Annotated in this window: 56 protein-coding genes, 1 pseudogene and 1 other annotated feature (2 of these 58 only partly in view); of the genes and pseudogenes, 38 read left to right on the top strand and 19 right to left on the bottom strand. The window is 53.1% G+C overall.

Annotation, left to right across the window (positions count from 1 at the left end; genetic code table 11):
- Nucleotides 1-322, top strand: the end of a protein-coding gene (locus tag M467_RS0115915; protein WP_021066379.1) for a methyl-accepting chemotaxis protein. It extends 1,382 nt beyond the left edge of the window; 322 of the gene's 1,704 nt are visible here — the last part of the coding sequence; its start codon lies beyond the left edge, outside the window; the stop codon is at nt 320-322.
- 124 nt (nt 323-446) lie between these two features.
- Complete coding sequence (locus M467_RS22240) at nt 447-1,193, top strand: SDR family NAD(P)-dependent oxidoreductase (RefSeq protein ID WP_021066380.1); 747 nt, start codon at nt 447-449, stop codon at nt 1,191-1,193.
- A 71-nt stretch (nt 1,194-1,264) separates the two neighbouring features.
- Here M467_RS22240 and M467_RS22245 read toward each other — a convergent pair whose 3' ends face one another.
- Nucleotides 1,265-2,149, bottom strand: a complete 885-nt coding sequence (locus tag M467_RS22245) for a tetratricopeptide repeat protein (protein WP_021066381.1) — start codon at nt 2,147-2,149, stop codon at nt 1,265-1,267.
- A 125-nt stretch (nt 2,150-2,274) separates the two neighbouring features.
- On the opposite strand from M467_RS22245, the gene M467_RS22250 reads away from it, so the two are divergent.
- Complete coding sequence (locus tag M467_RS22250; RefSeq protein ID WP_021066382.1) at nt 2,275-2,502, top strand: DUF3221 domain-containing protein; 228 nt, start codon at nt 2,275-2,277, stop codon at nt 2,500-2,502.
- A 19-nt stretch (nt 2,503-2,521) separates the two neighbouring features.
- A complete protein-coding gene (locus tag M467_RS31790) occupies nt 2,522-2,686 on the top strand; it encodes a hypothetical protein (RefSeq protein ID WP_021066383.1) in 165 nt (54 codons plus the stop codon).
- Between the two features lie 13 nt (nt 2,687-2,699).
- On the opposite strand, the gene M467_RS31460 is transcribed toward M467_RS31790, so the two are convergent.
- Nucleotides 2,700-3,932, bottom strand: a complete 1,233-nt coding sequence (locus M467_RS31460) for a hypothetical protein (RefSeq protein ID WP_021066384.1) — start codon at nt 3,930-3,932, stop codon at nt 2,700-2,702.
- Between the two features lie 161 nt (nt 3,933-4,093).
- On the opposite strand from M467_RS31460, the gene M467_RS22265 reads away from it, so the two are divergent.
- Genes M467_RS22265 through M467_RS22285 form a run of 5 tightly spaced genes read left to right on the top strand, consistent with a single transcriptional unit; the run spans nt 4,094 to nt 9,181 of the window.
- Nucleotides 4,094-5,221 (top strand): AI-2E family transporter, encoded by a 1,128-nt coding sequence (locus M467_RS22265; protein ID WP_021066385.1) that lies wholly within the window; start codon nt 4,094-4,096, stop codon nt 5,219-5,221.
- A 2-nt stretch (nt 5,222-5,223) separates the two neighbouring features.
- Entirely contained in the window at nt 5,224-6,342 is a 1,119-nt protein-coding gene (locus M467_RS22270; protein ID WP_021066386.1) for a M20/M25/M40 family metallo-hydrolase, read from the top strand.
- A gap of 19 nt (nt 6,343-6,361) precedes the next feature.
- Nucleotides 6,362-7,201, top strand: coding sequence for a YitT family protein (locus M467_RS22275; RefSeq protein WP_021066387.1), 840 nt, complete (start codon nt 6,362-6,364; stop codon nt 7,199-7,201).
- 21 nt (nt 7,202-7,222) lie between these two features.
- Nucleotides 7,223-8,392 carry a hypothetical protein gene (locus M467_RS22280; protein WP_021066388.1) on the top strand — a complete coding sequence of 390 codons (1,170 nt, stop codon included), beginning with the start codon at nt 7,223-7,225 and terminating at the stop codon, nt 8,390-8,392.
- A gap of 12 nt (nt 8,393-8,404) precedes the next feature.
- Complete coding sequence (locus tag M467_RS22285) at nt 8,405-9,181, top strand: VLRF1 family aeRF1-type release factor (protein WP_021066389.1); 777 nt, start codon at nt 8,405-8,407, stop codon at nt 9,179-9,181.
- A 30-nt stretch (nt 9,182-9,211) separates the two neighbouring features.
- Here the strand turns inward: M467_RS22285 and M467_RS22290 are convergent, their stop codons facing one another.
- Nucleotides 9,212-10,123, bottom strand: coding sequence for a cation diffusion facilitator family transporter (locus M467_RS22290; protein ID WP_021066390.1), 912 nt, complete (start codon nt 10,121-10,123; stop codon nt 9,212-9,214).
- 136 nt (nt 10,124-10,259) lie between these two features.
- Nucleotides 10,260-12,314 (bottom strand): SH3 domain-containing C40 family peptidase, encoded by a 2,055-nt coding sequence (locus M467_RS22295; RefSeq protein ID WP_021066391.1) that lies wholly within the window; start codon nt 12,312-12,314, stop codon nt 10,260-10,262.
- 143 nt (nt 12,315-12,457) lie between these two features.
- Here M467_RS22295 and M467_RS22300 point away from each other — a divergent pair, with 143 nt between their 5' ends.
- Nucleotides 12,458-13,018: an AAA family ATPase gene (locus M467_RS22300; RefSeq protein WP_021066392.1), complete on the top strand. Its 561-nt coding sequence runs from the start codon at nt 12,458-12,460 to the stop codon at nt 13,016-13,018.
- Nucleotides 13,019-13,051: 33 nt separating this feature from the next.
- Here the strand turns inward: M467_RS22300 and M467_RS22305 are convergent, their stop codons facing one another.
- From M467_RS22305 to M467_RS22325, 5 genes are read right to left on the bottom strand one after another with little or no spacing between them, the layout of a single operon-like run.
- A complete protein-coding gene (locus M467_RS22305; RefSeq protein ID WP_021066393.1) occupies nt 13,052-13,747 on the bottom strand; it encodes a carbohydrate deacetylase in 696 nt (231 codons plus the stop codon).
- Nucleotides 13,740-14,036, bottom strand: a complete 297-nt coding sequence (locus M467_RS22310; RefSeq protein ID WP_021066394.1) for a PTS sugar transporter subunit IIB — start codon at nt 14,034-14,036, stop codon at nt 13,740-13,742. Before M467_RS22310 ends, M467_RS22305 begins: the two co-directional genes overlap by 8 nt.
- The gene (locus M467_RS22315; protein ID WP_031200063.1) at nt 14,033-14,350 is read right to left on the bottom strand and encodes a PTS lactose/cellobiose transporter subunit IIA; all 318 of its coding nucleotides are present in this window, start codon (nt 14,348-14,350) and stop codon (nt 14,033-14,035) included. Before M467_RS22315 ends, M467_RS22310 begins: the two co-directional genes overlap by 4 nt.
- 11 nt (nt 14,351-14,361) lie before the next feature.
- Nucleotides 14,362-15,681: a PTS cellobiose transporter subunit IIC gene (gene celB, locus M467_RS22320; RefSeq protein WP_021066396.1), complete on the bottom strand. Its 1,320-nt coding sequence runs from the start codon at nt 15,679-15,681 to the stop codon at nt 14,362-14,364.
- A complete protein-coding gene (locus tag M467_RS22325; protein ID WP_021066397.1) occupies nt 15,678-16,997 on the bottom strand; it encodes a 6-phospho-beta-glucosidase in 1,320 nt (439 codons plus the stop codon). Before M467_RS22325 ends, celB begins: the two co-directional genes overlap by 4 nt.
- Before the next feature lie 174 nt (nt 16,998-17,171).
- On the opposite strand from M467_RS22325, the gene M467_RS22330 reads away from it, so the two are divergent.
- The 6 genes from M467_RS22330 to M467_RS22355 all read left to right on the top strand — a co-directional run bounded on the left by M467_RS22330 (nt 17,172) and on the right by M467_RS22355 (nt 20,620).
- Nucleotides 17,172-17,888, top strand: a complete 717-nt coding sequence (locus tag M467_RS22330; protein ID WP_021066398.1) for a GntR family transcriptional regulator — start codon at nt 17,172-17,174, stop codon at nt 17,886-17,888.
- Nucleotides 17,889-18,019: 131 nt separating this feature from the next.
- Nucleotides 18,020-18,238 (top strand): DUF6440 family protein, encoded by a 219-nt coding sequence (locus M467_RS22335; protein WP_021066399.1) that lies wholly within the window; start codon nt 18,020-18,022, stop codon nt 18,236-18,238.
- A complete protein-coding gene (locus M467_RS22340; protein WP_021066400.1) occupies nt 18,238-18,771 on the top strand; it encodes a GNAT family N-acetyltransferase in 534 nt (177 codons plus the stop codon). Before M467_RS22335 ends, M467_RS22340 begins: the two co-directional genes overlap by 1 nt.
- Nucleotides 18,772-18,786: 15 nt before the next feature.
- The gene (locus M467_RS22345) at nt 18,787-19,491 is read left to right on the top strand and encodes an ABC transporter ATP-binding protein (protein WP_021066401.1); all 705 of its coding nucleotides are present in this window, start codon (nt 18,787-18,789) and stop codon (nt 19,489-19,491) included.
- A complete protein-coding gene (locus M467_RS22350; RefSeq protein WP_021066402.1) occupies nt 19,488-20,261 on the top strand; it encodes an ABC transporter permease in 774 nt (257 codons plus the stop codon). The genes M467_RS22345 and M467_RS22350 overlap by 4 nt, the downstream gene beginning before the upstream one ends.
- The gene (locus M467_RS22355; RefSeq protein ID WP_021066403.1) at nt 20,258-20,620 is read left to right on the top strand and encodes a VOC family protein; all 363 of its coding nucleotides are present in this window, start codon (nt 20,258-20,260) and stop codon (nt 20,618-20,620) included. Before M467_RS22350 ends, M467_RS22355 begins: the two co-directional genes overlap by 4 nt.
- Nucleotides 20,621-20,655: 35 nt before the next feature.
- Here the strand turns inward: M467_RS22355 and M467_RS22360 are convergent, their stop codons facing one another.
- The 5 genes from M467_RS22360 to M467_RS22380 all read right to left on the bottom strand — a co-directional run bounded on the left by M467_RS22360 (nt 20,656) and on the right by M467_RS22380 (nt 22,828).
- Nucleotides 20,656-21,165 carry a hypothetical protein gene (locus M467_RS22360; RefSeq protein ID WP_021066404.1) on the bottom strand — a complete coding sequence of 170 codons (510 nt, stop codon included), beginning with the start codon at nt 21,163-21,165 and terminating at the stop codon, nt 20,656-20,658.
- 135 nt (nt 21,166-21,300) lie between these two features.
- Nucleotides 21,301-21,648, bottom strand: coding sequence for a nuclear transport factor 2 family protein (locus M467_RS22365; RefSeq protein ID WP_021066405.1), 348 nt, complete (start codon nt 21,646-21,648; stop codon nt 21,301-21,303).
- Complete coding sequence (locus tag M467_RS22370; protein ID WP_021066406.1) at nt 21,638-21,979, bottom strand: DMT family transporter; 342 nt, start codon at nt 21,977-21,979, stop codon at nt 21,638-21,640. The genes M467_RS22365 and M467_RS22370 overlap by 11 nt, the downstream gene beginning before the upstream one ends.
- 11 nt (nt 21,980-21,990) lie before the next feature.
- The gene (locus tag M467_RS22375) at nt 21,991-22,299 is read right to left on the bottom strand and encodes a DMT family transporter (protein WP_021066407.1); all 309 of its coding nucleotides are present in this window, start codon (nt 22,297-22,299) and stop codon (nt 21,991-21,993) included.
- A gap of 1 nt (nt 22,300) precedes the next feature.
- Nucleotides 22,301-22,828 carry a TetR/AcrR family transcriptional regulator gene (locus M467_RS22380; protein ID WP_021066408.1) on the bottom strand — a complete coding sequence of 176 codons (528 nt, stop codon included), beginning with the start codon at nt 22,826-22,828 and terminating at the stop codon, nt 22,301-22,303.
- 110 nt (nt 22,829-22,938) lie between these two features.
- Here M467_RS22380 and M467_RS31465 point away from each other — a divergent pair, with 110 nt between their 5' ends.
- From M467_RS31465 to M467_RS22410, 7 genes are all read left to right on the top strand, one after another.
- Nucleotides 22,939-23,511, top strand: a complete 573-nt coding sequence (locus M467_RS31465) for a zinc dependent phospholipase C family protein (RefSeq protein ID WP_021066409.1) — start codon at nt 22,939-22,941, stop codon at nt 23,509-23,511.
- Nucleotides 23,508-23,798 (top strand): hypothetical protein, encoded by a 291-nt coding sequence (locus M467_RS22385; protein ID WP_021066410.1) that lies wholly within the window; start codon nt 23,508-23,510, stop codon nt 23,796-23,798. The genes M467_RS31465 and M467_RS22385 overlap by 4 nt, the downstream gene beginning before the upstream one ends.
- 293 nt (nt 23,799-24,091) lie before the next feature.
- A complete protein-coding gene (locus M467_RS22390; RefSeq protein WP_021066411.1) occupies nt 24,092-25,093 on the top strand; it encodes a siderophore ABC transporter substrate-binding protein in 1,002 nt (333 codons plus the stop codon).
- A 24-nt stretch (nt 25,094-25,117) separates the two neighbouring features.
- On the top strand, nt 25,118-26,110 hold the full coding sequence (locus M467_RS22395; protein WP_251136206.1) for an ABC transporter permease: 993 nt from the start codon (nt 25,118-25,120) through the stop codon (nt 26,108-26,110).
- Complete coding sequence (locus tag M467_RS22400; protein ID WP_021066413.1) at nt 26,107-27,183, top strand: iron chelate uptake ABC transporter family permease subunit; 1,077 nt, start codon at nt 26,107-26,109, stop codon at nt 27,181-27,183. Before M467_RS22395 ends, M467_RS22400 begins: the two co-directional genes overlap by 4 nt.
- Nucleotides 27,180-27,932 (top strand): iron ABC transporter ATP-binding protein, encoded by a 753-nt coding sequence (locus M467_RS22405; protein WP_021066414.1) that lies wholly within the window; start codon nt 27,180-27,182, stop codon nt 27,930-27,932. The genes M467_RS22400 and M467_RS22405 overlap by 4 nt, the downstream gene beginning before the upstream one ends.
- Nucleotides 27,933-27,949: 17 nt before the next feature.
- Nucleotides 27,950-28,648, top strand: coding sequence for a ferredoxin--NADP reductase (locus tag M467_RS22410; protein ID WP_021066415.1), 699 nt, complete (start codon nt 27,950-27,952; stop codon nt 28,646-28,648).
- Nucleotides 28,649-28,651: 3 nt separating this feature from the next.
- Here the strand turns inward: M467_RS22410 and M467_RS22415 are convergent, their stop codons facing one another.
- The 5 genes from M467_RS22415 to M467_RS22435 all read right to left on the bottom strand — a co-directional run bounded on the left by M467_RS22415 (nt 28,652) and on the right by M467_RS22435 (nt 32,679).
- Nucleotides 28,652-29,230: an anthranilate synthase component II gene (locus M467_RS22415; protein WP_021066416.1), complete on the bottom strand. Its 579-nt coding sequence runs from the start codon at nt 29,228-29,230 to the stop codon at nt 28,652-28,654.
- The gene (gene trpE / locus M467_RS22420) at nt 29,227-30,558 is read right to left on the bottom strand and encodes an anthranilate synthase component I (protein WP_021066417.1); all 1,332 of its coding nucleotides are present in this window, start codon (nt 30,556-30,558) and stop codon (nt 29,227-29,229) included. The genes M467_RS22415 and trpE overlap by 4 nt, the downstream gene beginning before the upstream one ends.
- 55 nt (nt 30,559-30,613) lie before the next feature.
- Nucleotides 30,614-30,836: a binding site (T-box leader), on the bottom strand.
- 95 nt (nt 30,837-30,931) lie between these two features.
- Nucleotides 30,932-31,213, bottom strand: a complete 282-nt coding sequence (locus tag M467_RS22425; RefSeq protein WP_021066418.1) for a hypothetical protein — start codon at nt 31,211-31,213, stop codon at nt 30,932-30,934.
- 36 nt (nt 31,214-31,249) lie between these two features.
- Complete coding sequence (locus tag M467_RS22430; RefSeq protein WP_021066419.1) at nt 31,250-31,942, bottom strand: DUF4956 domain-containing protein; 693 nt, start codon at nt 31,940-31,942, stop codon at nt 31,250-31,252.
- Nucleotides 31,939-32,679 (bottom strand): polyphosphate polymerase domain-containing protein, encoded by a 741-nt coding sequence (locus M467_RS22435; RefSeq protein ID WP_021066420.1) that lies wholly within the window; start codon nt 32,677-32,679, stop codon nt 31,939-31,941. Before M467_RS22435 ends, M467_RS22430 begins: the two co-directional genes overlap by 4 nt.
- A gap of 133 nt (nt 32,680-32,812) precedes the next feature.
- Between M467_RS22435 and M467_RS22440 the strand changes: the two genes are divergently transcribed.
- The 15 genes and pseudogenes from M467_RS22440 to wecB form a co-directional block, all read left to right on the top strand.
- Nucleotides 32,813-35,311, top strand: a complete 2,499-nt coding sequence (locus M467_RS22440) for a CotH kinase family protein (protein WP_021066421.1) — start codon at nt 32,813-32,815, stop codon at nt 35,309-35,311.
- Nucleotides 35,312-35,352: 41 nt separating this feature from the next.
- On the top strand, nt 35,353-35,727 hold the full coding sequence (locus tag M467_RS22445; protein WP_021066422.1) for a nuclear transport factor 2 family protein: 375 nt from the start codon (nt 35,353-35,355) through the stop codon (nt 35,725-35,727).
- 153 nt (nt 35,728-35,880) lie between these two features.
- Nucleotides 35,881-37,203, top strand: a complete 1,323-nt coding sequence (locus tag M467_RS22450; RefSeq protein WP_021066423.1) for an Ig-like domain-containing protein — start codon at nt 35,881-35,883, stop codon at nt 37,201-37,203.
- Between the two features lie 761 nt (nt 37,204-37,964).
- Complete coding sequence (locus M467_RS31470; RefSeq protein ID WP_144060661.1) at nt 37,965-40,376, top strand: Ig-like domain-containing domain; 2,412 nt, start codon at nt 37,965-37,967, stop codon at nt 40,374-40,376.
- A gap of 296 nt (nt 40,377-40,672) precedes the next feature.
- Nucleotides 40,673-41,098, top strand: coding sequence for a hypothetical protein (locus M467_RS22460; RefSeq protein ID WP_235045168.1), 426 nt, complete (start codon nt 40,673-40,675; stop codon nt 41,096-41,098).
- Between the two features lie 71 nt (nt 41,099-41,169).
- Nucleotides 41,170-43,122: an asparagine synthetase B family protein gene (locus M467_RS22465; RefSeq protein WP_021066426.1), complete on the top strand. Its 1,953-nt coding sequence runs from the start codon at nt 41,170-41,172 to the stop codon at nt 43,120-43,122.
- Between the two features lie 263 nt (nt 43,123-43,385).
- A complete protein-coding gene (locus M467_RS22470) occupies nt 43,386-45,461 on the top strand; it encodes a bifunctional metallophosphatase/5'-nucleotidase (protein ID WP_021066427.1) in 2,076 nt (691 codons plus the stop codon).
- 199 nt (nt 45,462-45,660) lie between these two features.
- Nucleotides 45,661-48,345: a glycosyltransferase gene (locus M467_RS22475; protein WP_021066428.1), complete on the top strand. Its 2,685-nt coding sequence runs from the start codon at nt 45,661-45,663 to the stop codon at nt 48,343-48,345.
- A 9-nt stretch (nt 48,346-48,354) separates the two neighbouring features.
- Nucleotides 48,355-48,660, top strand: a complete 306-nt coding sequence (locus M467_RS22480; RefSeq protein ID WP_021066429.1) for a hypothetical protein — start codon at nt 48,355-48,357, stop codon at nt 48,658-48,660.
- Nucleotides 48,661-48,741: 81 nt separating this feature from the next.
- Nucleotides 48,742-51,813 (top strand): CgeB family protein, encoded by a 3,072-nt coding sequence (locus tag M467_RS22485; RefSeq protein WP_021066430.1) that lies wholly within the window; start codon nt 48,742-48,744, stop codon nt 51,811-51,813.
- Nucleotides 51,810-53,984 carry a glycosyltransferase gene (locus tag M467_RS22490; RefSeq protein WP_021066431.1) on the top strand — a complete coding sequence of 725 codons (2,175 nt, stop codon included), beginning with the start codon at nt 51,810-51,812 and terminating at the stop codon, nt 53,982-53,984. Before M467_RS22485 ends, M467_RS22490 begins: the two co-directional genes overlap by 4 nt.
- 141 nt (nt 53,985-54,125) lie before the next feature.
- On the top strand, nt 54,126-55,415 hold the full coding sequence (locus tag M467_RS22495; protein ID WP_021066432.1) for a nucleotide sugar dehydrogenase: 1,290 nt from the start codon (nt 54,126-54,128) through the stop codon (nt 55,413-55,415).
- A 16-nt stretch (nt 55,416-55,431) separates the two neighbouring features.
- Nucleotides 55,432-56,229: an ABC transporter permease gene (locus tag M467_RS22500; protein ID WP_021066433.1), complete on the top strand. Its 798-nt coding sequence runs from the start codon at nt 55,432-55,434 to the stop codon at nt 56,227-56,229.
- Nucleotides 56,230-56,236: 7 nt separating this feature from the next.
- Nucleotides 56,237-57,013, top strand: a pseudogene (tagH, locus tag M467_RS22505) (teichoic acids export ABC transporter ATP-binding subunit TagH); the annotation flags it as partial.
- An 80-nt stretch (nt 57,014-57,093) separates the two neighbouring features.
- Nucleotides 57,094-57,382 carry the 5' end (the start) of a non-hydrolyzing UDP-N-acetylglucosamine 2-epimerase gene (gene wecB / locus M467_RS22510; protein ID WP_021066435.1) on the top strand. Its footprint extends 818 nt past the window's final position, so 289 of the gene's 1,107 nt are visible here — the first part of the coding sequence; it begins with the start codon at nt 57,094-57,096; its stop codon lies off the right edge, out of view.

The following is a 57,382-nucleotide window of genomic DNA, read 5'->3' on the forward strand; positions in this document are numbered from 1 at the left end:
CCGCCGTGTCGAGACGAACACGGCGCTGCTCGGAGAAGCGACGGCGTCCTTCCAACAAATCGTCGGGCAGTTGCACGCCTCGGTCGAGAACACGGAACAGATTCGGGTCGCTTCAAGCGAAATCGCGATAACGACGAAACAAGTCGCGACAGCGGCGATTCACATGGCGAGTGACAGTGAAGGCACGGCCGAGACGATGCGCAGCGTCGGCGAGACGGCCGACGCCCAGCTCGCGATGATTCAAGAATTGAACGGTGTCGCCGAGTCGCTCGGCAATATGACCGGTGACTTGCAGACGCTCATCGGGCGCTTCCAAACATGAGATGAACCGTCCTTTCCTGTTCAAGGGAGGACGGTTTTTGCGTGTTGTCAGGATTGACGAGAGGGTGTTACGGGAATTGCGGGAGAGAGACAAAATCTCGATTCCATCGAAAAGGAGACAGGTCATGAAATATACCGTCATCACCGGAGCAAGTTCAGGCATTGGCTATGAAGCGGCGAAATTGCTCGCCAAGCAAGGGAAGTCACTCGTGCTCGTGGCACGCCGCCACGACGAGCTCGAGAAGTTACGAAGTGAGATTAAGACGATCGCGCCGAAGAGCGATGTTATCATCAAGGCGAAAGACTTGTCGTACAGTGAGAACGTATACGGGCTGTATGAGTCGCTCGCCGATTTCGACATCGAGACGTGGATCAACAACGCCGGGTTCGGCGACTCGAATCTCGTGAAGGACGTCGAGGTCGGAAAAATCGAGAACATGATCCGTTTGAACGTCGAGGCGTTGACGGTGCTGTCGAGCCTATACGTCCGGGACTATCACAATGTCGAAGGGGCGACACTGTTGAACGTCGCCTCGGTCGTCGGGTATCATATCGCCAAAAAAGGCGTCACGTATAGCGCATCGAAATTCTTCGTCAGTGCGTATACGGAAGGGCTTGCTCGTGAACTGATGAACGATGGGGACAAACTGCGGGCGAAAGTGCTCGCGCCGGCTGCGACGGAGACGGGCTTTGCGAACCGTGCCCGTGAAGAGGACGACTTTGACTATAGTCAAAACGTCGAGAAGTATCATACGGCCGAAGAGATGGCTGAGTTTTTAGTCCAATTGCTCGAGAGTGATCAAGTCGTCGGAATCGTCAACCACGAGGATTACTCGTTCGAGTTGCGCGGACCGATTCATCCGTATATGTGATCAAGTCAAATAAGAAACAAACAGGGGTCCCGTCACCAACATGTGGTGGCAGGACCCCTGTTCATATTCAATCAAGACGAGCGCATCGAATCCCCGTAGCCTCCGGTCAACCGGTGCGTGAGCCGGTGATACCAATAGCGGAGACGCAAACGGTATACATACAGTTTGGACGTGTTCGGCAAGACGACGTTGTCGATATAATCGGCAAACATGGCGCGGAACATGTGGTCCTCACTGTCGTCATACGTCGCACTCCACATGCCGTGCTCTTCGACCTCGAGCAACATCGCGATTGTCTCGTCATCGAGCTGATGGTTGTCTTCCGGCAACCGTTTGACGAGCATCTCGACCCGATGGCTGCAGATGGACGCATAAAGCGAGTGGGCGCGAGGGTTGCGCGGGTTAGCGTTCAAGTATCCGATGGCCACCTTGAGGAGCTCATCGTTCATCTCGAGTGGAATCTCATCATATACTTGGAAGAATTCGAGCAACATCGGCACCGTCTCTTCGTTGAATCCGGCGAGTCGGACGTAATGCATCAAGTGGAGACCAGCCTCCCCATAAAACTTACGATTGAAGTAATGGACGGCGATGGTGCGTTGGACGATCGGCACGTTCGGATAGCGTTCGACGGCCCGAAGGAAATGCTGCTCGGCCTCGAACAAGAAATTCGTATCGTCGCTCAAGATGCCATGGAGACAGTGGATCATGTAATGGTCGCCTTTTGCGCTCGCGGCTTCGAGCACGTCACGGGCCCGGCCGAACTCGCCTTCACGGATGAGCGGATACGCCCGCATTGCCGGAAAGAACGGGTCGTCCGGAAAGTTCGTCTCGCCGCGGACGACGAGCGATTCGATTGCTTCGGCGTTATAGTCGTCAATCATTTCTTCAAGGAGCATCATCTCGAGGAAGGTGCGTTGAAAGTCTGGATGGTGTAAATCGATGGTGTGTTTCATGAAGGTCCCTCCCGGCGTAAATGAGTGTTGCTTCATTATACCGAGCATTCGGACGGACGAGTAGAGTTATTTCAAAAAATGGGAAAAGAATAGGGAAGGATTTCCGAGGAAATGGAGGGATGGAGATGGTCACGTTCACGGGTTATATTGTCGAGCTCGAACCGACGCGGATGCGGGTCGCGCCGAATCTAGATGCCAATCCGTTCGATGGTATCGTGTTTCACTGGGAAGAGCCGCTTCGAGAGGATGAGACACCGCTCGCCGTCGGGCAACAGGTGCGCGTCGAGCACGATGAGAAGATGACCCGCTCGCTGCCGCCACAGGCGACGGCGCATCGAATTGATGTGCTATGATGAGACCGAGGTGAAACAAATGGGACAGTCGAATTTTTTGTGGATGGGTGTCGTCATCGCCATCAGTGCGCTGCTCGTCTGGTTGTTGCAGGACGTGATGCCATTTTGGATGTTGTCGATTATCCTGCTCCTATTCGGGGCCGCGGTCGGCAACTTGCAGCGACGCTCTCGAAATGACACGTAAAAAAAGCACGTCATCATTCCGATGGCGTGCTTTCTTCATCTTCAGTTTCAACTGCAGCCGGCTCGTCTGTGGCTTCTTCGGTCGCGTCATCGGCGACCGGTTTCTCCTTGACGACGGGCGGCGTCTCTTTCTTGTCAGGTTTAGCGGTGGCTTTCGGCTTGTCTTGTTTCTTGACCGGTGCCGCCTCCGCTTCTTTTTCTTGAACTGCCGGCTGTTCCGGCTCGACCGGTTCGGTCACGGGGACGTCAGGCTCGGTCGGTTGCTCCGTGACGGGAGGAGCCTCCGATTCTTCAGCAGGTTGTTCCGGTTCGGCTGGAGGCTCTTCCTCGACCGGTGCAGGTTCTTCAACTGGAGGCTCGGTCGGTTCCGGTGTGTCTGGTGCTGCCTCGGCTTCCGGTGCTGGTGTCGGTTCGGGCGCGGGTTCCGGTTCAGGCGCCGGAGCTGGTTCGACCGGGTCCTCACGTTTCGGTACCGGTGTAATCGGTGCGACCGGTGCGAGTTCAGCGGCCGGGGCACTGCGTTTTGTCGTCGGTGGCGGGGCCGGTGTATCCGACTCGAGGAACGACAGTACGTCTTGTTCGAACAAGGCGACCGGGAGCGTCTTCGTCACCAGGTGAAGGCCGAGCACCCGTCCATTGGCCGTGACGATCGGGCTGCCGATGGCGCGGTTCGGTAAATCAAATTCGCGACGATAGCTGTCTTCTTCGAACGTGAGCGTTCCTTCAATCTGTTCGTCCGGTGCGAGGGTCAACACCGATTCGTCCGGTCCGACAATCGCATGGCTGAACGAGAACGGGGTCGCTTTCACTTTTTCGATGCGGATGACGGCGATGGCGTCGGTCCGACCGATGACGGTTCCGTTCACCGTCTTGTCACCATGTTTCATCGTGACACGGGTGATGCCGGCGACGTTATGGGCCGCCGTCAATACATCTTGCGGGCTAATCAAAAACCCGGTACCCGTGCCGACGGTATACAGGCTATCTTGCAACGTCTCGAGATCGACGGTGGTGGCACCATCGGCTGAGACCGTGTCTTTCGTGATGTTCAAATCGACTTTGTCGGCGAGTGAATCACTCGAGCGCGGGCTGTCGGTAAGATAGGCGTTCGTTAAAAACGAGACGAATGCGATGAGTGCAATGACAATGGGGACAGCAATCCATTTCAAGCGACGTGGGCGATGGCCACACGTCGGACAAACAGTGGTTTTCGAGCGGGTCTTCGCTCCGCAGCGTGGACAAGTCACGGGATGACACCTTCCTTCATACACATAGATGATATGCCTATTCCTCATATGAAGCAGGGGTAAACAAATATTTGTTCAGGCACATACAGAAAAGGATGGTGGAATGAACTTTTTCAAAACGGGAAAGAACTATTGTAACGTTTCAGAAAGGGGAAACCGACATGCAGCCCTTTTGGACGACCCGTGCCTTCCGTAATGGGATTTGGGTGTTGCTCATCTTGACGATCGTGTTCATGGCCAAACAAGTCGAGTTCTTGTTTTATCCGATCGGCATCTTTTTTGCCACCGTCCTGACCCCGTTTTTATTCGCCGGCATCTTATTTTATTTGACGGTCGGTCTCGTCGATTGGTTGGAAGGGAAGTTCAAGCGCCGGTCGCTCGCGATTTTGACGATTCTGCTGCTGATGCTCCTATTGACCGTCCTATTCGTCCTGACACTCGGTCCGCTCATCACGCGGCAACTGCTCGCCTTGCTCGATACGTTCCCGCGCTTTGCCGAAGAGAGTTATCGTCAATTCTTGTTATTGTACGCCCGCCTCGAGGAGTACAGCTGGTTCCGTGAGTACGCCGAACAGAACGCGACGTCCGTCGAGACGTGGGTGCGCCAATTGGCCGATGCGCTCGGGGTTGTCATCGGTTCGGTCGCCGGGTCGCTCGGCCGTCTACTCGCCCTCGTCATTTCCGGGCTGTTCACGTTATTCATCGCCTTGTTCTTGTATGTCTTCATGTTGATTGACGGTGGTAAGCTCGCGAGTGCGATCGTCCGCTGGATTCCGCCGACGTATGAACAGGACGCCCGTCATATCCTGCACGACATGCACGAGACGATTAAGCGCTACGTCCGCGCCCAGCTCATCGTCTGTACGTTCGTCGGTTTCTTCGCGACAATCGCTTTGTGGTTGCTCGACGTCCCATTCTTCCTGCCGCTCGGTCTGTTCATCTTCGCAACGAACATCATCCCGTATTTCGGTCCGTTCCTCGGGGCCGCACCCGCCGTCTTGATCGCCTTCATCGATGAACCGGTCAAAGCCATCTACGTCATCATCGCTATCACCATCGTCCAACAACTTGACGCCAACGTCATCTCACCGCTCGTCCAAGGCAAATCACTCCGTGTTCATCCCATCACCATCACGCTCGTCTTGCTTGTGGCGGGACGTCTCGCCGGTATCGTCGGTATGTTGCTCGCCGTCCCGCTCTACGCCGTCCTCAAAGTCACGTTCCTTAATCTCCAAAAACTATATGCGCTCCGTAAACAGTCGAAGTTCTCCGGTGAAAGGGGTCGTTGACCATGTCAGCACGAATCGTCGATACATTCGCTGCCTTAGTACAAGTGGACTCGGAATCGTATGCGGAAGGTCCGTTCCTTGAGTATGTAAAAGGACGATTGCTCGCCCTTGGTCTGACGATTGAGGAAGACGACTCGAAGTCGTCGACCGGTCTCGGATCGAACAACTTGATTGCCCGTCTGGCTGGGGATTCTTCCATCGAACCGTTGTTTTTATCGGCCCACATCGATACCGTCGCACCTGGGAAAGGGATCGTGCCCGTGGTCCGAGATGGCGTCATCTACTCGCAAGGAGAGACGATTCTCGCAGCCGACGATAAGGCGGGGATTGCCATCATGATCGAGGTCATCGAACGGCTGAGCGAGACGAGAGTCCGACACGGACCGATTGAACTCGTGTTGACGCCGGGTGAAGAAGTAGGCCTGCTCGGGGCGAAAGCGCTCGATCTCTCGTCGCTTCAAGCGAAACATGGGCTCATCCTCGATAACGGGGGACCGGTCGGCGGAATCATCTTAAGTTCACCGAGTATGTTCAGTCTCACGATCGACATCCATGGCAAGGCCGCTCACGCCGGACTCGAACCGGAGAAAGGCATCTCGGCACTCGTCATCGCGGCCGAGGCGATCAGTCAGATGAGACTCGGACGCATCAATTCGGAAACGACGGCGAATATCGGGAAGATTTCGGGCGGGACCGGCAGCAATGTCGTCATGGAACACGTCACGCTCATCGGTGAGGCGAGATCGCTCAACCACGACGCCTGTGTCGAGCAGGTCGAGCATATGGTTGAGACGTTTGAGCGAGCAGCCAAAAACCATGGCGGCACGGTCGATATCGAGCGCAAGCAGATGATTCGAAGTTATCGCTTTCCCGAAGACGAGCCGTTCGTGCGCCAAGTGGCGGATGCGCTACAACTGGAAGCGTTCCCGGTGCGCTACGAACATAGCGGCGGCGGGAGTGATGCCAACGTGTTCAACGAATATGGCAAAGTTGGGCTGAATGTGTCGATTGGGTATAAAGCGATTCATACGGTCGACGAAGCGATTCCGATCGAAGAACTCGAGAACAGTGTTCGGTTCGTGCTCCGGTTGATTGAGACGATGGAATCGTTTCGGCCTTAACGGAAGGGAAGGGGTTGTCGTGCGCAAACGACTACAAGACGTCGCTGTCATTTTGCTTTCCATCATCGTCCTCGGATTGGCCATCAATTTATTTCTAGGTCCGCATGACATCGCGGCCGGCGGTGTGACCGGGATTGGGATTTTGTTAGAAGATGTCCTTGGCATCGACCGCTCGCTCGTCGTGTTCGTCTTGAACGGGGTTATGCTCGTCTTGACGTTCATCTTTCTCGGGAAAAGCGTCTTCTTCAACACGTTGCTCGGAAGCCTGTTCTTGCCGCTCGTACTTGCTATCGTCCCGAAATACATGGTGACGTCGGACCGCTTTTTCTCGGTTGTGTTCGGCAGCATCTTGTTCGCTGTCGCCGTGGCCATGCTGTATCGAATCGGCGCCTCGAGTGGCGGGACGACGATTCCGCCACTTATCCTGCATAAGTACACGGGACTGAACACGGCCATCGGCTTCTTTTTGACCGATGCACTCATCGTCTTCTCGAGCCTGTTCGTCTTCGGGGTCGAATCGTTCTTGTTTGCTATCGCCTCGATTATTTTGACGTCTGCCGTCATGGCGTATATCGAGCTCGGTCTCGATCGGAAGAAAGCGATATTCATCATGAGCGAGTCACATCTCGATGACATCAAGCAGGCGTTGTACCGGGACGTCGACCGAGGCATTACCGTGTTTGACGTGAGGGGAGGGTTCCAAGGAGAAAATCGAGAGATGTTGATGATTGTATTGACCCGGAATGAATATCAGACGGCACTCAAAACCATCAACGCCATCGATCAACGGTCGTTCATGATCGTCTATAATGTCGCTGATGTTCACGGTCTCGGCTTTAGCTATCAACCGCGTGTCTAACTTCTGAAAGGGGAGCCCCTCATGAACTCCTTACTCGCCTTCACGATCGTCATGCTCATCTGGACGATCAGCGACTACGTCTCGAAGAAGACGAAAGCGCTCCTGTCGTCTCTATTCGTCGCTTCTATCATTTTTCTCATCGGGTTCAAATCGGGCTTGTTCCCGGAAGATTTGTTGCCTTCCTCTTCATTGCTCACGCTCGGTCAGACGGTCGTCGGTCTCGTCATCGTCCATCTCGGGACGCTGATCAGTCTCGATGAGTTCAAACGGCAATGGAAGACGTTCGTCATCGGAGTATCTGCTGTCCTCGGGATTGCCGCTTTCCTATATGGCATCGGCCAGTTTTTCCTCGATACGAACTATGTGCTCAGTGCGATTGCAGCCATCAGCGGCGGAACGATTTCCATCATTCTTGTCCAAGACGCGGCCGTCAATGCCGGGCTCGTCTCAGTCGCCGTCTTCCCAGTGTTGATTGCGGCGACACAAGGACTGATCGGGTTTCCGCTCACATCGATCATCTTACGAAAAGAAGCACGCCGCATCCGGACGGCGCATCGCGACGGTACGCTCGCAACACCGAAAGAACATGCGGTCGTCCATGACGAGACGGACGATTCGATTTTACCGCCTGCGTTCCACACGACAGCGGGGACGTTGTTCGTCTTGGGGGTCGTCGTCCTCATCTCGACCGTCTTGAGCGGATGGACGAACGGTTACTTGAACACATTCGTTATCGCTTTGATTCTCGGGATCGTGTTGCGCCGCTTCAAAATTTTGAAAGCGAACGCGTTGAACGGGATTGACGCTTATGGTCTCATCATGATTGCGATTCTTCTCATCATCTTCGGCCCGCTCGCGACATTGTCACCGAGCGCCTTATTCGATTTAATCGTACCAATAACCATCTCGTTCGTCCTCGGTGTGTCCGGACTGCTATTGTTCGCACTCATCGTCGGACGCTTCCTTGGTTACTCGAAAGAGATGTCGATGGCGATTGGATTGACGGCGCTGTATGGATTCCCGGGAACGCTGATCTTAAGTGAAGAGGCGGCGAAGAGTGTCGGGGAGACGGAAGAGGAGGTGCATATCATCGAGGATGAGATTTTACCGAAAATGATTGTCGCCGGATTCTCGACGGTGACGATCACATCCGTGTTCATCACGGGGATACTTGCTGCTTTCATCTATTAAGGAGGGAACGACATGGCATTATCAACCGAACTGGGAACGATCAAACAACTTCACAATGCAGAGGCGGGGGTGCTCAGTCTGTACTTGAGCACGAAACCGAGTGAGCGCGACAAATGGGAGATTCATTTGAAGAACGAGTTGCGCCGGCTCGAGCAAGAAATCAAGAGTGGGGACGAGACGAAGCTGAAAGCGTTCAAACAGCTCCGGACCCGGGCCGAGCAAGAAATTCGGAGTAACGAACATAAGCTGTTGCGAAGCATCGTGTTATTCGCGGAAGGGAATGACGGCTTGTTCGAACTTCACTTCTTACAGCTCGATGTCGATAACGAGTTCCATTATGGCGACAAACCGAATTTGGACCAAATCGAGAAGCTCGACGCCGAGTTCCCGAACACGGGGATTTTGCTCGCCCAGCTCGACAGCATTACAGCGTATGACACACGACTCGGTGAAATCGAGGATGTCATCGTGTTCGACCTTGATCTTGATACCGACCAATGGAGACGGTATCAAGGACGTGGGAAAGGCGGGGAGGCGGCCTCGAGTAGCCAAACGGATCAATTCGACAGCCGGAAAGAAAATCAAGTCCGTCAATTTTATCGGGACGTCGCCGAAGAGATTCGTAAACTGCATAAGCATTACAAGTGGAGTGAGGTCGTCATCATCGGGCAGGACCGGAGCGCCAACTTACTGAAAGATGAGCTCGGAATCGAGGTCGAGCGGGTCGTGAACCGGAACTTGGGACATGCCGAGGATGAAGAAGTATTGCGACGAGCATTTGAAGCATGACCAAAGCGGGCGACACATGTCGCCCGCTTTTCATTCGGCCCATCGGTTGTCTTGCGTAAAGGAAATCGTCAGCCATTTCTCGTACGGCAAGAACGCGAGCGCGTCCTCGATTTTCTGACGGATGCGATCCTGTTCGGCGATTTTGTCATAGCGATAGTCTTTCGGGACAACGAGGTCGATTTCGATGAACAGCATGTTGCCCGACTTGGTCGTCCGGACATACGTTTTCAACACATCATAGTGGTGGGCGACTTGAAGGATGGTGAGCGTGATTTGTTTGCTGTACGGCGTCTCCGTGTTCATCCCAATCAACTCTTTGATGGCGGTCCACATCTCGATGAGGGGTGTCTTGACGAGCCAAAGCGTGATGATAATCAGCATGACCGGATCGACGTAAGGAGAGATGGCGTCGAACGACAGCCAGACGAGTACTTGGGCAATCAAATAGCCGACGAGGGCCCCGCCGGTCAAGATGAAGCTGAGCCGCCATTGAACGATTTCGGCACTGACGAGACCAGAGCTCGCCTTCATCTGGAACGTGCGTAAGTAGCGGAAGATGCCGTACGTCAACGCGGCGCTGATGGTCAAATACACGAGAGCCCCGCCGAGGACGAGTTCATTGCCGCCGGCACGGACGTCGTCAATGGCCCCGAGGAAGGCGTCAACGATGACGTACAAGAGGACGCCGTACTGGAATAGGATGATGAGCGGTTCAATCAAACTTTTGCCGAATGGGAACCGCTTATCGGTCGTCAGCATATAGACGCCGGCCCGAAGCGAGATCCAACTCATGATGACACTCAAAAACGAGTAAATCCCATCGAAGAGAATGAAAGCGGACGACAGCCAGTAGCCGACAAGGATGCCGGCGATGGCGAAGACGAACGAGCAAAGCACGGAGACGCGCAGGACATAACGCTCGAGTTGAGGATCCTTCGGCATACGGTAGGCCTCCCTTTGAGTCGGAATAACGATAGCGGTTATTCCTATTTTCCCGCTTCTACACAATCTTATGTTGTGAACAGACGATGTCGATAAAAAACACACCGGTCCCTATGTGAGGACAGGCGTGTGTGAATTAAAGTGACTTGTAGCCGAGGAAGTGTGGCCGCCATTGCGGGTCATGAATCGAGTTGATTTGGAGCATCTCGCCACCCGCATGAATGAACGTTTCTTTGTCGAGCATGATGCCGATGTGAGACGGACCGTTGCGATACGTACCGTGGAAGAAAATGATATCGCCTCGTTTTCCAGTCGAAATGTTCGTCCGACGGTTCTTGAAATGGTTGCTTTGCCAATAGCCACTCACGTTCGTCCGTCCGCCAATTTTGCCGGCTTGGTTGGTCGCGTAATGAATGAGTCCGGAACAGTCAAACCCGCCATTGAGCGGAGATTGGGAGCCCCATGTGTATGGCGTCCCAAGATGTTTTGCGGCCGCTGCAATCATGCGTTCGGTCTGCGAATTGCCGCGTGATGTCAACAGCGGGTCCTGCTTGACACGGATGTCTTGTTTCTTCACATAGACCGGTCGCCAACTGTCTTGAATCAAATACGAATCACCATGAAGCGAGCGTGGATAGACGCGACGATTTGTATCGAGATAGCCGATTGGTTTTGAATCATACGGGTTGGCATAAAATGGTGTCTGTTTGAACGTATAATAATGGGCTTTTACAGACACGGCTGATTTTTCAATGGCTTTTGGCTTCGTCGTCGCAATATAAGGATTCAAGACGTATACTTTTTTCCCGGATGCGAGCCGGACTTGCCAAAAGTCGGCGTCAATCGAACGAATTCCGACGAGCTTGGCGCCGCGCGCTAATTGGCCGGCTGGGCGCGTATAGGCGATATCGCTCGAAAAGTACGGTGTCCCGCTAAGTTGTGTGTAGAAGACGGTGCCAACTTTCGGTTTTGGGAGCGGCTTATTCAGACTCAAGTAAGACGAAGCGACGAAGTAATACTTCGTGCCAATCTTGACCCGTGTATAATGCCCACTCGTGCCGTACGTCTCAATCAAGCGACCGCGATTGAACTCGGCCACTTGTTTAGACGAGGTGGAAGCGGTCTGATACACTTCGACCTCATCGAACTTGACGTAACGTTTCCCCGTCGCGTCATAGAGCGGGGGTTTTGTTGTGCTCGTCAGGCTGGTGGTGACAAAGCGGTATTGTCCACCCGTGTAGACGCGCGTGTACTTGCCATGTGTCCCGTAGATGTTGACGAACGACCCGCGCTTGAGCGTTCCGACTTGTTTGAACGACTCGTTGTAGAGGGGGGCGTTTTTCGTGATGTAGCGTTGCCCGGTTTTTAGTGGGGCAGGTTTGGTCGTGCTCGTATGATTCGTTTGAATAAATCGGAACTGGCCACCCGTGAAGACGCGTGAGCGATTTCCGACTTCTCCGTACATGCTAATCCGTTGGCCACGTTTGACGGTCCCGACAATCGTATTTCCACTCGCATCAGCGTAAAGTGGTGTGTCTTTCGTAATGTATCTTTCAGCTGTCTTGATCGGGCGACTGAGTGTCGCGCTCATCGCTACATACTGATAAGTGTCTCCTGACCGAATCCGGTAATAGCCATTCTTTGTCTGCCCGAATACGGTGATCGTCTGTCCGAGTTGAACGTTACTGACGACAGGTCCGATACGTGGTGTGGCGTAAACATTCGTCTTTGCTTTGACATACCGTGTCTCTCCGTCAAGGACAGGGGCAGTATCAGCGAGTGCGGTACGTTTGATGAACCGTGGCGTCTCTCCGACGACACGAAGGAGGGTAGCTTGATCACCTAAATCGTAAACGCTCACGGTCGAACCATATGACAAAAACTCGACCGCGCTCCCTGCTTCATCGAGCAAATCTGTTTCAGCGATGACGGTTTTCATGACCGGTTCAACGAGGGCCTCGTTCAAGACGTAACCGGTTTGTTCACCTGCCGATACGTGGGCATGGGTATCGGACCGTTCGAGGATGTTGACGGCCGTGCCTTTCGGTAACACGGTCAAGCTGTCGCTATCTTCCATCGACACGAGGAGTGGTGTGTCGGCTTTGATCAAACGTGTGGTCGCTTCTGCAGAGACGGAGACCACCAATAAAAAACTGAATAAGACAAGCAAACTGAATAAGCGTTTATACATATGTAGCACCTCAGGTCTATAGTTTCATCTGTTATTATATCGACTTAGAAAAGGAAAATGTTAGAAAATGAGGTGGGATGTCGTATCTTCTCTCCGATTTGGCATGCTAGAATAACAAAAAGTAGTTAGAAAGTAGGGGAATCATGAAATTTGTAGTCTTATTCGGTCCACAAGCCGTCGGCAAGATGACGGTCGGACAAGAGCTCGCCAGCATCACGGATTTAAAGCTGTTCCATAACCATATGACGATTGACCTCGTCAGTCCGTTCTTCAGTTATGGGACGGACGAAGGCCGCCGCCTCGTCCAACTGTTCCGCCATGAGCTGTTCGAAGCAGTCGCGAAAAGTGACTTAGACGGGATGATTTTTACGTTCGTCTGGGCGTTTGATTTAGAAGAGGACTGGGCGTATATCAAACAAGTGACCGACCTGTTCGAGTCGAACGGGGCCGACATCTATTATGTCGAACTTGAGGCGGACATTGAAGAGCGGCTGATTCGCAACCAAACGGAGAACCGGCTGACGCATAAGCCGACGAAGCGGGACATCGCCTGGTCGGAAGGTGAATTGAAGCAGACGGCGACGCTCTATCGATTGAACTCACAGGACGGGGAACTCGACGTCGACAACTATTTGCGCATCAACAACACACATCTCGATGCGGCGACGGTCGCCGAACGAATCAAACAACATTTCCAGCTATGACAAAAGCGAGTCCCGCATAAGGACTCGCTTTCGTTATGCCCACCAATCGGGGCGGTGATAGGATGTGAGCAGGTCTTTCTCGACGAGACGTGCATCGAGGTAAGACGTGACGCTCGGGAGTATGGGGTCGAGATCGGCCGGGTGGACCATGACCTCAATCGAGTCTCCAGGTGGAATCGCATCGAGCGTCTCTCGTGTGACGCCGTCACCGTAGAACGCGTCACTGAACCGTTCGGTCACCCACAAATCCCGGCGTGCGTCGAGTGTCGTTAAGGCCCGAAACGTCGTGCCATATTCTTCGGCGAGACGGACGATGACGTCTTGAATCGCCGGCCAGCCATGGACGTGGTGATGACTGTCGAGGTGATGGAGCGAGAGACCCGTCGCACGAAACGCCTCGATTTGGGCTTTCCACTCGAGATAGACAAGTTCCGGGTCTGGCGCCGCTTCCGTCAGAAAACGGTTCGTGTAGCGGAACGTCCCGTCTTCTTTCGTGAGCGGTGCGCTCGTCTCGGCGAGCGGTCGGCCCCACGTCAAGGCGAGATGCACCCCGACGTGAAGAGTCGGATGCTGCTTCGCGAGCACCACAGCCTCTTCAACGGCGTGACCGTTCATGATCATCGTCGCCGAGTTGACGATTCCGTGGACGTGGCTGTCGATGATGCCACGGTTCACCCCGGTCGTCAGTCCGAAATCGTCAGCGTTGATCAAGACGAACGTCTTATGCATTCTGGACGAGACCGAGCGCTTGATCGAGCACTTGGTCGCCTTTCATGAGACCGTACGCCATGTTGTCGATGACGGCGACCGGTACCGACACCGACGACTTGATTTTGCTTTCAAGATAGCGGACTTGTGGCCCAATCAAGATGACGTCGACGTTCGTTTGCTCCTTTAAAAGCGACTCAGGAATCGCGTCGATTGTCGCTTCTAATCCACGATTTGCAGCCTCGGCACGCATTTTTTCAACAAGGATCGATGTCGACATACCTGCCGAACAGACGAGTAAGATATTCATTTCGTTTCCTCCAATCGATTGAGTCGAGTGATCATGTCAATCATCTCGATGGCGAGTTCTTTGACGGTCATCGCCGTCATGAGATGGTCTTGGGCGTGGACGAGCAGGACGCTCATGTCGCTTGCCGTGCCGCGCGCTTCTTCTTGCAGGAGCTCGGTCTGCATTTTGTGTGCTTCTAAAAACGCGGCATCGGCTTCTTTCATTTTCGCTTCCGCGGTTTCCACTTCACCGCGCTTGGCGGCGGCGATCGCCTCGAACGCCGACGAGCGGGCGTTGCCGGCGTGCAAGATGATCATGAATGACAGTTGTTGCATCGTTTCAGTTTTCACGAAATTTTCTCTCCTTCGTTGGCAGCAGATTGGTTCTTATTCATTTCGGCCGTCATTGCTTTCGCACCGGCCATGACGAACGGGATATACATCGTCGTCGCAATCGTCAAGTTGACGAGTTGGAGCAAAATGCCGCGGACGCTACCACCGGTGACGAGGTAACCACTGATGATTGGTGGCGTCGTCCAAGGCACGATGGCGACCGTTTTCGGTACCATGCCGGTCGTCAAGGCGACGTATGAGACGATGGTGAGCGTGACCGGGACCAAGATGAACGGAATCAACATGATCGGGTTCAAGACGATCGGAAGACCGAAGATGACCGGTTCGTTAATGTTGAACAGTCCAGCCGGGGCCGACAGTTTCGCGACTTGGTGATACGGGTGATTTCGCTGCTTGCGGACGACGATGAAGATGGCGAGCAGGAGTGCGAACGTCGTACCGGATCCGCCCATGAAGACGAACGTGTCGAGGAACGGCTTTGTGACCGTGAACGGGACGTCATACGCCGACGCGCCCGCTTGGAACGCGGCCAAGTTTTGTTCGATGAGCGGCAGATAGATTGGTTCGATGACCGAACCGATGATGTTCGTGCCGTGCAACCCGAAGAACCAAAGGATGTGGTTCAAGAAGGCGATGACGAGACCGGCTGCGAGTGAATCGCCGAACCCTTGGAGCGGTTGTTGGATGACTTTGAAGATAACTTCGAAAATGCTGAGCTCAATTTGGAGCGTCATAAATAACTGTACAGCAGCGACGAGCGTCAAGATGAGCATCGATGGGATAAGCGCCTGGAACGAACGCGTGACTCCGCCCGGCACTCCGTCTGGCATTTTGATTGTCAGTTTCGTGTTGATGAGATAACGGAACATCTCGGTGACGACGATGGAGACGATGATGGCGACGAACAACCCTTGCGCGCCGAGCCAAGCGAAGTTCAGTCCCCAGTCCTCGGTGACCGGGACGAGCATGATATACGACGCGACCGAGAGAATCCCGGCGGCTAGCCCGTCGACTCCATACGACCGGGCCAAGTTATATCCGATTGAGAAGGCGACTAACAGCCCTAATATGGCGAAAGAGGCCGTCCAAATGTTGCCGCCGAGCCCTTGCCAGTTCCCTTCACCGAAGGCGTTGTTCATCATACCGACGAAGTCGAGCGAGAGGCCACCTAAGTTGATGGCCGGGAAGTTGTTGATGAGGACAGCGAGCGAGCCGACGATGATGAGCGGCATGACCGATACGAATCCGTCGCGGATGGCGACCAAGTGACGCTGGGAGCCGATACGCCCAGCGATTTCGATAAATTTGTTCACGAATAAACCTCCTTCTTGAATTGTGGTAAGTACGCTTCATGTGCATCGAACAGCTCACGGAGGAGCGAATCGATTTTTTTCTCATCTTGGATGAGCGGGTTCATCAAGCAGGCGAGATAGGCGTCGTGATACGAGCCCGAGATGGCCGCTTGGATGGCGAGTTGTTCAAACGTCTTCAAATTGGTGATGAGTCCTTTGATTGGCAGCGGGAGCGACCCGATGGCGATCGGGCGTGGACCGGATTTCGTGATGACGGCGTTCACTTCGATGACGGCATCGTCCGGCAAGTCGCGGATTGTGCCACGGTTCAGCGTGTTCACCGTTTGGATATCGCCACGGTCGTTATAAATCGAGTCCATCAAATTGCAGGCGGCGTCCGAGTAATAGGCGCCTCCGCGTTGTTCGAGCTCTTCGGGTTTCACGTCGAGCTCGATGTCTTTGTACTTCTCGAACAGTTGCGCCTCGACTTGTTGCACGACCTCGGCCCGCGTCCCGTTCTGTTCGTAGGCGGCGAGATCTTTCTTGAGCACATCTTTCGTCTGGAAGTAGTACTGATGATACGGGTTCGGCAACATGCGGAGTGACTTCAAGAACGACTCGCTCCAACCGAGCCCGACGATGTTCGCCGGCGAGTAATCGGTGCCGTCGTTCAAAGCCGCGAGCACGTCATCAGTGCGGTCAATCCCATCGACCCAGACGTGACGGCCGAAGACGAAGTGGTTGAGTCCGATGAATTCGATGCCGACGCGTTCGACCGGTGTCTGTAAAATCTCGGCGACCGAGTTGCGCATATTGAACGGAATGTTACAGACGCCGATGACCTTGTTATGGGCCGAATGCTTCAACACGGCCTCGGTGACGATACCGGCTGGGTTCGTGAAGTTGACGAGCCAAGCGTCTGGGCAAATCTCGGCCATCTCGTTGGCGAGCTCAATCAAGACCGGAATCGTGCGGAACGCCTTGAACAAGCCGCCGGCCCCGTTCGTCTCTTGGCCGATGAAGCCGTGCTTGAGCGGGATGCGCTCATCTAACGCACGTGCCGCGAGACCACCGACGCGAATCTGTGTCGAGACGAAGTCCGCCCCGTGCAGTGCCTCTTTCCGATTGAGTGTCCAACGGAGCGAGATATCCGCTCCTGCCTTTTGAATCATCCGTTCCGCGAGACGGCCGACGATGTCTAATTTGTCTCTCCCTTCCTCGATGTCGACGAGGACGATCTCCCGGACCGGGAACGTCGCTTGCCGCTGAATGAATCCTTCAATGATTTCGGGGGTATAACTTGAACCTCCACCGATGATGACAACCTTGACTGCCATAGTGCCAACTCCTCCTTTGTGAAAGCGATTTCTTTTCGTTGTAACAAATATAACAAATGATACAACTCGTCGCAATACAAAAAGTACAAATAATACAAATTGTTTTTTGTATTTGCATTTGTATGTTTCCTGTATCACAATAAAGTAAAGAAGGACGACAGAAGGGGTGACAGCATGTCGCAATCGACGCTTCAAACCGCAATCAAAGAAGAGTTGCTAGCTCGCATCAAGAGCGGCCATTATACAGAAGGGGAGAAATTCCCGACCGAGTACGCCTTGTGTGAGGAGTTCGACGTCAGTCGGACGACCGTACGCGGTGCGCTCAACCAATTGACGACGGAAGGGTATCTCGTCCGCCAGCAAGGGCGCGGCACGTTCGTCGCCGGCAAGAAAGTACGACAGACGTTATCGCACACGCCGAACAACTACGCGGCCCAGCTTGCCGTCCAAGGGAAGCGCGGGCAAGTTTCGCTCATCGACTTGTCCGTCGTCTCGGCGACGAAACAACTCGCAGACGTGTTCACAGTCGACGAACAGGCGCCGATTCAAAAAATTGAGCGAATCCGTCACGCCGACGGTGAGCCGACGCAATACGAGGTGTCGTTCATCCCGTGGCAGATCGCACCGGGCATCACGAAAGACCAGGCCGAGCACTCGCTCTTCCAGACGCTGTCGCAAGTCCATGACGTCCACGTCGCCAAGACGACGGAGGCGCTCGAGATTGCCCTCGCCGATGAGAAAGTGAGTGGGTTGCTCGACTGTCCGCTCGGCACGCCGTGTTTCTATATCGAGACGGTGACCGAGGACGCCTCGGGACGTACGATTGAATATTCACGATCCTACTTTAGAGGGGATAAGACGAGCTTCGTCATCGAGCGGAGCTATTCATGAACACGCCACAATCGGGCGTGTTTTTTTGTAGGGATTAAAGGGGTTTCACATCCGGCAGTTATGGATGCGTCTCATTCATTGAAACGAGAAGATATGTTGCGTACAGTTAGAATTAGAAAGGTGGGGGTCTGATGTTATTTAAAAAGAAAATAGCAGAAGCAGCGGCAGAATCGAAACGGTTTCATGTCAAGTTGACGGAACAACTGCCGGAACTCGGTCAAATCACCATTCTCGTCGATACGGCCACTGGCGTGAACTATATCCAGACGTGGGTCGGGACAGGTGGCGGCATCACTCCGCTACTCGATGCGAATGGTGAGGTTGTGGTCGAGGAAGGGTACCGATCGTGATGTCACTCAGCACCAATCGGCTGACGTTACGACGGGTTACAGCGGACGATGCGCCACACCTGTTGGCATATTTATCGAAACCTGAGGTCGTCCGCCATATGGGACTCGACCCGTTCACGTCGTTAGAGGATTCGTTAGAAGAGATTGCCTGGTACGATTCGATTCTCGAGGAAGGGACAGGTGTCCGCTGGGGAATCACGTTGACCGGGCAAGACGAGGTCATCGGCAGTTGCGGATTTTTGAACGTGTCAGCGAAACACCAGCGAGCCGAAATTGGGTTTGAGCTCAGCTCGGATCATTGGGGAAGAGGCATTGCCGGTGAGGCGCTCCGAGCGGTCATTCGTCATGGGTTCACACAACTTAGGTTCCATCGTATCGAGGCGCTCGTCGAACCGGCGAATACCGCGTCACAACAGCTCCTCGAGCGGGTCGGATTTACGCGAGAAGGTTTGCTGCGGGGGTATGAGTTCACACGTGGTAAGTACGACGATTTATATATGTATTCATTGCTTGAGACAGACAGCATGACATGATGGGAGGCGACGCCGATGCATATTATTGAATTCAAGAACGTGAGTCATGGAGACATTTTACATAACGTGACGGGTTATTTTCGGGAAGGACGGATCACGACGTTCGTCGGTCCGAGCGGTGCCGGTAAGACGACGTGCCTGAAGCACATCAACGGCCTGTTATCGCCGGACGCCGGCGCGATTTATTTTAAAGGGGAGAACATCGATTCGATTGATGTCATCGAGTTGCGCCAACGTGTCGGTATGGCGTTCCAAAGTGCGCCGATGATTGATGGCACGGTGTACGACAACATGAACCTGCCGAAAGCCATCTTCGGTGAGACGCTCGAACGCGAGCGGGCGGCGGATTTGCTTCAGAAAGTCGACTTGGGCGGCATCTCGCTCGACCAACCGATCAAGACGTTGTCGGGTGGGGAACGGAGTCGTGTCGCCATTGCCCGGACGCTCGTCAACAAACCGGACGTGCTGTTATTGGACGAGATCACGGCGAGCCTCGACTATCGGACTGTTAAAGAGATTGAGCGGTTGATTGTCAGGCTGCAAAAAGACTTCGGCGTCACCGTCGTCTGGATTACGCACGACCTCGATCAAGCCCGCCGTGTCAGTGATGACATGTGGTTTTTGCGAAACGGGGAATTGATTGAATTCGGCGACGCGACGTTCATCGATGAGTCCGATAACCCGATGATCGGTCGTTTCGTGAGGGGGGAAGAGCTATGACGTTCATCGAACTGATGACTTCATTGATTTTTGTCGCCATCCCGCTCGGTTTGGCCCTGTTCTTAAAACTCGGGCTCGAACGCGACATCTTGGTTGCGACGGTGCGGTCGATTGTTCAGTTGCTCATCATCGGCTACATTTTGACGTTTGTCTTCGAGAGCGACAGCCCGGTGTTCATGTTGCTCATGATTCTGTTGATGATTGGGGCGGCGACGCAGAACATCATCAAGAAAGGGGACGGCATCCCTGGCATCACATGGATGATTCTGCTCACGCTCGTCACGGTCGAGACGTTGACGATGGGGCTCATGCTCGGGCTCGGCATTATCCCGTTCGAGCCGGAGAAAGTCATCCCGATCAGCGGCATGGTCATCGGGAACTGTATGGTGTTGTCGCTCCTGTTCTTGAACAAGTTCAAAGACGAGGTCGAGCGGAGCGATGAAGTGATTGAGCTCATCTTGTCGTTCGGCGGCACACCGAAAGCAGCGATCGAGCGCAGTTTGAAGAGCGCCATCCGCACGAGCATGATTCCGACGGTCGAGGCGCAGAAGACGATGGGGCTCGTCCAACTCCCGGGTATGATGAGCGGTCTCATCATCGGCGGGGCCGACCCGATGGAAGCCGTGTTGTATCAGTTGCTCATCTTGTTTCTCATTTTGACGACCGCGTCGATTTCGGCGGTCATGGTCGGCTATCTGGCGTATCCGCGCCTGTTCAACCAAAAACTTCAGTTCGTCGGGTTGACGTATCGAAAGGGGAAAACGACATGATTCAAGGCATCCATCACGTGCAAATCACGATCCCGAAAGGGGAGGAAGCCCGTGCCCGTGCGTTTTATTGCGGCGTGCTCGGTCTTCTAGAAATCGAGAAGCCGGTGTCACTTCAAGGACGGGGCGGGTTTTGGCTCGAGGTCGGTGACCGCAGCGTCCACGTCGGCACCGAGGACGGGTTCGACCGGTTGTCGACGAAAGGACACGTCGCCTACGCCGTGACCGATTTGGCGGAATGGGGACAGAAGCTCGAGGCGGAAGGAATCGAGCGGCTCACGGGCATCCCGATTCCTGGATTCGACCGGTTCGAGTTCCGCGACCCGTTCGGCAATCGAGTCGAGATGATTCAAGCCATCTAAACGGAGAGTGCCCGCTGTGGGTGCTCTTTTTTTGTTCAAGAGATCCCGAACAGTTCGATGACAGCTTTCCAATTGGAAGGATAGGCGTTGCTGCCACCATGTTGATGCAACAGTTTGCCGTGACGGTTCACGGTGAAGTTCCATTGCGTCCCGTCCATCGTGAAGCATCCTTTTTCCTCGAATACTTCAGGCCAGCGATGTGAGATGAGCGACACGAATCGCTCATGGACGCGGAAGGCATCTGTTTCGTTGTACCACCCGGAACGGGGAATCGCCGTGCTTAAGTCGAACTCTTCACGCCAGATGACTTCTCGTTTGACCGCGCCATCTTCAAAAAACGTGATGGTGGACTCGTTATGGACGCCGAAGCCGCCGACCGTGAACGTGACGGTGATGGTCGGTCGTTTTTTACGGATGGCATCGAGCGGGATGGTCGGCTCGAACGTCAATTTCGCTTCCCGGGATGCCTTGATGGCCAGCTGTTCGACTACGGAACGCCTCGGACGTACGGATTGAAACCATTGCTTTTGTGTATGTTGATACATGTTGATCTTCCTCTCATCTCATCAGATGGCTTGATTATAGACAACATGAACACGAGGGGTATGTACAAAAATGAATCAGGTACGACGAAAGGGAGTGTCGATCGGGACACTCCCTTTTTAGGTGACGATTTAGTTTCAAGAAGGCGGAACGATTGTCCCTTGATGGAAACGCATCTTCCATTGGCCATCCACGTTCACCCAAATCGAACTGCGCAAGGCGATGCGTCCGGTGGAGTGGTCTTCAGTCCGATACGTGGCCAGGACGACGTCGTCTTGAACGGTCTCCAGTGAGAAGTCGGATAAGGTGATGTGAATCTCGCCGAGGTCCATCGTGGCGGCAGATGCCGTCCGATATAACATGCGTCCGGAACTGCCGATTTCAAAAAAATCATCCGTGAGTAGACGGTGCAAGTGCTCAGGCGATGTGCGCACGTCGGTCGTCAGTAATGCCCGTTCCTGTCGTTCGATTAAGTCAGCCAACATGTGGTTGCTCCTCCCGTTTTCCAAAGTTCATGATGATAACGCCGAGCACGATGACGATCAGGCCGATGCTGTTCAACGTCGACAGCACTTCACCATACACGAACACCCCAATCAGCCCGGTCGCGACCGTGCCGAGCCCGGCCCAGACGCTATAGGCAATGCTGAGGGGGATGGTCTTCAAGACGATGCCCATCAACGTGAACGAAATCGCGAAGCTGATTAAGAGAACGAGACTTGGGAACAGATTGGTGAATCCGTCCGACAGCTTCAACATCGACGTCCCGAGCACCTCGAACGCGATTGATACGAGTAAGATTCCGTATGATTTCATGATTTCCCTCCTCACAGTTTCATCAAGACGAGCCCGACAATGACAAGCGCGATGCCGACGACAGTCTGAATCCGGACTTGTTCCTTGAAGACGAGGAAGCCGATTAGCGCCGTCGCGGCCGTGCCGACCCCGCTCCAAAACGCATAGGCGAAACTGAGTGGGATGGAAAGAAGGGCGAGCGACAACAAGTAAAAAGCCGTCACGTAACCGAAGGCGACACCGAGAACGGGCAGGCGACTCGTTGTCGTCGCGTTCAGCTTCAACATGCTCGAACCGAACAGCTCGGAGACGATGGCACCGACGAGATAGACGAAGCCCATATTACGATTCTCCTTTTGACAGCGCGTCGCACTTTTGTCGGATGATGCGGGCGGCCCGGTCTTTGAACGCAGCGCTATAGCCGTATGTCAACGCGAACCAAAACCCATCGCAGAGCAGTCGAAGCTCGAGCACGCGATCAGCGTCAGGACCATCCGCGGCGAACTGTTCATCCCATCGTTTGGCGGCGTCATTCCAAAGCTTTCCGCTCGCATCTTCTTGGGATGAGATGAAGACGGCAATCAAGTCGGCATCACCATCGCTATAATCGAGCGTCGCGAGGGCGTAGGCGCGTGTGAACGGGTAAGGACCATCCAACTCGGTTTGATGATGGACGATCCGATTTTCAAATTCATCGAGCGCCATTCTATTCATCTGCTGCAACAGGTTGGCCTTGCTTTCAAAGTGGTATAAGACGCCACCTTTCGTGATACCGGCGCGTTTGGCTAAGTGGTCCATCGACAGTTGTTGAATGCCCTCGGTTTGAATGATCTGTGCGGCGGTCCGCAGTAACAATTGTTTTTTACTCATGTGTTTCCTCCCACTATACTGAACGGTCAGTATAGTGAATGTATCAGACTAGAGGTGGGTTGTCGAGATGGATACATGAATGGGATAATTAGGAAAAGGGGGGAGAGATGATGGGTTCACATTTGATGCACCTCGTCATTGCGAATGAGGTGTGGGCGCATTTGACAGACGTCGATCGCACGACTTTTTTGTTGGGAAATCTTGCGCCCGATGCGACGACTTCTAAACAAAACACCCACTATTACGCGGGACGGCATGAGGATATGACAAGACGGCTCGATCTTAATCAATATTGGGTGGACAGTGCGGACGAGAATCAATCGTTCCACCTCGGCTATTATTGCCATCTCGTCGCGGACGAGATTTGGTTGCAGGGGTTTTATAAAGCCTGGCTCAAGCAAGTCATTACGAAAGACCCAGAAAAGCAGGCGATGTATTATACCGATTTTGATTCATATAACGCTCGTTTAGTGCAGCGATTGGACGCCTTCGATTTCGACGTGTTAACCAATGCCGCACAAGGCGAGCTGCTGGCACTCATCCTCAAAATCAAGCAAGATGCGAAGGCGAAAGAGGAAGGGACGTATACGATGTTTTTGCCACACCAGTTCGATGGCTACGTCGAGACGTGCATCCTTCGATGTCGACAGATGGTCCAACAGAAGAGTGGGGTGATTATATGATTCAACGACGTTATGCACCGCTTTACGTGACGTTTGGACTTTCTATTTTGACAATCGTAGCGCTGTTCACTGTGAACGGCCGCTTTTTCCCGGATTTGAACTTGATGACGGCCATATGGGTCTACATTGTTCTAGATGTCGCCCTGATTGCCACATTGATTTGGGGCCTGTTCTCAAAAGACAAGACGGTGCGTGTGTTCAGTCTCGTCGGGAATCTTGGATTGATTGTGCCGCTATCGATTTGGATTTTTTTGTTGGTGCTCGCTAACGGGATTTCGGAAGCGTAATCGGACAAATGAGAGTGACCGAATGAACTCTATTTGCTTAGAAAGTGGACAGGCGTTCCGCTTTCTTTTTTTATCGGCATTAGATAGAAAGAATAATATTTCCATTTCCAATTTGAAAATTTGGCATTGCACAACCTATTTTTGTTTGTTATGCTTCTCAATGAAAACGACAATGATAATCATTATCAGTGAGAAAGCATCAGTATTCCTTACATAGAGCAGAAACGTGGACTAGTCGCGGACTCACTGAGAAGGTCGTCATTCAAAAACAGATACATAGGGAGATGGAAAGAATGGGGAAATGGAAAGCAGCAGTCATGCTCACATCACTCGTCTTCACGCTAGCCGCATGCGGTAGCACGGACGAAACGAAAGACGCAGGAAGTGCGGAAGCCGAGACGGCACCGAAGACAGTTGAAATCACAGACGCACATGGAACAATCGACGTACCGGTCAATCCGGAGAAGGTCGTCGCGCTCGACAACCGAACGTTCGAGACGCTCTCGGATTGGGGCATCGACTTAGTCGCGGCGCCAATTGGATTGATTCCAGCGGACTTGCCTTATAAAAACGATAAAGACATCGTAGACGTTGGGATGCACAATGAGCCGAACTTAGAAGCGATCGCCGGTGTGGATCCGGATGTCGTCATCGTCGGACAACGATTCGCCGACTACTACGAAGACATTAAAAAATTGGTCCCAGAAGCGGCCGTCATCAACTTGGACATCGAACTTCCCGAAGATGCGGGCACGCCAGGAGAAATCTTGGTCGAAGGCTTTGAGACGACGACACGTTCACTCGGCCAAATCTTTGAAAAAGAATCGGAAGCAGATGAACTCATCGCGAGCTTCGAAGCATCGATCGACAGTGTGAAAACAGCATACAACGGTGAAGATAAAGTGATGTCAGTCATTGTTTCAGGTGGCGATATCGGCTTCTCGGCGCCGAACACAGGTCGTGTCTTCGGACCGATGTATGACATCTTTGACTGGACACCTGCCCTCGAAGTAGCGAAAACGACAGGTGACCACCAAGGGGATGAGGTTTCGGTTGAAGCGATTGCTGAGAGTGACCCGGACTGGTTGCTCGTCCTCGACCGTGATGCGGCCATTTCAAGCATGGAAGATGCTGTACCTGCAGCGGACGTGATTGATAACGCACCGGCACTCCAAAAAACGAAAGCCGTGACAGACGAAAAAATCGTGTATGCGCCGAACGATACGTACATCAACGAGTCGATTCAAACTTATTCTGAACTCTTCAACGACATCGCAGCCGCGCTTTCGAAATAAGGGAGTCACGTTGTGCAAAAACCAATGACAGCAAGGGTTGAGACATTGTCTCAGCCCTCCTTTTCTAACATATGGACGAAGTCCTTTATCGTAGCAATGCTTGTGGTGTTCATATTGGCGGGCCTTTCGCTCGTGACCGGCGTCTATGACATTCGTCAAGAAGGTGGGTCGGACATGTTTTGGATCACCCGCGTCCCGCGTACGATTGCAATCATGTTGACCGGTGCCGCCATGGCGATGTCGGGACTGGTCATGCAACTGATTACGCAAAACCGTCTCGTCGAACCGACGACGACAGGTACACTCGAATGGGCAGGGCTCGGCCTGCTCGCTGTCTATCTGCTCGTCCCGGCTCCGACGCTCATGATGCGGATGACGGGGGCGATCGTCTTTTCGTTCATCGGAACGATGGTCTTCTTCTGGTTTCTGCGCTCGGTCAAACTTCGCTCGTCGTTGATTGTCCCGATTATCGGACTCATGCTCGGGGCGGTCGTCTCGGCCGTGTCAACGTTTCTCGGTCTATTCTTTCAAGCCAGCCAGACGATTGAAGGTTGGTTCGTCGGGTCGTTCGCATCGGTGCAGGTCGGACGTTATGAATACTTGTGGCTCATCATCCTCGTCACGTTCTTTATCTTCATCCTCGCGAATCGCTTAACGCTCGCTGGACTCGGAGAAGACATCGCGACGAGCCTCGGCGTCAACTACAACCGCCTCATCTTGATTGCGACGGGACTGATTGCACTCGCGGTCGGGGTCGTGGCGACGGTTATCGGCAATCTACCGTTTCTCGGGCTCATTGTTCCGAACATCGTCTCGATGTTTCGCGGGGATGACCTGCGCAGCAACTTGCCGTGGGTGTGCGTCATCGGGATGGGAACGGTCCTCGTCAGCGACTTGATTTCGCGGACGATCATCATGCCGTTCGAATTGCCGGTATCACTCATTCTCGGGACGGTCGGATCGATCGTGTTCATCGCGATTCTCATGAGACAACGGAAGACGGGAGGGGTACGATGAGCACACTTATTGAAAATAAGACGAAGCCGCGGGAAGCGTATGATGTCGATGGTCGATCCGTGCATACAGAAGAACGGTGTGCGACGGCGTTCCGTTCGAAACGAGAACAGCACCGCTACTGGCTATTCCTTGCCTTCTTCATCATCGGCGGATTGCTCTGTGCGTTCGGGTTGCTCGTCTACAACAATCCGGTCCCGTTCGACTCACCGTCGTTCGTCCCGGTCGTCGAACGTCGGGTCGTCGCCGTCATCACGATGGCGATTGCTGCGCTCTGTCAAAGCATGGCGACGGTCGCGTTTCATTCGGTGACGAACAACCGGATCATTACGCCATCGTTACTCGGGTTCGACGCACTCTACTCGACGATTCAGACGAGCATGATTTTCTTCTTCGGTGCAGGGGCGTTAATCGGTTTTTCGGGAACCGGTGCCTTTTTGACCCAGGTGGGCCTCATGGTGCTCATGAGTCTGCTCTTGTATGGCTGGCTCTTGTCGGGGAAATATGGCAATCTGCAACTCATGCTTCTCATCGGCATTATCATCGGGACCGGCATGAACTCGGTGTCCTCGTTCATGCGCCGCATGCTCGCGCCGTCCGAGTTCGACGTCCTGCAGGCTCGCCTGTTCGGTTCGGTGATGCATGCCGATGCCGCCTACTTCCCGATTGTTATCCCGATTGTGATTGTCGTCGGGACGTTGTTGTATAGCTTCTCCAATCGCTTGAACGTCGTCGCACTCGGGAAAGACGTGGCGACATCGTTCGGGGTGAACCATCGCCGGAGCGTCATCTTTACGCTCGTCTTAATCTCGCTCCTTATGTCGGTATCGACGGCGCTGATTGGACCGTTGACGTTCTTCGGATTCTTGGTGGCGACGCTCAGCTATCAAGTGGCAGCGACGTACGATCATAAGTACGTGTTTCCGCTGGTGTTCGCGCTTGGGTTCTTCGTTCTGACGAGCGCGTACTTCTTTATGTATCACATTCTCAATACACCGAGTGTCGTGTCCGTCATCATCGAACTGTTCGGCGGCGTGATTTTCTTAGCGGTGATTTTACGGAAGAGGTCATTATGATTCAACTTGAACAAGTACAAAAAACATATACGGATGACGTCCAAATCGGACCGATCAATCTCGACATCCCGAAAGCTGGATTCACGTCGTTGATCGGACCGAACGGGGCAGGGAAATCGACGACGCTCATGATGATCGGCCGTTTGCTCGACTTGGATGAAGGTCAAATCCATGTCGCCGGCCTGGACGTGTCGAGCGCGAAATCGAAAGACTTGGCGAAAATCGTCACGATCTTACGGCAAGAGAACCATTTCGTGACGCGTCTCACCGTCCGTCAGCTCGCGGGCTTCGGACGCTTCCCGTACTCAAAAGGGCGGTTGACGCAAGAGGATGAACGGATTATCTCGAAATATATCGACTTCCTCGATTTGACGTCGCTCGAGCATCGCTATCTCGATGAATTGTCGGGCGGACAGCGCCAACGGGCGTACGTCGCGATGGTGCTCTGTCAGGAGACGGAATACGTGCTCCTCGATGAACCCCTCAATAACCTCGATATCGCTCGATCGGTCCAGATGATGGAGTACTTGCGCCACGTCGCTGACGAGTTCGGAAGGACAATCGTCACGGTGCTCCATGACATCAACTTTGCAGCGAAATATTCGGACCGCATCTGTGCGATGAAAGACGGGAACATCGCCGCCTTCGGTACGGTCGAGGAGATTATGGATGCAGACATCCTATCTGACATTTTCGAGACGAAACTGGAGATTATTCAAGGGCCATATGGGCCAATCGCAGTCTATTAAAGAAAGGACGGGATTCGATGCAGATTTACTGGACACCGATTCAACAAGTCGTGCAGGAATCAAAAGACACCTACACGTTCAAACTTGAACTGCCGGCTGGCTTCACATGGGAAGAAGGGGCGCACACACACTTCGCGCTCGAGGGATTTAACAAGGAAGATCGACCGAACCGGACGTTGATTCGCCATATGTCGATTTCGACGTTGCCGCATGAAGGCGCAATCGGTATCACGACCCGGGTCAAACCGGAATGTTCGACGTTTAAATCAATCTTGCGTGACATGAACATCGGGGACAAGGTCGCCATCTTCAAGACGCATTCGAACGTTCCGTTGAAACGGGAGGGGAAGAACGTCTATCTGTTGTCGTCGGGTGTCGGCATTGCGACGTTCCGTCCGCTCGTGCTCGCGTATTTGGCGAATGGGGAAGGCGTGCCGCACCTTCATTCGTTGAACGTCGATTCCTCACAGGATTATCTGTTCAGCGATGTGTTCGCATCAACAGCCGCCTTCACGGCCGAGTTCGTCGACAGTCGTCCGGATTATTATCAGCGTGTCGAGACGCTCGCTGCAGACAAAGATGGGTTGTTTTATGTGGTCGGCAGCGATGATTTCTTGCATGCGACGATTGCTGCGTTGCGTCAAAGCGGTGTCACGCCAGATCAAATCATGCTCGACAAGCATGACTTTCAATTTGAAGATTTTTTGAAAGCCTGACACTCAGACCGAGGACACGTTCCTCGGTCTTTTTGCATGGCACAAGTCGACGAAACGCTCGAACACGTCGCGTCCGTTCGGCGTTCCAATCGACTCGGGGTGGAACTGGACGCCGTATGTCGGGTGTGTCGGATGCTCGAGCGCCATGATGACATCGTCGTGCGTGCGAGCGGTCACGACGAGATTCGTCTCCAAGACGACGAGCGAATGATAGCGCATGACCTCGCTCGGACTCCCGTCGAACAAGACGCCCGGTGTCGTCTCGATCAAGGACGTCTTCCCATGCATGACCTGCTCGGCCCGTCCGACCGTCCCGCCGAACGCCTCGGCGATGACTTGATGACCGAGACAGACGCCGAGGATGGGGATGGTGCCAGACAAAGAGCGGACGACGTCGAGCGAGACACCGGCATCCAGTGGGCCACCTGGACCCGGAGAGATGATGATGCCAGCCGGATTAAGGGCGCGGATTGCGTCGATTGTAAGTTCATCATTGCGGACGACCAAGACGTCGCTGAACCGGGCGACATCTTGATACACGTTGTACGTGAACGAGTCGTAGTTATCGATGAGTAGAATCATGCGAACACCTCCAAAAGAGATTTGGCTTTATGCAACGTCTCTTCATATTCTGATACCGGGTCCGAGTCGTAGACGATACCGGCGCCCGCTTGGACGTAGGCCGTATCTCCTTGAACGACCATCGTCCGGATGGCGAGAGCGAAATCATAGCCGCCCCGAACGTCGAGATACCCGACGGCCCCGGCATATACTTCGCGTTTCACCGTCTCCAATTCGTCAATCAGCTGCATCGCCCGAATCTTCGGGGCGCCGGATACGGTACCGGCCGGGAGACAGGCACGTAACGCATCAATCGGATTCAAGTCGTCACGCAGTTCGCCCTCGACCTCGGAGACGAGATGCATGACGTTTTTGAAGCGCTCGACTTCCATCTGTTTCGGAATCGTGACCGAGCCGACTTTGGCGACCCGGCCGATGTCGTTGCGGCCGAGATCGAGCAGCATCCGGTGCTCGGCGAGTTCTTTCTCGTCTTTCACGAGGTCAGCGGCGTGACGCACATCCTCTTCGATTGTCTTGCCACGGGGGCGGGTGCCGGCGATCGGATTCGTCGAGACGCGATTGCCCTCGACGCGGACGAGACTCTCCGGGGACGCCCCGAGGACGATTGCCTCGCCTAGGTCGATATAGAATAAGTACGGACTCGGGTTCTGTTTCCGGAGCGTCCGATAGAAGTGGAACGGGTCGCCGGTGAACGTCGCATCGATGCGTTGAGACAAAACGAGTTGGAACACCTCTCCGGCGAGGATGGCTTCTTTCGCCTGTAAGACGCGTTCGACAAATTCATTCTTGCTCGTCAACACCCGTTCGCTCGTTCGGACGACCGGTGCCAGTTCGTGTGTCATCGCCGTCTCGAGTTCAGCTTTCAGCTTTTCGAGCCGTGCCGTCTGTCCGGTTTCTCCTGTGTCGATTAAAATGACCTGTTCTTCGATGTGGTCATAGAGGACGACCGTCTCATAACGTTGGAACAAAGCGTCCGGCAAGTCGCGTGTCTCGCTCGGGGTGTTCGGAATCGGCTCGTAAACCCGCTGCATGTCATAACCGATATAGCCGACGGCACCGCCGATGAACGGATAGGGGGCGTCCGGTGTGTCTCGTGAAACGAGTTTCGATAACAAGGCGAGCGGGTCATTGGTGTGCATCGTACCGGACGCGTCGGTCACTTCGTTGCCGTTGGCGCGAATCGTCTCGACCGGATTGGAGGCGATAATCGAGTAGCGGCCGTGCTTGCCTTCGGCGCGACTCTCGAGCAACACTTTCCGTTCGCCTGTTAAGCGATGAAAAATGGCCACCGGTGTCAGTTCGTCGCCATTGATGATGAGTTGTTTCATATCCATCTCCTCCTTCAAATAAAAAAATCCCCCGCCCGACATGTCTAAAAAAGACATGAAGGACGGGGGACCCGTGGTGCCACCTTCGTTGGGGGAGTTCCCCCCACTCATCGCGAACCATCATTCGCTATCCTCGGTAACGGGAGGACCCGTCAGAGCCTACGTATCGGTCTGAACGCTCAAAAGCCCATTCACGTGAGACACGTCACCGGTTCGCATCGACCACCGGCTTTCTGGAGACGAATCTTCACGCTACTCTTCTTTCTCATCGCGAGTTCGTATGAATGTTATCGTTACTTTAACGGGATGAAGTCAGAATGTCAAGATACGAACTGTGAATCGGAGGACGGAAAAACCCACGCGCGAGCGTGGGTCAATTGCGTTTTTCCATTTGACGTTCGGTCTGGCGCTTGCCGATGAACGTATAGGCGATGACGAACGAGAAAGCTGGGAACCAAAAGTTGTAAGCCGTCAGCATCACTTCATACGGATCATACAAGAAGCCCATCGCGAGTTCGATGCCGACATTGAACAACAGCGTCACAAGCAAAGCGATATACGCCTTCTCGAATCGGATCGCGATGAGGACACCTGTCCCAATGGTGAGGATTGGGACGATGACGAATTGCCAGATGAACGGGTCGATGAAAAACATACGATCATTCCTTTAGTAGAAAGTAATTTCTACCAATTAGTATATCTCGGTATTCAAATAATTGACAGACACTTTCAAGTTCCCATTCATCTTCCGCAGTTCGTCGATGACTTGCTTGTCTCGGACGCCGTCCTTGTTTTGGACGATATAAACGAGTTGAATCATCGTCCCGAGATTCGTCGTCTCGACCGAACGGAGCGCATAATATTTATAATGGGCCGCGAGCACGCCGTCAAAGGCCGTCTCATCGTGCAAGTTCTCCGGGACAGTAATCGATAGGCGCTTCTTGTCCGAACCGCCGCGACCGAAGTCGAACATGTAGAGGACGAGGATGATGACGGACAATGAGATTGTGAACAGGATGGCGAGTATGTAGAAGCCGAGCCCACATGAAATGCCGGCCGCCATCCCGAAGAAGATGAAGGCGATGTCTTTCGGGTCGCTCATCGCGCTGCGGAAGCGGATGATCGAGAAGGCCCCGACGAGACCGAACGCGACGGCGACGTTATTGCCGATGACGATCATGACGACGGAGACGGTGACGCCCATGATGATAATCGTCTGGACGAACGATTGGGAATAGCGGGCGCCGGTATGCGTCTTCTTATACAGATAGGCGATACATAACGTCAGGATGAAGCTGAGGAAGATGGCTGCACCTGCTTCGAGCACGGTCAAGCGTGAGGTGACGTCGGCGAGCTGGCTCACCTCATTAAAAAAATCGGTCATATGAGAATCCTACCTTTGTCTAAGTTTTCTTGTTCTAACAGTTCGACGCTCGTACAGAATTTCGAGACGCTCTGTTTGTTGCACTCGAGATCGGATAAGATTCGGGCGAGCCAGAACGGGACGACCTCGGACACTTTCACTTCGAGCACGACGAGGCCCGGATCGATGAAGTGATGGCCCTCGGGTCCGTTCTCGATGCGCAAGTCGTCGTTGCGGCACATGAGGTTATAGTCAAACGTGACGCGCAAGTCCTTCTCGAACGTACCTGAGAACGCTTGGCGGTCATAACTGACGACCGTGTGCGGTTTGAGGGCGTACGATTGTTGGAAATGTAGCGCTTCTTTTAAAATTTGTGGGTTTGAGGCGTTAATCGTGTCGATGGAGCGGTCGTGATTGCTCAAGATGTCGTACGCCTCGTGGAGCGGTAAAATGGTCCGCCGTTTATTGACGACATTTTTGAACTTCTGTTTGACCTCGATGAACGATTGACTGTTCATATCGGCCTGGTCATAGACACGAAGACGCAGCTTTTGTCGGAACGGCAATTTGTTGCGCGTCTCATAGTAAATCGATTTCTCCTCCGAATCAAAATAGAGGCTGACGATATTATATTTGCCTTCCGGATTCCCATACGTATCGTAATGCATGTACGGCATGATTAATTCGCGCAGCTCGAGATATGTCGAGAACGGAATCAAGTACTTGATTTCATAACGCTTGAAGATTTCTTGAGCCACCGAACCGCTCCTTTCACCGCTTTCAGGGGGATTGTTAAATATTTGTTAAGGTGTGATATGCTACAAGTATACTGTTTCAGTACAACGTGTGCAAACGAACACAGGAAACGTTTTGGGTGGGAGGCAAGAACGAATGAAAGGATTGAAAGTCGGCGCATTGGCCGCTTTGCTCGCTGTCAGTTGGGGCGGGTTCTACTATATCTCGCAAGAGCGGGCGACACCGGGGGCGGAATTTGAACAAGCGCTCGCGGAAGAACTCAACATTCCGATTGGGTCGTTCAATCAAAATGAAGTCCGAGGCATCACCGAGCTCGACTTATCGGGTTATGGATTGACCGATTTGACGGGGCTCGAACATTTTCAATCGCTCGAAGTTTTGAACTTATCGAATAACGCCTTGACGGATGTATCCGTCTTGTCGAATCTACAATATCTAGAGTCGCTCGACCTTAGCTTCAATCAATTGACAGACGTCCCGGCCCTTGCCGCACCGCTCGTGACACTCGATGTCGAAGGGAACGATTTGACCGATTTATCGTTCTTACCGGAATCCGAGACGTTGACGACACTCAACCTGCGCGACAACGACATCGAGTCGCTTGATGAGCTCACGACACGCACACCGAACGTCACTCATTTGAATATTCGAGGCAATGCGGTCCGATCGGTCGAACCGCTCGCTTCATTGACGCAGCTGATTGACGTCAACGCGCGTGACAACCGAATCGACACGTTCGCGCCGCTAGCGGAACTAAACATTACCGAGCGGTTATACGTGACAGGCAATGCGACCCAGGATTACGCCGCTCTGTCGTCGCTCGCGGAACAAGTGGCGGACCGCGACTTTGAACGGTTGCCGGATCGTCCGGCCTTCTCGGAACCGAGCGGGGTCATTTCATCGGGGACCGAGCTCACGCTCGACGCCGCCCCGGGTGCGTCTATCTTCTATACCGTCGATGGGAGCGCACCGACGGAAACGTCAGCTCCGTACACCGGACCAATCGCTTTAGACGCGACGCTGACGAGCGCGTTACCTGTGTTGTCGAACAATCGTACGGCGACGAATTTGTCTGCGCCGACGTTTGAGCGGTCAGACGTGGAACGGGCCATCATCGTTCGGGCGATTGCGGTTCAAGATGGTGCCACGAGTGAACTTGCGACGCGGACTTACTTATTAGATGACGGCGTCTTCGCCTCGAATCTACCCGTCGTCTCACTCTCGACCGATGCCAACAATCTGTTCGACCCGAGCATCGGGATTTATACGCCAGGTGATGTACCTGACGGCCCGCTCCAAATCGGGCAAGGCAACTTTTTCGAAACCGGACAAATGTGGGAACGACCGGCCCATCTCGATTACTTCGAACAAGGCGAGCACGTGTTCAGCCAAGATATCGGGATTCGCATCCATGGTGGTTTCTCTCGTGGATTGGCCCAAAAGAGCTTACGGCTCTATGCGCGCAGCGAGTACGGACAGAGCCGCTTCTATCACACGTTCTTCCCGGACAGCGAGCAAGTCGAGTTCAATCGGCTTCTGCTGCGCAACGCCGGCAATGATTGGCAAGGTGCGATGCTCCGGGACGCCTATATGCAGGAGCTGTTGGCGGACCGTCCGCTCGACTTCCAAGACTATCAACCGGCCGTCGTGCTCATGAACGGCGAGTACTGGGGGATGCATAACATTCGCGAGCTCTACTCGGCCGAGTATTTTGAAATTAAATATGATATCGATGAGACCGAACTTGCCATCTTAGAGGCTGAACCAGATCATCCGGACGGGATGGTCATCGAGACGGGGCAAGAGAGTGATTTGATTCATTATCGGGAGATGGTCCGCTTCGCTGAAACGAATGACTTGAACGACGCAGCGGCGTTCGCCGAACTAGAACAGCGGATGGATGTCGATAACTTTTTAGAGTACGCGGCGTACCAGGCGTTTTATGGGAACTTGGACAGTATGTTCAACAATTACGCCGTCTGGCGCAAGTCGGTTGATTACACGGAGGATGTACCGCGTGGACACGATGGCCGTTGGCGCTGGATCGTCTTCGATTTGGACCAAGGGTTCGCCCAACGCTTCCCGATTGACGAGAGCGTATCGTATGACATGTTGGCTTACTTGACGGGACCGGGAGACGAGCACGCCTTGTTCCGATCGCTGATTGCGAGCGAGGAGGGAGAGCAGCGGTTCATTCGTTTGTTCAACGACTTGTTGAATGGGGCGTTTACGACCATGAACATGGAGGGAACATTGGATGAAATGGCTGCACGCATCGAACCGGAGATGCCACGCACGATTGAACGTTGGCAACACATCCCCTCGATGCAGTCGTGGGAAGGACGGGTCGATAAAATGCGGCAGTTTGCGGAGCGTAGACCTGACGTCGTCCGTGAGCAACTGCGACAACGGTTCGAACTCGGGGCTGACCGTAGCTTGCGAGTCGAAAGTGAAAATATCACGATAAACTCAGTTGAAGTCAATCGAGGGTTCGTCGGGACATATTATGATGGAGATGAGGTCATGGTTTCTTCCAATGTATCTGACGGGAAGTTGTTTATTAACGGCGAACCGGTCAACGGGGAGCAGGCGACGATTCGTATGACGGAAGATTTCGTCGTGACGTTCGAATAAATCAATTTATGTTATGATGGACGCGAAAGGTAGGTACATCAATGGAAACCATCAACTTAAAACAACTTTCTGACGAACGGGCCGCGCTTCAAGTCAAGGGCGACCTGGACGCGATGCGAGGCATCATGCATGACGAGTTTCGTTACGTCGACTCGAGCGGACGTCAGTTCGATAAAGAAACATTTTTAGACCAGTTCGTCGACCCGGCGTCTGTCCAGTGGATTACGCAGGAGACCGTCACGTTCGACGAGACGGTGGCTGGCGAGATCGCACTCGTGCAACTGTTGCTCGAGGAGCGTTTCATTCTCGGAACGAACGCTTACGAAGGCCGGTTCTGGGTGTTGCACGTCTATGTGAAACAAGAAGACACGTGGCTCTGGCAAGGCGGCCAGTCAACAATGATTCATGAGGTGTGAGAACCGTGAACTGCTTTGGGAAACTAAAGCAGTTTTTTTGTGAAATCATTTACCTGATTTATTAAAAATCCGTCATTGTATGAAGTCGAATTATTACAATAGAATTTGGTATTCGACCAATTAACTGTAAAACCTACATAATGGAGGAAAGTCATGAATCATTCATCGTATTTGAAATTGTTCTTAGCCGGTTCACTCATCGTCTCGCCACTCTTGCCGCTCCAAGCGCAAGCAGAAGGATCAACAGAAGAACCACCAGTCGTCGAGACGGTCGACGTCACAGCACCGCTCGCACCTGTCGTCTCGACGCCACTCCATACGTCGAAGTCACTTGTAATTGAAGGAGAGGCTGGCACGACAGCATTGATCGGCATCAACAGCAAAGTGTACACGCGTGTCGTCACGGAAGCGGGGACGGCTCAATTCAACATGAGCCCGCAATCGGTCGGCAAACGGATCTCGGTCAGCTTGCGTGATGCCGCGGGCAACGTCAGTGAGACGACGGAAGTCGTTGTCGCCGTCGATCCGGCCGCACGTCCGGCGACGCCGAAAATCGGAACGGTCAATAACTCGGCTCGTCAAATCGTCGTGACAGGAACGCCTGGCGCGAAAGTGACACTCCAAGTCGGTGCAGCTTCGTACACGGCGCGCTATGACGCGAAAGGCGTCTATCGCCGTGCGACGGTCGCCCTTCCAATCGGAACGGTCATCCGTGCGACAACGGTCGACGCGAAAGGCGCGACAAGCGTCACGCGTTCGACGAAAGTCATTAAAGACGGTGTGGCTCCAGCACGCCCGCGTGTCGCGCAGAGCGTGACGACGACATCGACATCGATCACAGGGACGGCCGAGGCGTATGCGACAGTCTATGCCCAAATCGGAACGAAACTTTACAAAGCGCCGGTCATGTCGACTGGAAAATTCGCGATTAAAATCCCAAAACAAAAACGAGGGCAAGCGATCTCGTTGTATGCGATTGACGGCGCTGGCAATAAAGGCGGCACGCTCAAACTCGGCGTCCAACATGCGCTCTATAACAAGTTCTATCGTTTCCCAGGTCCGGTGACGGTCCACCGTGAAGTGCTCGATAGCTATGGGGAGTTCCGTTATGCGGAGACGTTCGCGCCGGTCTTCTACGGTTCACCGTCGAAAGCGAGCATGCAGTTCTTCCTCAACATCGAATCGGAAGATGGTTTCCTTGAAATGGACACGCTCCGCCTGAAAGTCGGCAGCAAGTCGTATAAAGTGAACCTTGATCAAGACGACATCGAGTACATTGAATACGAGGATGGAACGGTCGCGGAATACGTTGAGTTCAAACCGGATGCGAAGCTCGTCCAATTCGTGAAAGCGAATGTTCGTCCCGAGAACCGAATCGTCGTGACGGTGGAAGGCAGTGAGGACGTCATCGAATGGCCACTCTATGCTGCGGAGAAACGTGCATTCATGGAATCACTCAGTTTCGTCGGTTATTAATCCCCATCAGTTTTAATCGCCCTTCATAGGAGAAGGGCGATTTTTTTTGTTCTCAAAAATAAGGAGCGTCGGTGTTGTGTGCAACAACAATCCCCGTAATTCAATATCCATTTACTGGATAAAATCAAACATTTCTGCGAAAAGCCCGTCATTTTTTTGTGTATCGTCCATTGGACTCACCTTCAAAAGTCCTATTCGAAAAGCGTAATCATTTATTTAAGAATCCAATAAAGAGATAACTGGTAACGAAATGGTTTATTAGAAAACGTTATTTACATAATTATATGGTATTTAATGGTTAATATTTATCTTCTATTGTAAAATCCAAAAAATAATTGGTAATTATATTTTAATCATCCGATTCATAAAAATCTAACCTGATGACAGAAGTCTGATCATAAGTTCAAATGTTGGTAGCGCTTACTTTGTTGATTTAATGCGATTTTGTTACACTGGTAATTAATCGAACGCAGAATATTTATTCTAAATAAAATCATGAAAATGCATTATCATTTCCCTTTTTCGCTAAAAAGTCGCTTGTTTCAATTGGAAACGTTATGTATATTATGGATGTAAGCAATCTGGGACGATGCATAGGCTAAAAGTCAATGTATGGTTTTGGATACCTGTTTTTGTATGACTCGAGTCCTATCGATGCGATACATAACTCGGGCAGTAAGGGTGTCTGAGGAGTGATCGAGAGGACCGAGAAAGTCGAAGACGCAGAAATCGCATTTTACCAAAGGGAGGATTTAAACAAGATGGCAAACAAAAAACAATTTGTCACAGCAGCGGCAGCGTTTGCAGTGACAGCGGCAGCAGTCGCACCAGCAATGTCGGCTTCAGCAGCAATGCCCGTCGTCAAGCTAGGTTCAGATTATGTACGCCAAGGCAATTTGGATGCAGCGCTTGACAAGAAGTATCACGGATCAGAGATCCACTGGTACAAGTCTTCAGTCAACATGAACAAATTGGGAGTCTTCCAAACGGCGGTTGGTTTCGTCAAAGGAAAAGGGATTAAAGTCGAGAAACGCATTCGCGTCTTGAACTATGCCCAAGAAGTGGTCGGACCGAAAGAAATGCTCGTCTTCGAAAAAGGGGAAGCCGTTTCAGGAATCCGCACACAGCCGGTCAAGTTCGCAGATCGCGTCTATATGAAACCGGGTTCATGGTCTGGTATCGACACATCGAAAGTCGGCGAGTTCATGGCTACATTCACGTACACGAACAAAGCGTACGGAACGGTCTCAAAATCGTTCAAGTATAAAGTTGTCGAATCAGCTCCGATGGTATCGAGCGTCAAGTTGCTCAATGCGAAGGAACTTGAAATCAACTTCTCGAAACCAGTAGACGCGAGCACACTCCTTTATAACGGCATGCTCAAAGATGGAACGGTCGAAATCGATCACATTCCAGACGCGCAACGCCTCAAAGGACTTCGCGGCACGCTCTCGAAAGACGGCAAAACACTCGTCGTTCGCGCCGAGAAGACATTCGATGGCCGCTACGCTGTGCTTGCTAGCTCGAAGATTGAAGGACTCGACGGTAAAGCGCTCGTACCGTTCAAAGAAATCTACACGTTCGAAGACAACGTACGCCCGGTCCTCAACGACCCTGAGTACCTTGAAAACAACCGCGTGAAGTTCACGTTCTCTGAGCCGGTCAACGTTGACTCGGAAGATGAGCTCGAGAAGAAACTCGAATTGAAAGATGCTTCTGGCGCTGGCTACAAAGTAGACGTCGACAAACTCTCATGGGACGGCAAATCGTTCATCCTTGACTTGTCAGACGCGCAATTCGTCGCAGGCAAAGACTACAAGTTGACGCTCGTCGGTCTCCGTGACTTCGCTGGCAACTTCATCTCGCCAAACCCAGTGACGAAGATCGTTCAGAAGAAAGTCATCGACGCGGTCAACCCTTCAGTCGTCGGCATGTCTTCGTCGAAACCAGGCTACCTCACAGTCACATTCTCTGAGGCTGTCTACGTGGACCGTTACAACCACGTTGCGAAAATCACGCTCACAAACGGCGAAATCGAAGCTGACCTTGATGACAACGCATGGCTCGATGAGTCAGGCAAAGTCCTTACTGTCCGCGACCACTCGTTCATCGGTCAAATCGACGTGAAAGTTTCTCACTTCCGCGACCTCGCTGGCAACTACGGCGCTGCGTCAACGAAATTGGTTAACTTCACGAACGATGAGATGGCTCCGACTGTGACAGACGCGAAAGTGGAAGTCATCGACGGCAAGAATCACCTCGTCCTCACGTTCTCTGAAGAACTCAAGCATGGTGCTTACAGCGACGGTAAGATGTACGGTTCGTACATCACGCCGAACGGTGTCGAGAAGAAAGTGGCGGCATGGACTGACGCTTCGTACTACTCGAAGAACCAAATCAAGACGCCAATCTCGGATCTTGAGCTTGGAAACTACTCGGTCAAACTTCCGGCTAACCTCGTGAAGGATGTCGTCGGCAACGAGAGCCTTGAGCAATCAATCAAGTTCTCAATCGTCTCAAGTCCAATCGAGAAAGAGAAGCCAACGTTCGATGGCTACTACTTCCAAGAGAAGGACAACAGCACGCTTTACCTCAAGTTCAGCGAGAAGCTCGACCCATCGTCACTCAACTTGGGCAACTTCTTGATTGAAGGCAAGGCAATCGCCGAGAAAGCTGTCTTCACGGATGAAGATCGCGACGTCATCAAGTTGACACTCAAAGAAGGCGCGATTCAAACGACTGGTAAATATGCGTTCGTGATCCAAAACATCAAGGATGTAGTGGGCAACGTCATGGATACAGTCTCGTTGAACGAGAAGTTCGCGGAGAACGACCTTCCAGGCTTGACGTCTGCGGTCCTCACGTCGAACAACGTATCGGGCGACTACGCGGTCATCACGCTCACGTTCGATGAGTCAATCGCGAAGTACTCAATCGAAGATGGCTACGAAGACTTCAAAGTCCTCGTTGGCGACAAAGATCTCTCGAAATCTGCGACAGTCACAGAAATCATGGGATCGCAGTCGAACCAAGTCCAAATCACGATTGACCGTGTGTTGACTCCGGCCGAGACAGCTCAAACGCTCACGCTCAAACCAGGCGCTGCGTTCGAAGTCCTCGACCTCGAGAACAACAAACACCCATTGTTCACTTCGGTGAACATCGCTAAGTAATTAGCGTTGACCTTCATTGACCCTCCCTTAGGGTTAAATAGAGCAAGGCCTTCGGGCTGCGCCATCTTGAAACCGGTAGCGTTTGACGCTACCGGTTTTACTATGTATGAAACTGCAATAAATACATATTAATCCCAATTTATTATGGAAATTTAAAACAAGTGCGGTATGATTATATTGTACTAGTTTTGGGTGAACACTTTATAATTTGGAGGGGGATTATGAGTCGATCACAACGGAAACAGAGGCAAAAGTTTCAAGTTTTCATCAGGACGTTTGTCCTGGTTTTTCTGGTCATGGCGGGCATCATTTACGAACAAAAACAAGAAGCCGAGGCCGATGAGGTGTTGCTTCCGTCCGTAACGGGAAGTGAATTAAGATTCAGCGGCATGGCGTTGCGGCTTGATCCGCAAGGGTTATACATACACGCGAACGGGAGCCATAAACCGCTTGGCTTTACCCAAGCCTATATTGAACCGACGCGGGGCTACATCGTTGTCCGACGCGATCGGGCCGATTCGGTCGTCTCCATTATCGCCGAACCGGATGAGACGCTCACGAAGCGGGGCATCACAATCGGGGCGTCCGGGGGTGGGACGGTGACGCATTTGTTTGTCTATCAGAACGGCGTCCAACTGAACATGGCTGATCCTGTGGATTATGCCAAGACGGCTGGCGTCTTCTCCAATATTTGGATGACCATTATCAGTCAGAGTCGATGAGTCGCCGGCACGACCGGTGCTCGTCTTTTTTAGAGTCAAAGAACGAATTTTCTATAGAATGAGGGGACAGCATGCAAGCTTATCAACGCGGATTTTTAATGACCGCTACACGGCTACAACGTGAAGGATGGGAAACAATCACTTTGCCGAACGGCGATTTCTTTTATTATGACCCGCTCAGTCCGGTCGACTTGATTCAAGACGGTGCCCGCTGGCTCCTCGCTTTCGGGGACATCCTCGACATCCGAGCGCAACAGCGTGACCGACAGGGAGTGCTCGAACGATTGAACGGGCAAGACGTGGACGCATTTCATGAGGCGCTCGACTTCATGGGTGGCCGCTACGTGTTGATTCGGGGTGACGACACGTCAGTGCGCCTCTATCATGACGCAACCGGGATGCGAGGTGTCTACTTCACGACGGACGCACCGCTCCGAGCGGCGTCGCATCTCGAACTGTTACAAGAAGACGTCCAGTCTGAGGCGCACCCGCTCTGTTCGGACGAATTGCGACAACATAACCATTATCACTTGCCAGGTCATTTCACGATTTATGCGTCGATTCGCATTCTCGTCCCGAACCATTTCGTGGACGAGACGAACCGGATGACACGCTATTATCCACGGCGTCCGCTCGATGCGTTGCCGGTCGAGGCGGCCATCGAACCACTTCGGACGTGGTTCGACAATCAGCTCCATCAACTACTCGAGTCGGACGAACGCATGATTTTCTCGCTCACGGCCGGGATTGACAGTCGTCTATCGTTGGCGCTTCTCAAACCGTTCCTCTCGAACATCGAGACGTTCACGTATCAGAACGTGGCGGCAGGTCATCACGTCGAATCGCTCGATGTCGATGTCGAAGTCGCAGCGATGATGGCGCGTGACCTTCAGTTTCGCCATCGCGTCATCCCAGTCGATGACCGAGCGTTCGAACAAGCCGAGGAGACGCGGGCATTCCGTTCGATGTTGCGGCAAAGCGTGACATCACGTCACGGCCATGCCCACGCGTACGAATATATGAAACTGTACAAAGACCGTCCGACGCGCCACTTGCGCTCGAACATCCTTGAAATCGGGCGAGCGTTTTATCGGAAGAACCGGACGCTGCCGGCCGAGTTGACAGTCGAAGGGGCGATTCGTTGCTATTCATGGAAGTCGCGGGAAGACGAGCGTGTTGTCTCGCTTTGGACGTCCTACGTGGCCGCGATCAATTTGACGACTGAGACGCTGCACGGTTACGACCCGTACGACTTGTTGTATTGGGAGTATCGGATTGGCGTCTGGCACCAGCAAGTACTCGCCGAGAGCGATGTCGCGTTTGAGACGTATATCCCATTCAACGCCCGCGCCATCTTGGAACTGTTCTTGACACCTGATTATGGGGACCGGTTATACGCCAAACTATTTTATGAAGTGATCGGGCACGAATGGCCGGTGCTCGCGTTCTGGGGTGTGAACAAGCGGGACACGATGCGTGACTATATGCATCCAACGCTCGACCAAGGGTGGATGGCGCTCGATGGGGTCATCACGAGCGGCCGTTTGGACGAGACGACGATCCCGTTGACCGTCCGGCGCTTGACGACGAACGTGTCATACCACCTCGAGGCGAACACGATGCAAAAAGGCGACCATATGGCGTACTCACAAATCCTGACGACGAAACCGGGACAGACGTATCGTTTGAATTTGAACGTGCTCAACCCGTTCGAGAAGCGGTCGTCGCTCGGCTTGGGACGGATGCGCTATGAGATTTGGGTCGACGGTGTGCTCTATTTATCCGAAGATATCGCCGCTTGGGGCGGACCGAACCAAGTTTGGGTCGAGTTCGCTGCAACGGCTGACGCGACGGAACTCATGGTCCGGACGGTCGCCCTTCGTGATTGTGGGCCGAACAAATGGGGCGCGGCCTCGAAGATGCAGCTCGAGGCGCTCCGTCTCCAAGAAATCGAGCACGGCCATTTGAAGGCAGGGGCGTCGAGTCCGTTCACCCAGCTTCATGAACTGATTGAAACCGAATAAGGTCTTTTTGCCTAACGTATTTAAATTTCCATGGAATCCCTCGATGTTGCAATCGGGGGATTTTTTGGAAAAGATACACGGAATTAACGAAAAATTAATTGTATTTACTAGTGGAATTGGATATGTTTAGAGAGGAAAGTGGTCTCTGAAACGATAGGTCTGAAGACGGAATAGGGAGCAAGGCCGATTATGATCCGTCAGACATTGTAAGCGCTAACATTCGTTTTAGTTCTGCTTCACCACATTTGAAAGGGGAAAATCAAATGCTCACACGTAAAACGAACAAGTTGTACGCTTCACTCGCTGTGGCGGCCATCACCGCTTCATCGATCGTTCCGGCAGCGACAGCTGACGCGGCACCAAAAGTTAAGACGGTCAAACTGAAAGCCGACTTCGTCCGCGGAGGTGACCTCGAAGCGTCACTCGATAAGACATATCAAGGTGCCAACATCCATTGGTACAAGTCATCGGTGAAGTTGAACAAACTCGGTACATACCAAACGGCGAAAGGGATCGTGGTCGGCAAGGGGATTAAAGTCGAGAAGCGTGTCCGCGTCTTGAACTATCCGGTTGCTATCGAGCCGGCGGAAGCACTCTCGTTCAAACAAGGGGAGAACGTACCGAGCGCACTTCGTCTCGATGTTCGCTTCGCGAACGGAACGGTCGAGCGTCTCGTCCGTGTTCACGACATCGATACATCAAAAATTGGTTCGTTCACGGCTCATGCGAAATTTACGAGCAATGGCCGCACAATCGAAGCTGAACTTCCATATTCGGTCGGTGGGAACACGGTATCGTTCATGCACACGAACGACACGCACGCTTCACTCGACTTGGCGCCAAAACGCGCAACAGCGGTTAAACAACTCCGCGCCGAGAAGCCGAACGCACTCTTGATTGACGCTGGGGACGTATTCTCAGGTTCACTTTACTTCAACAAGTTTGAAGGAATGGCTGACTTGAAACTCATGAACTACATGAAGTACGACTTGATGACACTCGGGAACCACGAGTTCGATCTCGGTGGCGACGAAGACGGCAACGCCGAACTTGCCAAGTTCATTCGCTACGCGAACTTCCCGTTCGTCAGCTCGAACCTCGACTTCTCAGCAGACACAGACTTGAACCCGCTCTTCCGCGACGCGGTGACAGACAAGCCGTATAACGGTCGTCTGTATGAAGGTGTCATCAAAGAAGTAGACGGCGTCAAAGTCGGATTCTTCGGTCTCACGACAGAAGAGACGTCTGAAATCGCAAGCCCGGGCAACGCCCAGTTCCAAGACTACATCGCGGAAGCGAAAGCGGCTGTCGCAGCGTTCGAAGCAGCTGGCGTCAACCAAATCGTCGCCGTCACGCACTTAGGTTACGATGACAACCCAGCAGTCGACAACGACCAAATCCTCGCGGAAGAAGTCGAAGGCATCGACGTCATCATCGGCGGACACTCGCACTCGCTTCTCGCGAAGCCGGAAGTGAGAAACGCGGATACGGACAACCCGACGTTGATCGTCCAAGCGTACCAGTACAGTCAATACCTCGGCACACTTGACGTCACGTTCGACCAAGACGGAAAAGTTGTTGCCCATGAGGGTGCTTTAATCGATGTGACGAAGCTTGAAGCGGACGCGAAAGCGACACAGCTCCTCGCACCGTTCAAAGAAGAAGTCGATGAGTTGAAAAACCAACCAACAGGTGCTTCAGCAACAGCAGCGCTCACGAACCCACGTACGAGCGATCCAGACAACACGACTGGCGTGAGCGTTCGTAAGAACGAAACGGCACTCGGAAACTTGATCACAGACGGCATGCTCGCGAAAGCGAAGACGTTCAGCCCTGACGTCATCGGCGCGATTCAAAACGGCGGCGGCATCCGTGCGGCGATCGACGAAGGTGAGATCACGATCGGCGAAGTGCTCACGACGCTTCCATTCGGAAACACGCTCGCCATCGCTGACCTTACAGGGACAGAGATTTACCAAACGTTCGAGCGCAGTGTCGGACCGCTTCCGAATGAAAACGGTGGGTTCCTTCACGTCGCTGGTTTGAAAGTGACGTACGATAGCTCGCAACCGTCAGGCGAACGCGTGACGAAAATCGAGTACATGAAAGACGGAGCACCAGTGCTCGTAGCAGAAGATTCAACACGTTATAAAGTCGCGACGAACGCGTTCACAGCGAAAGGCGGCGACGGTTTCGCGGAGCTCGGTGTTGCTTACACTGAAGGCCGAGTCCAAGACCTCGGTCTCTCGGACTGGGAAAACTTGCGCGACCACGTGGCAAGCCTTGTCACGGTCGAGCCGAAAGTGGAAGGTCGCATCGTCGACGTAGCAGCCGAATAAGCAGTCAAACTCTCCTGATGATTCAGGGGAGTTTTTTTGTTATAGGGAAGGAAAGTCGGGTATTACAAAAGAGGGGAATGGCAAGTCGTCCGATTGTCATCTGACTGAAATTGCTTGCCTATCTGATATTTGATACTATGACAGAGGGTGTAGGTGTGAAACCTACGATACGACATGATGAAAGAATGAGGCGAATTGAATGGATGTAAGACGATTATTGTCCGACGTTCAAGAGCACGCGAAATGGGTACGTGCAGAACGGGAACGGATTTCACAAAAAGAACCGCTAGATGAAGGCGATGTCATTCTCATCAATGACTTGCCGTCGTTGACGAAAAAAGCACAACTCCCATATTGGGATGACCAAAAGCTTGAGACGTATAACACCGGTCTCAAACAAGAATGGGATGCGGCGACCGCGCGTTTCCCGAACGACTTACCGGAATATCCAGCATCGAACGGGAGTACTTATTATAAGAAGAAACTCATCGATGTGGCGTTCGTCGGACCGGTCGAACGGGCCGACATGTGGAATCACGTCTGTAACGTCCATACGTTCAAGACGGTCACCGAGTTTTTAGAGCTCGTCAATGCAGGTGTGAACATCGAGTTCCTCATGATTAGCCCAATCCTTCCAGGTGATGAGGCGACAAGTTTTGAACACATGGCGACACCGCGCTCACACTCGCGCCAATGGCTCGAAAAATTGATTAAGCAAGCCAACTATCGCGACATCCCGGTCGTGTTCCATACCGAGGCCGACACGAATCATTACGCGCGTTACGCATCACTCGCAGCGAAGTGTGACGTCGTCTTTACGGCCAATGAAGAGCGGGTCCAAGATTACACTGAACTGTGCAAACATGACCGTGTCTTCGTCATCAAGCCGTTCGTCAACCAATTGCGTCACAATCCGATCGGCATGACACGCGCTCGTTTGAACGATGTGCTCGTCACGAATGAGTTCCCAATGCGAAAAGCGTTCATGGAAGACGTCGACAAATTGATGGATGGCGTCTTAGAGACGGACCACCGTCTCCACGTGATTAAATCAGACCGTGACAAAAATGAGGAAGTCGGCGAAGCGTACCGTCAATATCTCGTCGCGAGTGAGACGGACATGGACCGTTTGAAAAAGTCCGTCGATTGGGTCCTTCACGTCAACGAAGTGAAGAACAGCCCGACGTATAGCGCACAGGCGATTTACGATGCGCAGGCACGCGGTAACCTCGTCTTGACGAACTATAATATCGCCGTCAACAACGATTTCCCGAACGTGTTCATCGCGACGGGCCGTCTCGACGCCAAACAGATTTTGAACATGTTCAAGACCGAGGACGAGAAGTACCGCCAGCAATTAGCGGGCGTCCGTACGATCATGGCCGGACATACGATGCATGACCGGTTCGAAGAGATGTTGTTCGCGCTCGGACTTGAGACGGAAACACTCGGGGCCCGTCCGGTTCTCGTCGTCGGCTCAGGTGTCGAGTCGCGTCTTCAAGCTATGGTCGACGACCAGACGTACGCCAACGTCCGTTTCCGGATGGCAGATGCCGTGACGGAGACCGATTTGCAGGAATCGGCGTTCGTCGCGTTCTTCGACTCGGCTTATACGTATGAAGCGTATTATTTAGAAGACTTGATTAACGCCTTTAAATATACGGACGTATCGTTCGTGACGAAAGCGGCCTACTTCGACGGCGAGACGCTCGTCTCGGGTCCGGAACACGATTACGTGACGGACGTGACCGATGTCCATCGTTGCGTGTTCATCGCGGAGCAACTGTCGCTCAAAGAAGTCGCAACACGGACGCTCAAGAGCCGGACGTTGCCGGGTTATGCCGTCGACCGGTTCGAACTCGTCAAAGGCGAGGTCGTCTTCGAACCGAACGCACCGCGCGACTACAAATTATCTGTCGTCGTGCCGGTCTATAACAACGGTCGTTACTTGTACAACAAGTGCTTCTTCAGCTTGAAGCGGAGCACGATGTTTGACGATATGGAGATTTGGCTCGTGGACGACGGTTCGACCGACAACGAGACGAGCCGTTACGTCGAGCGCTTGGCGCGCGAACATGCGAACGTCTACACGTACTCGTTCGCAGACGGCGGCAGCGGCAGTGCCTCACGCCCTCGTAACAAAGGTGTCGAGCTGGCGACGACTCCATATATCGCTTTCCTTGACCCGGACAACGAGGCGGTCAACGATGGTTATCATGAGCTGTATCAGTTGATGACGCACGAACCGGGACTCGATCTCGCCGTCGGCAGCATGTTGAAGCTGTCGAACCGCGAAGCGATGATCGAACTTGAAGGACTCGAGAAAGGCGGCATCCGCATGATTGAAGACCCGCGTGCCTACCTGCTCGAGCACAACTTCAAAGTGCAAAGCATCCAGGCGATGGTCATCCGTCGCGACTTCATCGTCGACAACGGCTTGAAACAAGTCATCGGGGCGGTCGGTCAAGATTCGCTCTTCTTCCAAGAGATGTTCTTATCGGCCGAACGTGTCGCGCTCGTCGACTTGACGATACACGACTATTACGCGGCCGTGGCGGGATCGACGGTCAACACGATCACCCGTCGCTACTTCGAGAAATGTGTGTTGCGTGAGACGGCCCGGGCGAAGGCGTTCGAGCGCGAAGGTGTGCTCGATGTCTATCGTGAGACCCGCTTCGAACGGTTCTTTGAGCTGTGGTATCTCCAGTTCATCCGCCGGTCGCGGGACGAAGACTTCTTCGGCAACGCCGATTTGTTATATGCCATCTACGAGCAGTTCAAACCGCTCGAACCGAAGAGCCCCCGCTTCAAACAGTTCATCGATCTGTATGAGAGCGGTCAAAAAAATGAATTGAAACGTCTGTATTTCGACGTATTCCGTTGAGGTGACAACATGAGTGAACAATTGAAACAAGAAAAGAACCTTCTCGAGATGCAGCTCGCTGAACAAATCGAGGAGAATAAACGACTTCAACGTGAATACCGCATCACGAGCCAACAATATCAACGTCTGTTGCATCGCTACGCCGAACTGCTCTATACGGTGGAATGGATTTCAAAAGAAGTCGATAAGGCCGATAAACGCTATCGCCAACTTAATCGTAAATATCAAAGTTTGACCCAGTCGAAAGTCGGAAAAGGATTGCTCGCAGCGCGTGCCGTCCGAAGCCGTGTCGGCAAAATCGTCAAACGGAAATGACCAGCCGGGAGCGACATGTGATGTGTCGCTTCCTTATTAGTGAAATCGAGGGGAATACCCCGCAGTTTGGAGGAAAGACATATGGGTTGGCAAACGAAAGCACGTCGGGCGGCACATCTCGGTGTTCAACGCTCGCGTCGCGTCGGGAAACGCATCATCAACAAGGCGCTCAACCGCGTGACATCTCGTCAAGCGGGACCGATCGTCCCGAATTGGTACACCGCATCGGATGCGGTCCATCTAGAAGGGGCCGACGTCGTCATCTCACGCCCGGAAGCGGTCGTCTTGACGTATCGTCCGGACGAGAAAGAAGACACGATCGACATCAAAAAAGTGTTCTCGAAATCGAATCGGACGATGCACGTCCAGTTCCGCGCGAAGGCGGCCGGGGATGTCACACCTGCCATCAAAGTGTCGCTCTATCAACGGAACAAACATTCACGTGACGTGTTCGTTTACAATCAGACGCCGACCGATATCGCCTTGCTCGCGAACGAGACGAAAGTCCGCTTCACGGTCGAGACGGAAGGAAAAGGCTCTTATAGTGTCATCGAACTGAACGTCAACGGTGTCTCGCTCTGGGACGTCGAAGGAATGGCTTATCACATGCAGGATAGCGATTTCGACTATCGTATCGATTTGACGCCGAAACAGCTCGAATTGATTTCGGCCATCAACCGTGTCGTCGATTTTGAAGATGACAAACTGTTGTTGCACGGCGTCGGTGGCCAATACGTCCACTTCGGTGTCGGCGAATCGGCCCTCCCGCATGTGAACACGAAACGCGCCATCGACTTCCCGCTCGGGGATATGGACGATGACGTCTATCGTTTCTATTTAAAAGGGACGGTGACGGGCACGGCGAACGCCTCGCTGTTCGTCGTCACGTATACGGCTGATGGACAAGATCAAATGATCGAGGTCCCGCTCGGACTGAGTGGCATCATCCGTCTGACACCGAGCCATACGACGGTCCGTTATTTCGTCCGCTTGTCTGGTCACGGTGAACTACATGGTTTGAAACTCGGCATGGTCCGCGAGAAGAGCGTCCGCCGTGAAGAGATTTTATCGCTCAAACCATCGATGTGGACGGTACCGACACCGGACACGATCAAACTAAAGCACAAACAAGACCAACTCGTCGTCAAACTGAAGACAGGGGAAGGCAACCGCCGCTATATTTCCTACGCGGAGACGAACAACAGCTTCAAGCTGTTGCCGGTCGACTTCTTGTTCGACGTCAAATCGAACAGCCGTTACCGGGTCACGCTCGACGGCGAGATGGGCGAAGGGACGAACGTCGTCCTCTATATCATCACGTACTCGACGGAAGGCCGCTTGAACATGCAGCAAGTCCAACTCGGCTCGGAGAAGATTTTCGAGTTCGAGAAAGAGGCGCGTCGTCTCCGCTTCGCGCTCCGTGTCGACGGCGACGGGGAAGCGGTCATCGACCGGATTCGCGTCACTGAAGAGATCATCAGCGACCGCACACGGAGCCCGGAATGGCTCGATGTGCGCGAGGCCCGTCTCTTCCGTGCCGTACCGCGTGAGCTACACGAATTGAAAGTCGCGGCCATCTTTGATGAGTTCACGACGGCTTCGTACCGTCCGGAATGTGACTTGATCACGTTCACACCGGATAACTGGCCGGCCGTCCTCGCCGATGAGCAACCGGACTTCTTGATGGTCGAGTCGGCGTGGAAAGGGAACGCCGGGGCGTGGGAGAAGAAGGTCGTCAAATACGGTACGAACACGTGGGAAGAGCTCGACGGCCTGCTCGAATGGTGCCGTCACAACAACATCCCGACCGTATTCTGGAACAAGGAAGACCCGATTCACTACGACCGTTTCATCGAGACGGCGAAGCGGTTCGACTACGTCTATACGACGGACGAGAACCGGGTCGAGGATTACATCCGCGACTGCGGACACGACCGTGTCGGCGCACTCCCGTTCGCCGCACAACCGAAAGAACACAACCCGATTCGTTTACCGGGGACACGTGAACCGTACGCCTCGTTCGCGGGCTCGTATTACGCGAACCGACACGAGTCACGTCGTCAAGACATGGACCGTTTGTTCGCCGCGGCGGACCGTTACGGCCTCGTCATCTATGACCGCAACTATGAGATGAACCAACGCGGCGAGACGGACCAGCTCCAATTCCCGGAACAGTTCCGTGACTCGATTCGCGGCAGTTTGAAATATAACCAGATCGCGAAAGCATACAAAGGCTTCAAAGTCATGCTGAACGTCAACTCGGTCAACGACTCACCGACGATGTTCTCGCGTCGTGTGTTCGAAGGCCTCGCCTGTGCGACGCCGGTCGTCAGCACGCGCTCCATCGGTGTCAAACAGATGCTCGGCGATTATGTCTTCCTCGATGAGGGTGACGCCATGCTCGACGAGACGTTCAAGAAGCTGTTGACCGATGACGCGTTCTATGAGGACGTCGCCATGCGCGGGATGCGTCACGTGTTGACGTATCATACGTACACGCAACGTCTCGCCCAAGTCGTCGGGGCAATCGGTATCCCATACCGTGTCGACCACGCGCGGGTGGCCATGGTCGCCATCGTCCGCTCGAAAGAGGAGATGGAGCGGGTCGTATCGATTTATGAAACGCAAGACTACACGCATACACACCTCGTCGTGTTCCTCGATAAGTTCGACGGCTATATCGACGTCTATAACGAGTACAACACCGAGACGATCTCGACGTTCATGCTCAGTTATTTGACGCAATATAACGCCTTATCTGAGATTTTGGACGGCTTCGAATGGATGGCGTTCGTGAACCGGGACGACTATTACGGCCCGTCGTACGTGTCCGACTATATCTTGGCAGCGCGTTATGCCGACGCCAACATCTTGACGAAAGGCGACCATTATACGTTTGATGGAGCGCTCGAGAAACAAGATGTGGATGCAAGCTATCGCTACGTGTTCGACGCCGTGCCGACGCGTTCGCTCGTCAAACCGGCGGCGCTCCGTTTCTACAGCATCCAAGAGGCACTCGACGTGCTGACGAACGATGCGTCGCTCCAAGAGTTGGCCCAGTCCGGCGAGCGGATCTTTAGCATCGACCCGTATCAATACGTCAAAGGCGGAGCCAATCTCTCCGACGAGATGGCCCAGGAGGTAACGTTATGACGAAAGCACCGCTTCGCGTCCTCGTCTATGGGGACGTGAACTTGAACTTGATTGACGGGTCGGCCATCTGGCTGACGTCCGTCGTCCATATGTTGAAACAAGACCCGTCGATTCACGTCGACGTCTTATTGAAACGCTCGATCGTCAAACCGGAAGTGACGGCGTCGATTCGTGAGTTGCCGAACGTCCGCTTCCTCGACGTATTTGGCGAGACGTCACCGAAGAAAGACGAACCGTACTATGAGAAGAAAGTACTCGAGCCGTCTGAAGCGGCCCAACTCATCCATGAGCTCATGATGAGCGGCTCGTACGACTTGGCCTTCATCCGTGGCTTCCAGCTCGCCTACAACTTGTCGGCGTATAAGGACACGATGGCGAAGACGTGGACGTATATCACCGACTTCACGCACGACCATACGCAGGCGTCGGACGAAGAATTGGCCCGCTTGAAGCAAATCGCCTCACGCTCGGCCCGCATGCTCTGCCAGACGTCGGCGATGAAAGATTATTTTGAGACGTTCCTCCCGACGGAGCGACCGTTCCTCATCTTGAACCCGATGATTCCGAACGTGAAAGAGGCGACGCCATCGTTCGCGAAACCGAACGACCGCCTCGTCTATACAGGCAAGTTTGCGCCGCTCTGGTATTCGAGCGAGATTTTGACGGCGTTCGCAAAACTGCGCGCCGCACATCCGACGGCCGAGCTTCATGTCGCCGGTGACAAGTTCAATCAAGACCCGAACAACCCGAACTTCCGCAAAGACGTGACACATCGACTCGGTCACGATCCAGGCGTGACATGGCTGAAAGGAATCCCGCGTCGCGACGTCGAGACGTTAATCGAGTCGAGTGCGGTCGGAGTATCTTGGCGCCATCCGGAACTCGACGCCTCGCTCGAACTGTCGACGAAGCTGCTCGAGTATGGTGCGCTCGGAAAGCCGGTGCTGCTCAACCGTAATCCGATGCATGAGCTCATCCTCGGGGCGGACTATCCGTTGTTCGTCAATTCAGAGTCAGAGTTCATCGACAAGGCGCGTCTCGCGCTCACGGACGCCACCATCTACCGTGAGGCCGCCAAGCGTCTGTATGACATGGCCCAGTATTATACGTTCACGAACACGCATGCGCGCCTCCGTGACGAGCTGTGGGCGATGAAGAAGTTGACGATTGTCTTCGCGGGCCACGACTTGAAGTTCTTGAAGCTGTTCATGCAGAAGTTCTCGGAGAACCCGCGCTTCAACGTGCTCGTCGACCAATGGGACGGCCATAAGATTCACAACGTCAATCACAGTAAGGCGTGCCTCGAGCAGGCCGATATCATCTTCTGTGAATGGGGACTCGGCAACGCCGTCTGGTACTCGGAGCACAAGTTGCCGCACCAGAAGCTGATCGTGCGGATTCACCGTCAAGAGAAAGAGACACCGTTCCCACGTCAATACAACTTGCATAACATCGACAAAATCATCCTCGTCTCGCCGTATATGCTCGAAGAGATGTACCGTCTGTTCCGCATTCCGCGCCACAAGATGACGATGATTTATAACGCCGTCGACGGGAAACGTTTGGCTCAGCCGAAAGTGAAACAAGATTTGACGTTCCACCTCGGTATGATCGGCGTCAACCCGAAACTGAAGCGACTCGATTTGGCGCTCGATTTGCTCGAGCAGCTGTTGCAACAAGATCGTCGCTATAAACTCTTCATTAAAGGACATCATCCGAACGAGATTTATTGGATCAATAAACGGGAAGATGAAAGAGCGTATTACGATAAGTTGCTCGCCCGACTTGAAGAGCCGCAGTTTCAAACGAGCGTCCAGTTCGACGGACACGGCGATGATGTCGCTGAATGGCTACAAAAGATTGGCTTCGTCCTCTCGATGAGCGATCTCGAGAGCTTCCATTTGGCACCTGCCGAAGCGATGACGTCGGGCACGTATCCGCTCATCCGTCACTGGACGGGGAGCGAGACGATTTATCCGGACGCGTTATTATTGGAAGATGTGTCCGACGCCGTCGGCATCATCCGTTCGTACGCCGACGATTCTGATCGTCTGCTCGAAGCGGCAAAACCGCTTCAAACCTATGCATTTGAGCACTTCGCGGTCGAAACACTTGCTAAAAAGCTGGAACAGCTTATACTAGAGGCGTTGTCCGAAACGGAAAAACATTGATTTGTCATTAAAATGTAATTGCCCGGCTGATTTGTTCAAGAGTATAATGAGTATTGTTTTATTGTCGAAACTGAAATAAAATGATGGACATGCTCGCATCGAGAAATCGCAGGGCACACACACACTTGGAGGTTACTACAAATGAAAGTATGTACAGTAGGTCTTGGGTATATTGGTTTGCCGACATCGGCAGTCTTCGCTAAATACGGCGTCGACGTCGTTGGGGTAGACATCTCTCAAAACGTCGTAGATAAATTGAACCGTGGTGAAATCCACATTGAAGAGCCAGGTCTCGGCGAAGTCGTCGCAGACGTCGTCGCGCAAGGCAAGTTCCGTGCGTCACTCTCACCGGAGAAAGCGGACGCATTCATCATCGCTGTCCCGACACCAAATAATGATGACGAGCACAAGTCGTGCGACCTCACATACGTCTTGGACGCGACACGTAAAGTCCTTCCATTCGTCGAGAAAGGCAACGTCATCATCGTCGAGTCGACGATCGCGCCACGTACGATGGACGATTTCGTCAAGCCACTCGTCGAAGAAGCTGGATTCGTCGTCGGCGAAGACATCTTCCTCGTTCACTGCCCAGAGCGTGTCCTTCCTGGACAAATCTTGCATGAGCTCGTGCACAACAACCGCATCGTCGGCGGCATCACGCCTGCTTGTGCGGAAGCTGGCGCACGCGTCTACGGCACATTCGTCGAAGGCGAAATCGTCAAGACGGACGCGAAGACGGCTGAAATGTCTAAACTCATGGAGAACACGTTCCGTGACGTCAACATCGCCCTCGCGAACGAACTCGCTAAAGTTTGTAACGACCTCGATATCAACGTCCTCGACGTCATCGAAATGGCCAACAAACACCCGCGCGTCAACTTGCATAGCCCAGGTCCTGGCGTCGGTGGTCACTGCCTCGCGGTCGACCCATACTTCATCGTCGCGAAGTCACCTGACCTCGCTCAAATCATCAACTTGTCGCGTGAGACGAACGTCTCCATGCCAGCCTACGTGGCCGACAACGTCGAGAAGCTCGTTGCGGGCATCGAAGACGCGAAAGTCGCTGTCTTCGGCGTGACGTACAAAGGAAACGTCGACGACATGCGTGAAAGCCCAGCTGTCGACATCTGTGAGCTCTTGCTCGACCGTGGCGTGAACATCTCGGTTCATGACGGTCACGTCGAGAAGTCGACATCGAGCCGTTTCGACCTCGTCTCGAAAGAAGAAGCGATCGCAGGCGCGGACCTCGTCCTCGTCCTCGTCGACCACAACGAGTTCAAGACACTCGATTTCGCTGAACTCAGCGGAGCGATGCGTCGTCCGATGATCTTTGATACGCGCAACATCGTGAAGCCAGCTGGCGAAGATGTGGCAGTCGTTAACTACGGCAACTTGTACAAATTTACAAAGGAAACGAATCTCGTACGTTGATTCAAGGTGAATTCACATGTTTAAATCCGCGAAAGCTATTCTTTCAGAACTGCAGTCGAGTAAGTATCTGATCATGCGTCTCGCGACGTATGAGACGAAGAGCAACTATTCAATGCAGTACCTCGGATTTTTATGGGAATTCGTCACGCCATTGCTGCAAATCGCAGTCTATTGGTTTGTATTTGGATTTGGTATTCGAAGCGGCAGGCCGATTGATGGCGTGCCGTTTCTGCCATGGCTCGTTGCAGGGATTGTCGTCTGGTTCTTTATTGCCGCGGCAATCACTTCTACGGCTCGGTCTGTCTATTCGAAGATTGGGTTAGTTTCCAAGATGAGCTTTCCAATCTCAACGATTCCTGCTTACGTCCTGTTATCGTTGTTTTATCGCCATGCCATTTTAGTGGCGGTATCCTACGTGTTAATGTGGGCGTTCGGCTATCCGATGGGGCTCCATTCGCTTTGGTTCATATACTTGGCGATCAGTGCTCTTGCCTTACTTTACTCGCTAGCGTTAATCACGTCCGCACTGACGACCATCGTGCGCGACTTACAAAACTTACTGCAATCGCTCATGCGAATGCTCATGTACTTGACGCCGATTTTTTGGGTTCCGACCGGCCGTCTCGCAGAGGTTCTTCAAATCAACCCGTTGTACTATTTGATTGAAGGGTATCGTTCGATGTTCCTCGGGACCGATTGGCTCGCGAACAACTGGGCGTATGGTCTCTACTATTGGGCGATCGTGCTCGTCCTCTTCTTTGTCGGTTCGATGATCCATATGCGCTTCCGTCGATATTTCATCGATTACATTTGAGGAGGCTATCATGTACCAAGTTAAATTTGAGAACGTGTCAAAACGTTATACGTTATACAACAAGCCGACCGACAAATTGAAGGAGATTTTCCTCAATAAAACGAACGGTAAGCAATTCTACGCACTCCGGAACGTCACGTTTGAAGTGCCGCCGGGCGAAGTCGTCGGCATCATCGGCATCAACGGGTCAGGGAAATCGACGATGTCGAACCTGCTCGCGGATGTCATGCCGCCAACCCATGGTCAAATCGAGCTGAAAGGCAAGACGGCGCTCATCGCGATTTCGTCTGGCCTGAACGGGAACTTGACCGGGATGGAGAATATCGAATTAAAAGGGCTCATGCTTGGGATGACGAAACATGAGATTGCCGAGTTGACGCCAGAAATCATTGATTTCGCCGATATCGGTGACTTCATTCATCAACCCGTCAAGACGTATTCGAGCGGGATGAAATCACGCCTCGGATTTGCGATTTCAATCAACATCGATCCGGACATCCTCGTCATCGATGAGGCGCTCTCGGTCGGGGACCAAACGTTCACCGACAAGTGTCTCGCCAAGATGAACGAGTTCAAGGATCAAGGTAAGACGATTTTCTTCATCAGCCACTCCGTGTCTCAAGTCCGACAGTTCTGTACGCTCGGACTTTGGCTCGAGTTCGGTGAGGTCCGTGAGTACGGACCGGTCGAAGAAGTCGCGCGTGAATATAACAAGTTTTTAAAATGGTTCCGTAACTTATCAAAAGATCAGCAAGACGCGTTCAAAGCGGATAAGTTGAAACGCCGGACAACCGTTGTCGAATCTACAGAGCTCGGCGAGACGTATATCTTGCCGCCGCTCACAGAAGAGGAGTTAGCGAATCGATGAAAAAAGTAATGACTGTCTTCGGGACACGCCCAGAAGCGATTAAAATGGCACCACTCGTTCTTGAGTTAAAGAAACGTGAAGGGGTCGAACCAATCGTCGTCGTCACGGCGCAGCACCGTCAAATGCTTGACCAAGTGCTCGAGTTGTTCGAAATCAAGCCAGACTACGATTTAGATATCATGAAAGACAAGCAAACGTTGTATGACGTGACGTCACGCGTCCTCAAAGGAATGGGAGAAGTCATCGCTGAAACGAAGCCGGACATCGTCCTCGTCCATGGTGACA

The sequence above is a fragment of the Exiguobacterium chiriqhucha RW-2 genome (assembly GCF_000416965.1).
Lineage (GTDB): Bacteria > Bacillota > Bacilli > Exiguobacteriales > Exiguobacteriaceae > Exiguobacterium > Exiguobacterium chiriqhucha.

What these genes read in the sequence shown, in the direction of transcription:
- M467_RS22450 (WP_021066423.1), top strand. Translation starts at nt 35,881, where the DNA reads ATGAATCATTCATCGTATTTGAAATTGTTCTTAGCCGGTTCACTCATC.
- M467_RS22330 (WP_021066398.1), top strand. Translation starts at nt 17,172, where the DNA reads ATGTCGCAATCGACGCTTCAAACCGCAATCAAAGAAGAGTTGCTAGCT.
- M467_RS22460 (WP_235045168.1), top strand. Translation starts at nt 40,673, where the DNA reads ATGGCGGGCATCATTTACGAACAAAAACAAGAAGCCGAGGCCGATGAG.
- M467_RS22345 (WP_021066401.1), top strand. Translation starts at nt 18,787, where the DNA reads ATGCATATTATTGAATTCAAGAACGTGAGTCATGGAGACATTTTACAT.
- M467_RS22410 (WP_021066415.1), top strand. Translation starts at nt 27,950, where the DNA reads ATGCAGATTTACTGGACACCGATTCAACAAGTCGTGCAGGAATCAAAA.
- M467_RS22495 (WP_021066432.1), top strand. Translation starts at nt 54,126, where the DNA reads ATGAAAGTATGTACAGTAGGTCTTGGGTATATTGGTTTGCCGACATCG.
- M467_RS22375 (WP_021066407.1), bottom strand. Translation starts at nt 22,299, where the DNA reads ATGGGCTTCGTCTATCTCGTCGGTGCCATCGTCTCCGAGCTGTTCGGT.
- M467_RS22385 (WP_021066410.1), top strand. Translation starts at nt 23,508, where the DNA reads ATGATTCAACGACGTTATGCACCGCTTTACGTGACGTTTGGACTTTCT.
- M467_RS22300 (WP_021066392.1), top strand. Translation starts at nt 12,458, where the DNA reads ATGAAATTTGTAGTCTTATTCGGTCCACAAGCCGTCGGCAAGATGACG.
- M467_RS22370 (WP_021066406.1), bottom strand. Translation starts at nt 21,979, where the DNA reads ATGAAATCATACGGAATCTTACTCGTATCAATCGCGTTCGAGGTGCTC.
- M467_RS22240 (WP_021066380.1), top strand. Translation starts at nt 447, where the DNA reads ATGAAATATACCGTCATCACCGGAGCAAGTTCAGGCATTGGCTATGAA.
- M467_RS22475 (WP_021066428.1), top strand. Translation starts at nt 45,661, where the DNA reads ATGGATGTAAGACGATTATTGTCCGACGTTCAAGAGCACGCGAAATGG.
- M467_RS22355 (WP_021066403.1), top strand. Translation starts at nt 20,258, where the DNA reads ATGATTCAAGGCATCCATCACGTGCAAATCACGATCCCGAAAGGGGAG.
- M467_RS22490 (WP_021066431.1), top strand. Translation starts at nt 51,810, where the DNA reads ATGACGAAAGCACCGCTTCGCGTCCTCGTCTATGGGGACGTGAACTTG.
- M467_RS22315 (WP_031200063.1), bottom strand. Translation starts at nt 14,350, where the DNA reads ATGCAACAACTGTCATTCATGATCATCTTGCACGCCGGCAACGCCCGC.
- M467_RS22465 (WP_021066426.1), top strand. Translation starts at nt 41,170, where the DNA reads ATGCAAGCTTATCAACGCGGATTTTTAATGACCGCTACACGGCTACAA.
- M467_RS22400 (WP_021066413.1), top strand. Translation starts at nt 26,107, where the DNA reads ATGAGCACACTTATTGAAAATAAGACGAAGCCGCGGGAAGCGTATGAT.
- M467_RS22445 (WP_021066422.1), top strand. Translation starts at nt 35,353, where the DNA reads ATGGAAACCATCAACTTAAAACAACTTTCTGACGAACGGGCCGCGCTT.
- M467_RS22290 (WP_021066390.1), bottom strand. Translation starts at nt 10,123, where the DNA reads ATGCCGAAGGATCCTCAACTCGAGCGTTATGTCCTGCGCGTCTCCGTG.
- M467_RS22470 (WP_021066427.1), top strand. Translation starts at nt 43,386, where the DNA reads ATGCTCACACGTAAAACGAACAAGTTGTACGCTTCACTCGCTGTGGCG.
- M467_RS22405 (WP_021066414.1), top strand. Translation starts at nt 27,180, where the DNA reads ATGATTCAACTTGAACAAGTACAAAAAACATATACGGATGACGTCCAA.
- M467_RS22325 (WP_021066397.1), bottom strand. Translation starts at nt 16,997, where the DNA reads ATGGCAGTCAAGGTTGTCATCATCGGTGGAGGTTCAAGTTATACCCCC.
- M467_RS31790 (WP_021066383.1), top strand. Translation starts at nt 2,522, where the DNA reads ATGGGACAGTCGAATTTTTTGTGGATGGGTGTCGTCATCGCCATCAGT.
- M467_RS22360 (WP_021066404.1), bottom strand. Translation starts at nt 21,165, where the DNA reads ATGTATCAACATACACAAAAGCAATGGTTTCAATCCGTACGTCCGAGG.
- M467_RS22380 (WP_021066408.1), bottom strand. Translation starts at nt 22,828, where the DNA reads ATGAGTAAAAAACAATTGTTACTGCGGACCGCCGCACAGATCATTCAA.
- M467_RS22480 (WP_021066429.1), top strand. Translation starts at nt 48,355, where the DNA reads ATGAGTGAACAATTGAAACAAGAAAAGAACCTTCTCGAGATGCAGCTC.
- M467_RS22390 (WP_021066411.1), top strand. Translation starts at nt 24,092, where the DNA reads ATGGGGAAATGGAAAGCAGCAGTCATGCTCACATCACTCGTCTTCACG.
- M467_RS22430 (WP_021066419.1), bottom strand. Translation starts at nt 31,942, where the DNA reads ATGACCGATTTTTTTAATGAGGTGAGCCAGCTCGCCGACGTCACCTCA.
- M467_RS31465 (WP_021066409.1), top strand. Translation starts at nt 22,939, where the DNA reads ATGGGTTCACATTTGATGCACCTCGTCATTGCGAATGAGGTGTGGGCG.
- M467_RS22250 (WP_021066382.1), top strand. Translation starts at nt 2,275, where the DNA reads ATGGTCACGTTCACGGGTTATATTGTCGAGCTCGAACCGACGCGGATG.
- M467_RS22270 (WP_021066386.1), top strand. Translation starts at nt 5,224, where the DNA reads ATGTCAGCACGAATCGTCGATACATTCGCTGCCTTAGTACAAGTGGAC.
- M467_RS22335 (WP_021066399.1), top strand. Translation starts at nt 18,020, where the DNA reads ATGTTATTTAAAAAGAAAATAGCAGAAGCAGCGGCAGAATCGAAACGG.
- M467_RS22305 (WP_021066393.1), bottom strand. Translation starts at nt 13,747, where the DNA reads ATGCATAAGACGTTCGTCTTGATCAACGCTGACGATTTCGGACTGACG.
- M467_RS22310 (WP_021066394.1), bottom strand. Translation starts at nt 14,036, where the DNA reads ATGAATATCTTACTCGTCTGTTCGGCAGGTATGTCGACATCGATCCTT.
- M467_RS22245 (WP_021066381.1), bottom strand. Translation starts at nt 2,149, where the DNA reads ATGAAACACACCATCGATTTACACCATCCAGACTTTCAACGCACCTTC.
- M467_RS31470 (WP_144060661.1), top strand. Translation starts at nt 37,965, where the DNA reads ATGGCAAACAAAAAACAATTTGTCACAGCAGCGGCAGCGTTTGCAGTG.
- M467_RS22365 (WP_021066405.1), bottom strand. Translation starts at nt 21,648, where the DNA reads ATGTTGGCTGACTTAATCGAACGACAGGAACGGGCATTACTGACGACC.
- M467_RS22485 (WP_021066430.1), top strand. Translation starts at nt 48,742, where the DNA reads ATGGGTTGGCAAACGAAAGCACGTCGGGCGGCACATCTCGGTGTTCAA.
- M467_RS22440 (WP_021066421.1), top strand. Translation starts at nt 32,813, where the DNA reads ATGAAAGGATTGAAAGTCGGCGCATTGGCCGCTTTGCTCGCTGTCAGT.
- M467_RS22285 (WP_021066389.1), top strand. Translation starts at nt 8,405, where the DNA reads ATGGCATTATCAACCGAACTGGGAACGATCAAACAACTTCACAATGCA.
- M467_RS22280 (WP_021066388.1), top strand. Translation starts at nt 7,223, where the DNA reads ATGAACTCCTTACTCGCCTTCACGATCGTCATGCTCATCTGGACGATC.
- M467_RS22340 (WP_021066400.1), top strand. Translation starts at nt 18,238, where the DNA reads ATGTCACTCAGCACCAATCGGCTGACGTTACGACGGGTTACAGCGGAC.
- M467_RS22350 (WP_021066402.1), top strand. Translation starts at nt 19,488, where the DNA reads ATGACGTTCATCGAACTGATGACTTCATTGATTTTTGTCGCCATCCCG.
- M467_RS22265 (WP_021066385.1), top strand. Translation starts at nt 4,094, where the DNA reads ATGCAGCCCTTTTGGACGACCCGTGCCTTCCGTAATGGGATTTGGGTG.
- M467_RS22500 (WP_021066433.1), top strand. Translation starts at nt 55,432, where the DNA reads ATGTTTAAATCCGCGAAAGCTATTCTTTCAGAACTGCAGTCGAGTAAG.
- M467_RS22425 (WP_021066418.1), bottom strand. Translation starts at nt 31,213, where the DNA reads ATGTTTTTCATCGACCCGTTCATCTGGCAATTCGTCATCGTCCCAATC.
- M467_RS22295 (WP_021066391.1), bottom strand. Translation starts at nt 12,314, where the DNA reads ATGTATAAACGCTTATTCAGTTTGCTTGTCTTATTCAGTTTTTTATTG.
- trpE (WP_021066417.1), bottom strand. Translation starts at nt 30,558, where the DNA reads ATGAAACAACTCATCATCAATGGCGACGAACTGACACCGGTGGCCATT.
- M467_RS22395 (WP_251136206.1), top strand. Translation starts at nt 25,118, where the DNA reads ATGACAGCAAGGGTTGAGACATTGTCTCAGCCCTCCTTTTCTAACATA.
- M467_RS22415 (WP_021066416.1), bottom strand. Translation starts at nt 29,230, where the DNA reads ATGATTCTACTCATCGATAACTACGACTCGTTCACGTACAACGTGTAT.